Here is a 54,639-nt window from a genome sequence, read left to right as displayed (position 1 = left end):
CACCAACTGGAGCGAGGACGAGGTCCGCGAGGAACTCGACAACAATGCCCAGGGCCTGCTCGGCTACGTCGTGCGGTGGATCGACCAGGGCGTCGGCTGCTCCAAGGTGCCCGACATCAACGATGTCGGCCTGATGGAGGACCGTGCGACGCTGCGCATCTCCAGCCAGCACATCGCCAACTGGCTGCACCACGGCGTCTGCTCCGCCGAGCAGGTGCTGGATTCGCTGAAGCGCATGGCGGCAAAGGTCGATGCCCAGAACGCCGGCGACCCGCTCTACGAGCCGATGGCCGGACGCTGGGACGAAAGCATGGCTTTCCAGGCGGCCTGCGATCTCGTGTTCAAGGGGCTCGAACAGCCTAACGGCTACACCGAACCGCTGCTCCACGCCTGGCGCCGCCGGAAGAAGGCAGCAGCCTGAGAATATCCGGATCGGATATTTCGTTAAGGACTTTCGCTTAGCATCCCGCATCGGGGGCAACCGGGGCGGGGCATGCACCAGCAGCGGCAGCGAATCGAGGAACGGACCAAGGTGCTGATCCGCGCCGAGCTGCGCGAGGACCGCTCGGGTGCGCGCGATTCCTGCATCCTCGACATCTCATCGCGGGGGATGCTGCTGACGATGCTCGATCCGCCGGGACACGGCGCCTTCGTCGAGGTGGTGGCGCAGGGGCATCACCTCGTCGGCCATGTCGAATGGTCCAAGGGGCGGCGGTTCGGGCTGAAATTCAGGGACCGCATCAACCATGCCGCGTTCATCGCCGGCTATGATGGCCCCATCGTCATCCGCGACAACACCCGGCGGCTGGCCTTGCCCGCGGCGGCGCGCGCGGCGCTGTTCGACGCCGACGAGGTCAGCAAGGCCTCGCGTTTCGCCTTCGCACTGGTTGCGGGCGCGGTCGCGGCGATGCTGCTGGCCGATCTGGTCGGGGTGGCGCTCCACCATGCGGTCGGGACGGCGGGGAGCACGATGGAAATGCCCGCCGGCGACAGTTACGCCGAAGAGGACGACGACCAGTAAGGGTCAGGACAGGGTCCGGGCGATCGCCACGAACTCATCCACGCTCAGCGTTTCGGCCCGCCGGGCCGGATCGATCCCCAGCGTTTCCAGCGCCGCGAGCGCGCCGGGCAGCCCTTTGAGGCTCTGGCGCAGCATCTTGCGGCGCTGGCCGAATGCGGCCTCTGTCACCCGCTCCAGCATCCGTGCGGAGACACCCTGCGGCATTTCGCCGGGGACGACATGGAGAACCGCGCTCATCACCTTGGGGGGCGGGGTGAAGGCGCTGCGGTGGACCTTGACCGCGATGCGCGGGGCCGAGCGCCACTGCGCCAGCACGGCGAGCCGGCCATAGGCGTCGCTGCCCGGCGCGGCGACGATCCGCTCCGCCACCTCGAGCTGGAACATCAGCGTCAGCGAGGCCCACTGCGGCGGCCAGTCCTGACCTGACAGCCAACCGGTGAACAGCGCCGTGCCGACGTTGTAGGGCAGGTTGGCGACGACGTGGAACGGCCCCTCGATCCCGTGCGCGACCTTCATCGCGTCGCCCTCGATGACAGTAAGCTGGCCGGGGAAGGCCTCGCCCAGTTCGGCGAGCGCCGGGTAGCAGCGGCGGTCCATCTCGATCGCGGTGACGTGCGCGCCCGCACGCAGCAGCGCCCGGGTGAGGCCGCCGGGGCCGGGGCCGACCTCGAGCACCTGCGCGCCGGCCAGCTTGCCGGGGATCCGGGCGATGCGGTCGAGCAGTTGCTCGTCGAACAGGAAGTTCTGGCCGAGCGCCTTCGACGCGGTCAGCCCGTGGCGCTGGACGACCTCGCGCAAGGGGGGGAGTTCGGGGTTCGTCACAGGCCCACCCCCCGAAACGCCGCGCATTCCGCCGCCATGCGCAGCGCGGCGATGGTCGCGCCGGGCCGCGCCAGACCCTTGCCGGCGAGCGAAAACGCCGTCCCGTGATCGGGCGAGGTGCGGATCAGCGGCAGGCCCAGCGTGACGTTGACCCCGTTGTCGAAGTCGAGCGCCTTCAGCGGGATCAGCGCCTGGTCGTGGTACATGCAGATGGCGAGGTCATAGGCCGCGCGGGCTTCGGCGTGGAACATGCCGTCAGGCGGAAGCGGGCCGACCGCGTGGATGCCCTCGCCCCGCAGCGCCGCGACCGCCGGCGCAATGATCCGCGCTTCCTCGTCGCCGAACTGGCCGCCTTCACCGGCATGCGGGTTGAGCCCGGCGACCGCGAGGCGCGGCCTGGCGATGCCGAAGTCGCGGGCGAGCGCGGCGGCGGCAATGGCGGCGCGGTTGCGGATCAGCTCGCTGGTGAGCAGGCCGGGCACCTCGGCCAGCGCGACGTGGACGGTGATCGGGATGACGCGCAGGCTCGGGCCGGCAAGCATCATCACCGCGTTGCGTTCGCTGATCCCGCAGGCCTGTGCGAGCAGTTCGGTCTGGCCCGGATGGCTGAAGCCGACGCGGGCCAGTGCAGCCTTCGATACGGGCGCGGTGACCAGCGCCGAGGCCGCGCCGCCGCGAACCAGCCCCGCCGCGGTTTCGAGGCTGCGCAGGGCGAGCGCGGCGCCCGCGTCGTCGGGCTCTCCGGGGCGATACGCCGTCTCGCCGATGTCGAGCACCGGCAGCGCCTCGGCGAAATGGGCGAGCGCCTCGTCCGGGGAGCCGATGACCTTGACGGGCACGTCGATCCCGCGCGCCGCAGCGGCCTCGCGCAGGACCTGCGCACTCCCCGCGACGAAGAACGGGGCGATCCCGGCCTGCTCGCGCATGGCCCACGCAGCTGCGAGCAGTTCGGGCCCGACCCCGGCGGGATCACCGAGGCTGGCGCACAGGGGGAGGGGAGCAGGCACGGTCACCTGCTACCCCATACCGGTGTTGCGGCCAATGTCAGTTGTACTCGATCACCGCGTCGCGGCGGAGGTCGCGGAGGTAGGTCTGGGCGCGCTTGTTGACGCGTTCGTCCTCCATCTGCGCCATCAGGTCCTCGAAGCTCGGCCCGCTGTCGACCTTCGGGTCGTCGCGCCCGCACAGCATGAGCACGCGCACACCGTCGTCGATCGAGCCGAACGGCTGGGTCGACTGGCCGATCTGCAGCGAGAGCAGCGACTGCTGGAGCGGTTCCGGCAGGTCGCGGACCCTGATCTGGTCGTTGGCGACCACGGTCGCGCCGATGGCCGCCGCGCCGCTTTCCGCATCGCCGCAGCCGCGCATCTGGCTGACCGCCGCGGCAAACTTCTGGGCCTGCGCGCCGGCCTGATCGCTGGTCGTTCCCGGCGGGAAGGCGATTGAGATCTGCTTGAGGCTGAGCAGCGCATCGCGCGGATCGGCAGTGAGAACCTGGCGCTTGTCGATCAGCAGGAGGATCGAGAAGCCGCCACGGATCTCGACCGGGCCGACGAGCTGACCGGGCTGGAGGCCGGCGGCGGCCGCTCCCAGTTCCTGCGGAAGCTGGGCGAGCCGGATCCAGCCGAGGTCGCCGCCGACCGCGGCTGTCGAGGCTTCGGAATACTGGCGCGCATAGCCGACGAAGCTGCCGCCCTGCTTGATCTGCTCGACGATCTTCTGCGCGTTGGCGAAGACCTGCGGCTTGGTGTCCTCGTTCGCGGCGAGGAAGATTTCGCCGATGCGGTATTCCTCGGTGCCCTTGGCCGCCTGCAGCCGCTCCATCGTCTCCTTCACTTCTTCCTCGGAGACGTTGATGAACGGCTGGACGTTGCGGCGCAGCAGGCGCTGCCACGCCAGCTCGCCCTTGATCTGGCGCTTCAGCGAGTTGGGCGACGAACCGATCGACGCGAGGTAGCGGGCGAGCTGTTCGGTGCTCTGCCCGAAGTTCTGCTGGGCGACGCGGTCGTAAGTCGCCTGGACCTCGTCGTCGCTCACCTCGATATCGGAAGCCTTGGCCTCCTGGATCTGCAGCGTCTCGTCGATCAGGTTGCGCAGCACCTGCATCCGCAGCCGGTCGGTCTCTTCGGGCGAGAGCTTGTTCTCGCTCGCCGCGGTGATCAGCGCGAGGCGCTGCTCGATGTCGGTGCCGGTGATGATCTCACCGTTGACGACGGCGGTGGCACGGCGGTTGTTGGGGTCGCTCTTGCCGAACATCACCGGGTTGGTCGGAATGTTGAGCGGGTCGTTGGCCCCTCCTGCAGGTGCGGCCGCATCCTGCGCGACCGCCAGCGGGGCAATCCCGGAAACGGTCATCGCGGTGGTGGCAAGGACAATGGCGCTGCGGCCGATCGCACGGGAAATACGGTTGGCAATCATCATGGCAATCGGGAAATCCTGTCCATCGAAGCAGGCCGCCAGGGCCCGGTCAGTCCGCCCCTCTCGCGTCCGGCGGCTTAACCAATGCTGAGTTTGGAAAGGCGGATAGCGGGATTCGCCGCCCGTGCAAAGCGTGCAGACGGATCCTGTCCCCGCCCCGGTCCTAGCGGAAGCCGATCCCCCGCAGCGAGAAGCTGATCTGGAAGGTGTTGCCCTTCTGCGCGTCGCCGGTCGCCACGTAGTCGCGCCGCCAGGTAAAGGCGAGGTCGAGGCACTCGTCGGTATAGGCGAAGCCGAGCCGGTGGCGGAGCATCTGGAACCCGTCCGACTGGAACAGCGGGTCTTCGTTCTTGTCGGTCAGGTTGACCACCGCCGAGCCGAACACCGACCAGTAGTTGGCGAACGCGACACGGCCCGAGACGCGCAGTTCCTCGCGGTCGCGCAGGTCCTCGAAGCTGGTCGAGATGTTGCGGTCGAGCCTCAGGTAGCCGATTTCGGCATAGGTCTTGTGGTCGCCCACCGTGACGTCGAACTCGTTGCGGCGGAACGCGAACGAATCCTTGTCGAGCCGGAATCGGTGGGTCAGCTTGACGATGTCGCTGAAGCGCAGCTCGCTCCGCCCGACCACGTCCGACGTGCGATTGGTGAGCCCTGTGCCGTCGGGCAGCAGCGTCGCCTGGTTGGTCAGGCGATAGGACTGGCCGACCGTCGTCGAGAAGCGGAAGCCGGGGCCGTTGACCCGCCAGTCGAACCCGTACGTGAAGCGCACCCCGTCCTCGATCCGGTCGTAACCGGGGAATCGGTTGAGCGCGAAGAGGTTGCTGTCTTCCAGGTCGACTGCGCGGGCGTCCTCGTTCGGCACCTCGAGGTTCTTGACCTCGGGCGAGGCGACGACCTGCACCCGCGGCGTGAACACCTGCGTCCCGCCGAGAAACTCGCCGACCAGCGGCCATTTCACGTCGAGCGCCGCCGTGGCGATGCCGCGGTACTCCCACCCCGGATTGCCGCGATAGACCGCGGTCAGGGTCGAAGCGTTCTCCGCCGAGTGGTAGGCGTCGCCCCGGGCGAGGGCGGTGAGCGTGACCTCCTGCCCCCACGGGGTGATTCGCCGCAGGTCCCATTGCGCCTTGGCGAAGGCCCGCTGGGTGTCCTGTCCGCTGGTCCGGGTGATGGCGAGGCTGTTGCCCTGCAGTTCCAGCTTGCCGTCCAGCACGTCGAAGCGGTGGCGGTAATCGATCACCGGCAGCGCGATCGGGACCAGTCCCTGCCGGTCGCCCAGCCGCAGCGTCTGCGTCGCCCAGCCGGCGATGCTCAGGTAGCTGTCCGGCGTGATCCGTTCGAGGTTCACGGTCGAGCGCAGGCGGTCGTCGCGGCTGATGTCGTAGCGGCGCAGGAAGGTGCGGTCGCTTGCCACCCGGCCGGAGAAGGTCAGGCTCCAGTTCGGGCTGAACTGGTAGCGGCCATTGGTTTCGAGGTAGCCGCGGAAGTCATCGGTGCGGATGCCGCTGCCCAGCGGAATGCGCGAGGAGCGGGTGGCATAGCCGGTCACCTGCAGCGCGCCGTCCTGGGTCAGCTGGCGGTACTTGGCCGAGACCATCGGCAGCGCCTGGGTATAGACATAGCCGGTCAGCGAAAGGTCGCGGTTGTTGCCGAGACGCAGGTAATAGGTGTCGCTCACCTCCACCCCGTTGGAGGCGGACAGGCGGAAGTCGGGGATCAGCAGCCCGCTTTCGGCGCGGAAGTCGCTGGTGTGGCCCAGCCCTGGCAGCGGCAGGATCGGGATGCCGAACAGGTGGAACAGCGCACCCTTGTAGCTGACCTTGCGCTTGACCGGATCGTAGACGACCCGCGCCGCGGTGATTCGCCAGCTGGGATTCTTCGGGCATCCCGCGGTATTCTCGACAGCGCAGGCGGTATAGGCGGCGTTGGTGAGGACGATCCCGCCGTCTTCGCCGCGCACGCCCTTGTCCGCGGCAAGCCGTCCGCCCTCGCGCAGGACGATGAGGAGGTTCTCCATCATCCCGGCCTTGAGCTCGTCGGTCAGCTCGATCCGGTCGGTGTATACGGTGTTGCCGTTTTCATCGACGAGGCGGATGTTGCCGGCAGCGACGATCTCGCCCGACGTGCGGTTCCAGGTGACCGTGGCGGCGCGGACCGACTGCTCCTCGCGCCGCAGCACGACGTTGCCGGTGGCGGTGACGGTATCGGCGTCGGAGTTGTACTCGACCTTGTCGGCCTCGAAGCGGATCTGCTCCTGCTCCCGCGATTCGGCGGGAGCGGCATCCTGGGCGAAGGCAGGAGAGGTGAGCGCCGTCCCGGCAAGCAGGGCGGCGAGCGACAGCGATGCGCAGCGCAAGCATCGGGGGAAGGCTTGCGGCAGCCGCCGCGGCAGGGGTTGCATCCCTTGCCTATCGCACCGGCGAAGCCTAACTGCAAACCCGCAATTCACCGCCTGTGCGATCCCCGCCGGGCTGTGGCCCCTTTCCGACAGGAGCCTTGAATGAACGTCGTTTTCCGTGACGCCAATGCCCCCCGCCCTCGCCTCGTCGCCCGCCTCGTCGCCGACGGGCGCATGCCCGCGGACCTCTCCGCGCTGGTGCGCGAGGGCGCGAGCGCAGCGCGGTTCAGCGGCAAGGCGGGCCAGGTTCACGAGGCGTTCGTCGAGGATAACGGCGCGGTGCGGCGCCTTGCGCTGGCCGGGATCGGCGAGCCCGGCGGGGCCGACCGGCTCGCCTCGCTGGAACGCGCCGGTGGCGCGCTGGTGGCCAAGTACCTGACCTCGGGCGAAACCGAACTCGCGATCGATTTCGGCGACGCGGGCCTTTCCGCCGCCGAAGCCGCTGCCGTCCTCCTCGGCGCGCGGCTGCGCGGCTGGCGGCACGACACCTACCGCACCCGGCTCAAGGACGAGCAGAAAAAGAGCCTCGCCACCATCGCCGCCGTCGCCGCGCCGGATGGCACGCAGGACGCATGGGCCATGGAGAGCGCGGTTGCCGAAGGCGTCGAGTTCACCCGCGAACTGGTCACCGAACCGGCCAACGTCATTTATCCCGAAAGCTTCGTGAAGCGTTGCCAGGACCGCTTTGCCGGGACCGGCATCGACATCGTCGTGCTCGACAAGGCGCAGATGGCGGCGCTCGGCATGGGCGCGCTGCTTGGCGTGGCGCAGGGTTCGGTCCGCGACCCCCGCATCCTCGCGCTGCGCTGGAAGGGCGCCGAAGCTGCCAGGCCGACCGCGTTCGTCGGCAAGGGCGTGACCTTCGACACCGGCGGCATCTCGATCAAGCCGGCCGCCGGCATGGAAGACATGAAGTGGGACATGGGCGGCGCCGGCGCGGTCGCCGGGGCCATGCTCGCCCTCGCCAAGCGCAAGGCCAAGGCGGACGTGATCGGCGTCTGCGGCCTGGTCGAAAACATGCCCGACGGCAACGCCCAGCGCCCCGGCGACGTCGTCACCTCGATGTCGGGCCAGACCGTCGAGGTCATCAACACCGACGCCGAAGGGCGGCTGGTGCTGTGCGACGCGCTCACCTGGGTGCAGAAGGAATACAATCCCGCCACCATCGTCGACCTCGCCACCCTGACCGGCGCGATGATCATCTCGCTCGGCCACGAGCAGGCGGGCATGTTCAGCAACGACGACGGCCTCGCCGCCAACCTCGACGCGGCGGGCAAGGCGAGCGGCGACAAGCTGTGGCGGATGCCGCTCGGCCCGGCCTACGACAAGCTGATCGATTCGCCGATCGCCGACATGAAGAACGTGGGACCGCGCTATGGCGGCTCGATCACCGCCGCGCAGTTCCTCCAGCGCTACATCGACAAGGGCGTGGCCTGGGCGCACCTCGACATTGCCGGCACCGTGTGGGTCGACAAGCCCGGGGCAACGCACGACAAGGGCGCCACCGGGTTCGGCGTGCGCCTGCTCGACCGCTACGTGCGCGACGTGCTGGAGGGGTAAGCACCCGTGCCGAAGATGCGGCGCAAGTCCGACCTCCCGTCGAAGACCTGCGCCGCCTGCGGTCTGCCGTTCACCTGGCGCAAGAAATGGGAGCGCGACTGGGACAACGTGCGCTATTGTTCCGACCGCTGCCGCCGCGCGAAGGGGGCCTGAATGCGCGTCGATTTCTACCAGCTGACCCGGGACCCGGCCGAAGCCGTGCTGCCGCTGATCGCGCGCAACACGCTCTCCGCCGGCGAGCGGCTGCTGGTCGTCTCGGCCGACGAGGCGCAGCTCGCCCGGATCGGTGAGGGGCTGTGGACGCGCCTGCCCGAAACCTTTCTCGCCAACGGCCGCGCCGGGGGCGAGCACGACGCGCGCCAGCCGATCCTGCTGTCGGACACGATGGAGCCGGCCAACGGCGCGAGCTTCGTGGCGCTCGCCGACGGGGTGTGGCGCGACGGCGGGTTTTCCCGCGCCTTCCTGCTGTTCGGCCCCGACCGCATCGATGACGCGCGCGGCTGCTGGCGGATGCTCAAGGGGCGCGGCAGCGTGGAACTGCGCTACTGGAAGCAGGAGGGCGGCAAGTGGAAGGAAGGGCCGTGATCCGGAAGATCGTTCTCGCCATCGCGCTCGTTCTGGCCGCGCCGGTCCACGCCCGCGGCTGGCAGGACTTTCCCGGCGTTGCCAACACCTCGTATCGCGAAGCGGACGGGCGGCGCGTCCTTCAGCTTTCGCTCGAGCTGCCTGCCTCGCCGCCGCGGGTCTATGCGATGTTCTCGACCGGGGAGGCATTCGCGAGTTGGGCCACCGCGAATGCCTGGGTCGATTTTCGCACCGGCGGAGCAATGGAAACGAGCTACAATCCGCAGGCGAAGGCCGGCGATCCGGCGAACATCGTCAACCGGATCGAGGTGCTGGTGCCTGATCGGCTGATCGTGCTGCGCAATATCCAGGCCCCGCCGAACTTTCCAGGCCAGAAGCTGTATGGAGAGACCGTGACGGCGATCCAGATCGATCCGGTCGGAGCGGGCCGGTCGCGGATAACGATCACCAATTCGGGCTACGGCGAAGGCGGGGACTGGGACTCGATCTATGCCCTGTTCGAGACCGGCAACGCCTATACCCTCGACGCGCTGCGCCAGCGTCTGCTGAAGCCGGACTGACTCGCCAGCACCCCACGCCTTGCAGTGCAGCACGAACCCCGCTAGGGGCGCGCGCAACCAGAACCCCGTAAAATCGCAAGGAACTCGTCATGGCGGTTACCCGCACCTTCTCGATCATCAAGCCCGACGCCACCCGCCGCAACCTGACCGGCGCGGTCACCAAGATGCTCGAGGAAGCCGGCCTGCGCGTCGTCGCGTCGAAGCGCATCCACATGACCAAGGAGCAGGCCGAGGGCTTCTATGCCGTCCACAAGGAACGCCCGTTCTTCGGCGAGCTGGTCGAGTTCATGATGAGCGAGCCGGTCGTCGTTCAGGTGCTCGAAGGCGAAGATGCCGTTGCCCGCAACCGCGACGTGATGGGCGCGACCAACCCGGCCGACGCCGCCGAGGGCACCATCCGCAAGACCCACGCCCTGTCGATCGGCGAAAACTCGGTCCACGGTTCGGACTCGGACGAGAACGCCGCCATCGAAATCGCCTATTTCTTCAAGCCGGAAGAAATCGTCGGCTGATCCAGTTGCGCACTTGCGTCCCCCCGTGCGGGCGGGGACTCAAGTGCCTCCTGACGGTCCGCTCGGCGGATGGAGGTCCCCGCTTCTGCGGGGACTTCGCGTTTCGGGGCATCGAACCTTTCAATTGAACTTCCGGCTGCCCGCGCTATCTCGCCACGAAGAGGAGACGCGCGATGATCGGCATGGGTGACGGGTCCTGCCCGTTCGAATTCAACTTCGACGAAAAGACTTTCAAGGTCGGCGACGTCGTCAGCTACCGGGTCAACGGCAGCCTCGAGGGCTTTCCCTTCGTCGGCACGCTGTGCGAAGTCGGTGACGATTACGTCGTGATCCAGCCCGACGAGAACAATCCCGGCGAACGCTATCGCGGCACCCGCGAAAGCCGGCCGCTGGTGCAGGAAAGCGAAATCTAGAACGGGACGATATTTGCGTTAGATCGTCATTGCGAGGGGCAAAGCCCCGCGGCAATCCAGCTTCTCGCACCGGCGCTCTGGATTGCGTCGCTGCGCTCGCAATGACGACGTCCATCAATGCAGTGTCAATGGAATCTAGAACGCGTCCGCCGCGTCCATCAGCGCGGTCAGCTTCTTCGGCGCCACGCTGCGCCATGAGCGCGCCAGCCACTCGGCCACCGACTCCCAGTCGACCCCGGGCCGGTTGAGGATCAGCCCGACCCAGCCGGCCGCGCCGTAATAGGCGGGGCGGAAGTAGGTATCGGGCGCGGTCTCGACGAGGCCGTCGAGTTCGTCGGGCCCGCTGGTCTTGACCAGCAGGGCGATGTGCTCCGTGCCGTGGTGCTGGTCGTTGAAGTGCGCGAAATACTTGCCGCCGACCCGCCAGCCGGGCGAGCCGTGGCTCGGCCGTTCCTCGGTTTCGGGCAGGGCGAGCGCGAGTTCGCGGCACTTGCCGAGCAGCCATTCCGGATCGGATTCGCGGCTGACCAGCTGGGCGAGGCAGCGCGGGTAGAGCTGGTGCTCGGCAATCAGCACCCGTGTGGCGAGCGTTTCCGCCGTGTCGCCGGGCATGATCGCCACCGCCGTCTGGCCGAGCATCGGCCCCTCGTCGAGGTCGCTGGTGACAAGGTGGACGGTGCAGCCGCCGTGGCTGTCGCCCGAATCGAGTGCGCGCTGGTGGGTGTGGAGGCCCGGATACCTGGGCAGCAGCGAGGGATGGATGTTGACCATCCGCCCCTCCCAGCGGGCCACGAATCCGTCCGACAGGATCCGCATGTATCCGGCGAGCGCGATGTACTGTGCGCCCGCCTTGATGACCTCGGCCTCCATCGCGGCGTCGTGCTCGGCGCGGGGAATGCCCTTGTGCGGCAGGGCGAAGGTGGCGATGCCCTCTGCCGCGGCGAGCCTGAGCCCGCCGGCGTCGGGATTGTTCGAAAGGACGAGGACGATCTCGTAGGGGCTGTCCGCCGCCCGGCTGGCGTAGAGCAGTGCGGCCATGTTGGTGCCGGCCCCGGAAAGGAACACGGCGACCTTGGCGCGCTCAGGCATTATGCGTCGCCGACCACCCGCTGCGTGCGCTCCATGCCTCGGCGCTGCCCTTCACTGTGCAGCCGCGCGGACCCGGCGCGATCGCGCCGATCCGGAACACGGTTTCGCCCGCCGCGGCGAGATCGCGGGCAACCGCGTCGGCTTCGTCCGGCGCAACAGCCAGAACCATGCCGACCCCGCAGTTGAAAGTCCGCGCCATTTCCTCCGGCTCGATGTTGCCCTGGGCCTGGAGGAACGCCATGAGTCGCGGCTGCTCCCACGCGTCGGCGTCGACAGTGGCGTGCAGGCCCTCGGGCAGGACGCGCGGGATGTTCTCGAGCAGCCCACCGCCGGTGATGTGGGCGAGGGCATGGATGCGCCCCTGCCGGACCAGCGGCAGCAGGCTCTTCACATAGATCCGGGTCGGCTCGATCAGCGCGTCGATGAGCAGCGTTTCCTGGTCGAACAGCGCCGGGCGGGTCAGCTTCCAGCCCTTGTCGGCAGCAAGGCGGCGGACCAGCGAATAGCCGTTGGAATGAACGCCCGAGCTGGCGAGGCCGAGCAGGACGTCGCCGTCCGCGACCTTGTCCCCGGTCAGCTGCTCGCCGCGCTCGACCGCGCCAACGCAGAAGCCGGCGAGGTCATAGTCGCCGGCCGCGTACATTCCCGGCATTTCGGCCGTTTCGCCGCCGATCAGGGCGCAGCCCGCCTGCTTGCACCCTTCGGCAATTCCGGCGACGACGCGTTCGGCGACCCCGCCCACGAGCTTGCCGGTGGCGAAGTAGTCGAGGAAGAACAGCGGCTCCGCGCCTTGCACGATCAGGTCGTTGACGCACATGGCAACCAGGTCGATGCCGATGTGGTCGTGGCGGTCGTGGTCGATCGCGAGCTTGACCTTGGTCCCCACCCCGTCGTTCGCCGCGACCAGCAGCGGATCCTTGTAGCCTGCGGCGCGCGGATCGAAGAACCCGCCGAAGCCGCCGAGCTCTGCATCGGCGCCGGGGCGGGCGGTCGACCTGGCCAGCGGGCCGATGGCTTTCACCAGCGCGTTGCCGGCGGCGATGGAGACGCCGGCCTGTTCATAGCTGTAGCTGGCGGGCTTTGCGGTGTCGTCGGATGCCATGGAAGCGCCGCCTAACGCTTTCCCGCTTGGATTTCCACTCGTGCTTGGGCAAAAGCGCCGCCTGTCCACCACGAATAGGTTTGTCTTGGCCGCCTTGCGCCTCCCGGCCCTTTCCCCGCGCCTTCGCACCAGCCCGGTGTTCCTCGCCGTCGCGGGGGTCGTCGCGCTGGCGCTCGCCGCGACCGGGATCGACCGGCTGGTCGCCCAGATCGAAGGCGACCGCGGCATCCCGCCGATCGCCAGCAACGGGGATTTCGAGGTCTCCGGGATCGAGGTCGAGACCACCGGCAAGGATGCCGAGGAGGCGCGCCTCAAGGGCTGGTCCGAAGCCCAGCGCAAGGCCTGGGAAAAGCTGTGGTCGGCGCAAAGCGGCGGGACCAGCAAGGCCCCGGCGCTGTCCGATGGAGCCATCGACTCGATGGTCTCCGCCGTCGTGGTCGAACGCGAACAGCTCGGCCCTCACCGCTATATCGCCACGCTGGGGGTGATCTTCGACCGCGCCCGCGCCGGGCAGCTGCTCGGCCTGTCGGGCGAGAAGGTCCGCTCCGCGCCGATGCTGGTGATCCCGGTGCTGACGCAGGGCGGCGTCACCAGCGTGTTCGAAACGCGCACCCCGTGGCAGAAGGCCTGGGCCGAGTATCGCACCGGGGCGAGCACGATCGATTACGTTCGCCCGCAGGGTGACGGCTCCGATTCGCTGCTGCTCACCGCCGGCCAGCTCGACCGCCGCAGCCGCACCTGGTGGCGGCTGGTGCTCGACGAGTTCGGCGCTGCCGACGTGCTGATGCCGATGGCGCGGCTCGAGCGGCAGTTCCCCGGCGGACCGGTGCGCGGCACCTTCACCGCGCGATTCGGACCCGACAATCGCTATCTCGACAGCTTCACGATGACCGCCAACGACGAAGCGGGCGTGCCGGCGATGCTGAACCAGGCGATCGAGCGGCTCGACCGCACTTACGGCCAGGCGCTCGCCGCCGGGGTGCTCGCGCCCGACAAGTCGCTCAACGTCGCGATCCAGGTCGACGAGGCCGCGATTGCCGCGATCGTCGCCAAGCAGGGGCCGCTGCCCACCGCCGCCCCGGCCGGTGCGGCCACCCCAGGTGCGACCCCCACCGCCGCCCCGACGGCCGCCGCGCCGACCGCGAGCTTCACCGTCCAGGTGGCAACGCCCGAGCCGACCTCGGTCGATGCCGGACTCGCCTCGCTGCGCGGGATCGGCGGGGTCCAGGGCGTCTCGATCAGCTCCGTCGCGGTTGGCGGGACATCGGTGCTGCGGGTCACGTTCGCCGGCGATCTCGCGCAGCTCGCCGCCGCGCTGCGCGCCCGCGGCTGGCAGGTGACGCAAGGGACCAACGCGCTTTCGATCCGCAAGTGAACGGACGGAAGGTGCGTCGATACAGAGCCGGGCAAAGCCGCGCATGAGCCAGATCGCGCTACCCCTGTCGGCAACGGGCCAGTCCGGCAGCATCGTCGTCGGGCCAAGCCTTGCGCCGGTGCTCGACGGGCTCACGACTGCGGCGCGCTGGCCGTTCCGGACCGCCGTGCTGGCCGGGCCGCCGCGCTCGGGCAAGAGCCTGCTTGCCCGCTGGTTCGCGCAGAGCGGCGCGGGCGAGGCGATCGACGATGCCGACCGGATGGATGAGAACGCGCTGTTCCACCGCTGGAACCGCGCCCAGGCCAATGACGTGCCGCTGCTGCTCGTGTCCGGCCTTGCGCCGGGCGAATGGCGGGTTTCGCTGCCGGATCTGGCCAGCCGGCTCGGCGCGGCGCTGCTCCTCGAGATCGGCGCGCCCGACGACGAACTGCTCGCCGGCCTGATCGAAACGCACGCCGCGCAGCGCGGGCTGGCCCTGCCGGAAGGGGCGAGCGGCTACCTCCTCCCGCGGATCGAACGCAGTCACGCCGGGGTCGAGGCGCTGGTCGAAACAATCGATCGCCTGTCCCTTGAGCGGAAGGCCGCCGTCACCATATCGCTGCTCAGAGACGCGCTCGCCGAGCGCGGCGGCGCGTTCCAGCCGCGGCTGCTTTAGCCGCACGGACAGGCAGTGGTTGCGTCAACAGGGGAATAGTGGGAGAATCCACGCATGTTTCGCAGCCTTGTCGAATACCTGGACTCGATCCGCGCGCGCGATCCCGCACCGCGGTCGCGTTGGGAAATCCTGCTTTATCCGGGTCTTCTGGCGGTCGGTTTCCACCGGGTCGCCCACTGGTTGTTCGAAGGCGAGCTGTTTTTCGCCGCGCGCCTCGTCAACCACATCGCCCGCCTGCTGACCGGGATCGACATCCACCCCGGCGCCAAGATCGGGCGCCACCTGTTCATCGACCATGGCTTCACCGTGATCGGCGAGACTGCGGAGATCGGCGACAACGTCACCATCTACCAGTGCGTGACGCTGGGCGGGACCAACCCGGCTAACGGCGTCCCCGGCAAGCGCCACCCGACCCTGCTCGACAACGTCATCGTCGGCTCGGGCGCGCAGATCCTTGGCCCCATCACCGTCGGCCCGCGCGCCCGCATCGGGGCGAACGCGGTGGTGACGGACGACGTGCCGGAAGGCGCGACGATGGTCGGGGTCAAGGCCCGCTCGACACTGGTCGCCGCGGAAACGTGGCAGCGTGAATTCATGCCCTACGGCACGCCTTGCAAGGAGCCGTGCGAACCGGTCGGCGCGGCGCGTGTCGACGACCTCGAGGCGGAGATCGCCGACCTCAGGAAGCAGGTTGCCGCCCTGCTGGCGGACCGGGAGGGCGCGCCTGCGCCCGAACCGGCCACGTCCATCAAGCGGGGCCGCCGGCAGGACAGGCTCTAAGTGGCGCGCGGGCCGGACATGGACCCTTCCGGCGCAACCCGATCAGCCCACGTCATCGCCTTCCCGCAGGCCCGGCCCCAGCAGGTCGGGTTCGAGCGGCCCGAACTCCTGCGCATCCTCGACCTTTACGGCCGCATGGTCGCGGCCGGGGAGTGGAAGGACTATGCGATGGACTTCGGCCGCGATGCCGCCAGCTTCTCGGCCTTCCGCCGCACCGCCGAACGCCCGACCGCACGCGTCGAGAAGCGCCCGGCCCTGCGCGGGCGGCAGGGCATGTGGGCGCTCTATGGCGAAGCCGGGCAGGTCCTGAAGCGCGGCCATGAACTCGCCGGCGTGCTTTCCGTACTCGAGCGGCGGCTGGTCAAGCTGGTCGAGGAATGAGCGACCCCGCCCCCTGTCCTCCGCTTTTGCGGGGTCAAGGGGCGACTTGGGCTTCAGGTTCGAGGGGGCAGTTCAGCCCCCGGTCATGGCCTTCTGCATCGCGGCCATGATCAGCTGGCTCTGTTCGGAGCCCGAGGCCGGGACGACGTCGTTGACGCGGTCGGCGATACGCTCCCAGTTGGCGGCGAAGCCTTCGACGTTGCGCTCGCCCTCGCCGAGGAACAGCGGCTGGTTCATCGTCACGTAGGCCGAATGGTAAGCACCCGCGCCCGCGCCGACGATGGCGTTGCTCGGCGCATCCTCGGAGACGAGGTAGAGCGCGGCCGGCACCACGTTTTCCGGCGCGAACAGCTTGAACGCTTCTTCCGGCAGGATGTCGGCGGTCATGCGGGTCGCCGCGACCGGGGCCAGCGTGTTGACCTTGATGTTGTTCTTCGCGCCTTCGAGGTAGAGCGACTTGGTGAACCCGGCGAGGCCCAGCTTGGCCGCGCCGTAGTTGGTCTGGCCGAAGTTGCCGAACAGACCGGTCGACGACGCGGTCATCAGGATGCGGCCATAGTTCTGCTCGCGCATGGTTTCCCACACGGCCTTGGTGGCGAAGGCCGAGCCGAGCAGGTGGACCTTGACCACCAGTTCGAAGTCCGACGGCTCCATCTTGGCGAACGACTTGTCGCGCAGAATGCCGGCGTTGTTGATGAGCACGTGGACGCCGCCCCAGGCTTCCTTGGCCTTGGCGACCATCTCGACCATCTGGTCGTACTCGGTGACCGAGGCGCCGTTCGACATCGCCTCGCCGCCCATCGCCTTGATTTCCTCGACCACCTGCAGCGCGGCGTCGGAGTGGCCGGTGCCGTCGCGCGAACCGCCGAGATCGTTGACCACGACCTTTGCCCCGCGGCGGGCCAGCTCGAGCGCATAGGCCTTGCCGAGGCCGCCGCCCGCGCCGGTGACGATCGCAACCCTGTTTTCGAACGAGATGGTCATGGCAGGTCTCCCGAATGCAGCGCCCGCTGGCACGTTTGCGCCCGCGAGCCGAAAAAGTGGCGCGGCGATGCCACGGCGCGGCGGCGCTGGCAATGGCACGGATGCAGCGATCGCGTGCCGTAGCGGCAGGCGTCACGCTTCGGTCGCATTCGCGGGCAGAGGACGGCATAGAGGCGCGCGAATCGGAAGAAGGGACCACCCTATGACGCATTCCCGCCGCATCTCGGCTCTTACCGGTGTGGCGCTATCGGTGATGACCATGCCCGCCAGCGCCCAGACTGCCGAAGACTATGCCGCGATGCAGGCGCAGCTGGCGCGGATGCAGGCCGACATGGCGGCGATGCAGGCGCAGATTTCCGAGCTTCAGGGCAAGCTGGCGGCGGCGCAGGCGGCTCCCGCGTCCACCGCCATGGCAAAGCCGGCCACCGCGATCACTTGGGACGGCGCGCCCCGGCTCGAGGCGGCGGCCGACCCGAAGAACCCCGATGCGGGCAAGTGGAGCTTCAAGCCGCGCGGCCGTCTCCAGGTCGATGTCGCGGGCGTGGACGGTCCCGCCGCCATTCCCGGCAATTCGCTCGGCTTCGGCAGCGAGCTGCGCCGGGCCTACCTGGGTTTCGAGGGCGCGCTCCCCGGCCAGTTCGGCTACCGGGTCGAGGCCGATTTCGCCAACAGCAATGTCGATCTGACGGACCTCTACCTGACCTATGGCGGCATTCGTCATGTCACGCTGACGCTGGGCCAGCACAAACCGTTCTGGGGCATGGAGGAGGTCACTTCCGACCTGTTCACCAGCTTCATGGAGCGCGGCGCTTTCAACTCCGCGTTCGGGTTCGAGCGGCGGGTCGGTCTCTCGGCGCAGTACCAGAACAAGGCGCTGCTCCTGCAGGGAGGTGTTTTCACCGACAACGCAGCCGACCTGAACAACGACGCGAACAATTCCTGGTCCCTCGACGCGCGCGCCGCATTCCAGCCGAAGCTGGCCGGCGGGCAGCTGCACCTCGGCGGGTCGTTCCACACCCGCGACTTCAACGACGCGGCCAGCACCGCCCGCTACCGCGCCCGGCCGTTTGTCCGCACCACCGACGTGCGCCTGGTCGATACCAGGGCGTTCAGCGCGACCGGCGAACACAGCATCGGCGTGGAAGCGGGCTGGACCGGCGGGCGACTCCATCTCGCCGGGGAAAGCGCGTGGATGACGGCGCGGCGACCGGGCCTTGCCGACCCCACCTTCAATGGCGGTTATGTCGAGGCCGGGTATTTCCTCACCGACGACACCTTGCCCTACAAGGCCGGCGACGGTTCATGGAACCGGATCCGGCCCACGGCCGGGCTCGACAAGGGCGGCATCGGCGCGGTCCAGCTCAACCTGCGCTACGACTGGCTGGACCTCAATGACGGCGCGATCCGCGGCGGGCGGCAGCAGGTCGGCGGGGTGTCGCTGCTGTGGGTGCCGGTCGACTACGTCCGGTTCATCCTGAACTACGGGCACCTGTGGATCGACAATGCCGCGGTCCCGGCGGGCGCGGACGCATCGTACACGGCCGACGCGGTGGGGATGCGGGCGCAGGTCGATTTCTGAGAGATCGAACCCGGGGCGGCATCAGGCCCACAGGCCCGCGAGCACCGGGATCAGTTCGTCGAAATGGCCGATCACCGCGTCGGCGCCCAGTTCGTGCGCCGGAAGGTCGTTGAACCCGAAGCTCACCGCGACCGACGGCACCCCCGCCGCCCGCGCCGCGCCGATATCGAAGGTGGTGTCGCCGACGAACGCGGTCGCCCCGCCGCCAAGCCGCGCGACGTATTCATGGATCATGTCGGGGGCGGGCTTGGCCCGGCCGGGGCCAAGCGAATCGCCGCCGATGACCGTGGCGAAGCGGCCGAGGATGCCCATCTCCTCGAACAGGCGCACGGCGTAGGCCTCCTTCTTGTTGGTCGCGACTGCGATCTTCACGCCTTGCCGGTCGAGTTCGTCGAGCATCGCCTCCGCGCCCGGATAGAACGCGGTGTGGACGGCGATGTTGTCGGCATAGAACGCGAGCAGTTCGCCCTGGAGCTGCCAGAACCGCTCCTCGCTTACCGCGCCGCCGCGCACTTCCAGCGCCTTGCGCAGCATCTGCGCCGCGCCGCCGCCGATCAGGTCGGCGACCTCGTCCGTCGGGACCGGCGCGCGGCCCTCGATGGCGAGCGCGTGGTTGAGCGCGGCGCAGAGGTCGCGGCTGGTGTCGAGCAGCGTGCCGTCGAGGTCGAAGCCGACGCTGGAAAATGGAAAATCGGTCATGTTGGCGCTCCGTGGCGCGACATGGTGGAATCGGCAAGACTTTGCTGGCAGAGAGCGCGCCATGGCTTCCGATACCCCTCTCGCAATCGTGATCCTTGCCGCGGGCAAGGGCACCCGGATGAAGAGCGACCTGCACAAGGTGCTGCACCAGATCGCCGGCCGGGCGATGCTGCTGCACCTGATGGACAGCGCTGCACAGCTTTCGCCAGCGCGGCAGGTGGTCGTCGCCGGGCACGGGCGCGAGCAGCTTGAAAAGGCGCTGAAGGGCGCGGCGACGATCGCGGTGCAGGACCCGCAGCACGGCACCGCCCACGCCGTCCAGCAGGCCGAGGATGCGCTGGCCGGTTTCGCCGGGGACGTCCTGATCCTCTACGGCGACGTTCCGTTCGTCCGCGCCGAGACGATGCGCGCGATGATCGAGCGGCTCCACGGCGCGGACCAGCCCGCCGCCGTGGTGCTCGGCTTTGCGCCAGCCGACACGCTCCAGTACGGCCGCGTGATCGCCGAGGACGGGCGGATCGTGAAGATGGTCGAGCACAAGGACGCCAGCGAGGCCGAGCGCGCCTGCCGGGTCTGCAACTCCGGCCTGATGGCGGTGCGCAGCGAAGACCTGTTCGCGCTGCTCGCCCGCGTCGGCAACGACAACGCGCAGGGCGAATATTACCTGCCCGACGTGGTCAACATCGCCATCGCCGATGGCCGGACCTGTGCCGTGGTGGTGACGGACGACGCCGACGAGGTCGCCGGGATCAACAGCCGCGCCGAACTGGCGGAGGCCGAAGCGCGCTGGCAGCAGCGCCGCCGTGCCGCCGCGATGGCCGAGGGCGCCTCGCTGGTCGCGCCGGAGACCGTGTGGTTCGCGTGGGACACCGCGCTCGGCCGCGACGTGACGGTGGAGCCCAACGTCGTGTTTGGCCCCGGCGTGACCGTGGCGGACAAGGTCACGATCCGCGGGTTCAGCCACATCGAGGGCGCGCGGCTCGACGAGGGCGTGGAGGTCGGCCCGTTCGCCCGCCTGCGCCCCGGCGCGGTGCTCGAGGAGGGCAGCAAGATCGGCAACTTCGTCGAGATGAAGAAGGCCACGCTGGGCAAGGGGGCCAAGGCCAATCACCTCAGCTACCTCGGCGATGCCGAGATCGGCGCGGGCGCGAACATCGGCGCGGGCACGATCACCTGCAACTATGACGGCTATTTCAAGCACCGGACGGTGATCGGCGAGCGTGCCTTCATCGGCTCAAATTCGGCGCTGATCGCCCCGGTCAGGATCGGCGCGGACGCCATCGTCGCCGCAGGCAGCGCGGTCAGCCGCGACGTTGGCGACGGCGAGCTTCGCTTGGTCCGTGCCGAACAGCTGGTCAAACCAGGCTGGGCCGACCGCTTCCACGACGCGATGAAGAAGAAGAAGAAGGCCGAGGCGGAGAAGAAGGGCTGAGCCATGCCCGGGATCGTGGGGCTATTTGGTCTCCTGACACTTGGAGTTTTTTGGATAGGCAGCACACTTGTCGTTGCCGCAGTTCTCAGTCTGATATTCAAGCGATCCCGCAGCACGTCCTTTTTGATAGGGATGGCGGTATCCGGACTTGTCACCTTCGCCATGGCTTGGGCGGCATTCGGATTTCAATCTCATGACATCGAGCCTGACGATGTGATGTCGAAATTCCCGGAACTCGTGGCGTTTCACGCGAGCGCGAAAAAGGGTCACTACTGGCAGGACGGTCTTTCGGATGGCGAATATTACGTTTTTGAACTGCCTCCGATTGAAATGAAAAGACTTTCCGGTGTTCTTTCAGCTGAAAGGTATGAATGGAGCTCTGCCGAAATTGCCGGGCGACCGCTGCTGAGCGCTCCCGATTGGTACGTAGGTAAGGCCTGTGAACGGCATTTCGGCTCGGTGAATGGCCGTGCATCCAACGGACCGTATCTGGAGCGCTTCACGCTCCACCTCTGTGTTTCCCAAAACCGGCTCTACGCGGACTGGGAAAGAATCTGATTGACGATATCACGATATCATATCATGATATCACTATGACACGCATCCTTGCCGACCTGCCCGACGAAGACATCAAATGGCTCGACGCCCGCGCGGCCGAGCAGGGCAAGTCGCGCGCTTCCGTGCTGCGGGAGGCTGTCGCCAGCTTCAAGTCGCAGTCCCCGGTTGAGGGAAATCTCGATTGGCTGGAAGCTGGGTTCGGGGCGTGGAAGAATCGGACCGATATCGGCGACGCCGTGGAATGGCAACGGCGGGAGCGGGCATCCTGGACGCGGCCGTGGGATATCGACTACCCAGAGGTCCGGGCAGAGTTTCCCGATTTATTCGACGAGGCCGATGATCGGGAGCATGAGCGTCACAAAGCTTGGCTTGCAAAACACGGGAAGGAGCCCGGCGATGGCAACCTGATCAAAGATGCCGAAAAGCAAGGCACGCATGCCGATGATCGGTCACCGAAGAAGCGCCTCTACAAGTGACCGGTTTCACGTTCGACAGCAACATCCTGATCGACACCTTGCGTGGAAACCCCAAAGGCCGTGATGAAATCCGGCGTGCCACGCAGCGCGGCAGGATCTGGATCAGCCGGATGGTCTGGATCGAAGTTCTGTCCAAGGGTGAAGGCGAGGAATTGCGCCGCGCTGAATTGTTGCTTTCGGGCTTTGGAATTGACGAAGTGGATGCCGAGATTGGCGCTCGTGCGGCCGCGCTACGTCGCGATCGGCCTGCTCTCAAAGCTCCGGATGCGATTATACTCGCGACCGCTTTGCTCCGCGGCCGCGTCCTCGTGACACGAAATACCAAGGATTTCCCGGCAGAGATGCCCGGCATCCGGGTCCCCTATATCCTCTAAGCGAAAGCGCCTGTCCCCCATGTGCGGAATTATCGGAATTGTCGGCAAGGACGAAGTCGCGGACCGGCTGGTCGACGGCCTCCGGCGGATGGAATACCGCGGCTATGACAGCGCAGGCGTCTGCACGGTCCACCACGGTGAGCTCGTACGCCGCCGGGCCGAGGGCAAGCTGGGCAATCTGGTGGTCGAACTGGCGCGCAACCCCGCGCCGGGCACGATCGGCATCGCCCACACCCGCTGGGCGACCCACGGCGCGCCGACCACCTCGAACGCCCACCCCCACGCCACCGGCGAGGTCGCGCTGGTCCACAACGGGATCATCGAGAACTTCAAGCCGCTGCGCGACGCCCTGATCGCGCGCGGTCGCCGCTTCGAAAGCGAGACCGATACCGAGGTCGTCGCGCACATGGTCTCCGAACTGGTCGAGGAAGGCGCCAGCCCGCAGGAGGCGGTGCGCAAGGTGCTTCCCCAGCTGCGCGGCGCGTTCGCGCTCGCCATCGCGTTCCGCTCCGCGCCCGACATGCTGATCGGTGCGCGGCTCGGCTCGCCGCTGGTCGTCGGCTATGGGGAGGGCGAGACCTATCTCGGCTCCGATGCGCTGGCGCTGGCCCCGCTGACCCAGAAGGTCACGTACCTCGATGAAGGCGACTGGGTCGTCATCACCCGCGAGGGCGCGGAAATCTATGACGCGGACAACAATCGCGTCGAGCGCCCCATCGTCGCCTCGGGCGCGACCGCCGCGGCGATCGAGAAGGGCAACTACCGCCACTTCATGCAGAAGGAGATCTTCGAGCAGCCGATCGTCGTCGCCCAGACGCTGCGCAGCTACCTGCGCCGGGTCGACCAGACCGTCGCCTTGCCGCAGATCGACTTCGACCTTTCGACGATCAACCGGGTGACCATCGTCGCCTGCGGGACCAGCTATTACGCCGGGATGGTCGCCAAGTACTGGTTCGAGCAGTTCGCCCGGCTGCCGGTCGACATCGATGTGGCGAGCGAGTTCCGCTACCGCGATCCCGTTCTCGAGCCGGGCGGGCTCGCGCTGTTCATCTCGCAGAGCGGGGAGACCGCCGATACGCTCGCCGCGCTGCGCCACTGCAAGGCGGCGGGGCAGACCATCGCGGTCGTGGTCAACGTGCCGACCAGCACGATGGCGCGCGAGGCGGACCTGCTGCTCCCGACCCACGCCGGGCCGGAGATCGGGGTCGCCTCGACCAAGGCGTTCACCTGCCAGCTCGCGGTGCTTGCCGCACTGGCCGCGCACCTCGCGGTCAAGCGCGGGCGGCTGACCCGCGCGGAAGAGGCCGACATCGTCGACCAGCTCGCCGAAGCGCCCGCCTGCCTCAACGCCGCGCTCGCCTTCGACGAGGCGATCGCCGCGATGGCGCACCTCATCGCCCCGGCGCGCGACGTGCTCTACCTGGGCCGCGGGCCGGACTATCCGCTCGCGCTTGAGGGCGCGCTGAAGCTCAAGGAAATCAGCTACATCCACGCCGAGGGCTATGCCTCCGGCGAGATGAAGCACGGCCCCATCGCGCTGATCGACGAGGCCGTGCCGGTGATCGTCCTCGCGCCGTCGGGCCCGCTGTTCGAGAAGACCGTCAGCAACATGCAGGAGGTCCGCGCGCGCGGCGGCAAGATCGTGCTGATTTCCGACGCGGAAGGGCTGGCCGAGGCTGGCGAGGGCTGCCTCGCGACCATCGAGATGCCACGAGTCCACCCGCTGATCGCGCCGCTGGTCTATGCGGTGCCGGTCCAGCTGCTTGCCTACCACGTCGCCGTCGCCAAGGGCACCGACGTCGACCAGCCGCGCAATCTGGCCAAGAGCGTCACCGTCGAATGACCATCGTCGGCGGGCTCCTGATTTTCGCGGCGATCTGGTTCGCCGTCGACAGGGCGACCCGCAACCATCCCGGTCGCAAGGCCCGCGACGAACAGTTGAACGGACCATGGCCGACACCGACCGGGCGCGACGGCGATTCCGGCGGCTGGGGCGGCGAGGACGATGCGGACGCGGAGGACGGAGACGACGGGGACTCGGGTGATTCCGGCGGCGATTCCGGCGGGGACGGCGGGGGAGACGGCGGCGGCGACTGAGCGCGGGCGGAAACCCTGCTGCGGGCGCTACTTACCATTGATAAACCATTGCGGCGTATCCCCGCAGTCGTGAAACCGTCTCTCTCCTCCGTGGCGCTGCCCAAGGAACTGCCGACCCTGGCAGTGCTGGGCCTTTCCAACCCCACGGACGGCGACTGGGGACGGCTGCGCGGCCTGCAGTATTCGAGCCTCGCCAAGGTCACCGTCGCGCGGCTGCTTGCCCATGCGCTCGCTGCGGTCCTCGTGGTCCAGCTGTTCCTGTTCAAGGTCCATCCCGCGCTGCTGTTCGGGTGGCTCGGCCTGCTCGTCGCCTCGCTGTACAACGGCGCCAAGTTCGACCGCAGCCTGAGCGATGCCGACCGCCGCCGGATGACCCGCGCGGAAATGCAGAAGCAGACGTTCAGCGCGGCGATGAACGCCGTGGTGTGGACCGTCCCGCTCCTCCTGTTCACCCGCTGGGGCTCGGCCGCGGACAGCCTGGTGATGTGGACCATCGTCGCCATGCTGATGACCGCGATGGCGGTCGCGCTGGCGATCGTGCCGCTCGGCACCATCGTGTTCAGCCTGATCGTCGGCCTGGCCGGGATCGCGACCTTCGCGCTGCAGGGCCAGTTCGTCACCGCCGGGATCGTTTCGGTCTTCGTGATCATCGTCTGCGTCGGCACGATCGAAGCGGCGCGGGTCTATCTCGCCTCCAAGGTTGCCGAGGCCGGGATGGCCGAAAAGGCCGAGGTCGTCTCGCTGCTGCTGCGCGAGTTCGAGGAGGGCGAGGCGGACTGGCTGTGGCAGATCGACGCCTCGCGCCGGGTCCGCTCGGTCAGCCCGCGCTTCGCCTTTGCGCTCGGGCTCGACCCCGAGGACGCCGACGGCCAGTCGCTGATCCAGCTGATCGCCGGCCCGTCGTGGGACAGCGGCCACTTCCATTCCTCGCTCCACGACCTCGCCGAACGGCTCAAGCGGCGCGAGAGCTTTTCCAACCTGCTGGTCCGCGTGACCCTGCGCGGCGAGCACCGCTGGTGGGAGCTCTCGGCCTCGCCTCGGCTCGACGAGAACGGCAGCTTCGACGGCTTCCGCGGGGTCGGCTCCGACGTCACCGAGCAGCGCGAGAGCGCCGACAAGATCGCCTATCTCGCCCGCTACGACACCCTGACCGGCCTGCCCAACCGCCTGATGCTGACCGAGACGCTGGGCGAGGCGATGCGTTATGCCGACCAGTGGCGAACGCGCTGCGCCTTCCTGATGATCGACCTCGACCGGTTCAAGGCGGTCAACGATACCCTCGGTCACCTCGTCGGCGACCAGCTGCTGGCGCGGGTCTCGGACCGGCTCAAGGGGCTGATGAGCGAGAACGAGCTGTGCGGCCGCCTTGGCGGCGACGAGTTCGCCATCGTCATCCGCGACGCCTCCGACTTCCAGCGCGTCAACGCCATCGCCCGCGCGGTGATCGAAACGCTGTCGCAGCCTTACGAGATCGACCACCACACGCTCTATGTCGGCGCCTCGGTGGGTTCGGCGCTCGGCCCGCGAGACGGGGCGACCGTCGAGACTCTGATGCGCAACGCCGACCTCGCGCTATACCGCTCGAAGGACGAAGGCGGAGGCCAGCACTTCAATTACGAGCCCGCGCTCCACGCCCATGCCGAGGAACGCCGCCAGCTCGAATTCTCGCTGCGCCGCGCGCTCGAGAATGGCGAGTTCTTCGTGGTCTACCAGCCGGTCGTCGACGCGATCACCGAGCAAGTGGTCAGCTTCGAGGCGCTGCTGCGCTGGAACAGCCCGGAGCATGGCTTCGTCAGCCCCGCCAAGTTCATCCCGCTCGCCGAGGACACCCGCCTGATCGTGCCGATCGGCGAATGGGTGCTGCGCGAGGCCTGCCGCGAGGCGACCAACTGGCCCGACAACGTCCGCATCGCGGTCAACGTCTCGGGCGAGCAGCTGCTCGACCCCGCGTTTGCCGGCACCGTCGTCAGCGCGCTGGCGCAGAGTGGCCTGCCACCGCACCGGCTGGAGATCGAGGTCACCGAAAGCATCTTCGTCCGCGACGGGACCACCTCGCAGGCGACGCTCGAGCAGATCATGGGGCTGGGCTGCGGGGTCGCGCTCGACGACTTCGGGACAGGGTATTCCTCGCTCGGCTACCTGCGCAAGATGCGTTTCACCACGATCAAGGTCGACCGCAGCTTCGTCCAGGGCGCGGCCAACAGCACGCCCGAAAGCCTTGCGATCATCCGTGCTGTCGTCGCCATGGCCGACGCGCTCGACATGACCACGACGGCCGAAGGCGTGGAGACGGAAACCGAGCTCGCGATGATCCGCAAGCTCGGCTGCACCAAGATCCAGGGCTACTTCTTCGGCCGCCCGATGATGGGCAACGACGCCCGCAGCCTGTTCACCCAGGCCGCGTTCCTGCAACAGCGCGGCGCAGCCTGAGCTAGCCGGCGGCCGTTAAACCAGCTGCTCTGCGAAAACGCATCGTCATTGCGAGGCCGAAGGCCGCGGCAATCCAGAGCATTCCCGCGCACTGGATTGCTTCGTCGCTGCGCTCCTCGCAATGACGCCGAAGTTCGGTCGCGTCGCGATCACTGACCCGGCGAGGGCGGAACCGGCATGGGCACCGACGGAACCGCCGGCGCGAACTCCGGCCTCGATCCGGGCGGCGGCGGGGGCGGGCATTCGCCGATCCGCTCGCCCTTGATCTTGATCTTGCCGGTGGTCTTGGCTTCCATGGTGAAGGGATTGCCGCCCTCGGTGCCCTTGAAGCTGAAGTTGTAGTCGGCCTCGCCGGTCAGGTCGATCAGTGTCTCGGCGACCTTGCCCTCGATTGCGAGCGATCCGCCCCCTTCGCCGGTCATCGGCGCGCCCTTGCCCTTGCCGCTGCCGCTCACCTTCAGCGACACGTTCTCGCCATCGACGTCGAAGCGTTCGAGGTCGAACTTGCCGTTGTTCTCCTTGGCGAACTTCTCGAGCTCTTCCTTGAACTTCTTCTCGTTCTCCGGCTTGGCGAGTTCGCCAAGGCCCTTGTCGAACTCGTCCCAGAAGTTCGCCGGACCGCACAGGTTGGTCTCGGTCGAGAAGCGGACGTAGCCGTCATCGCCGCTCGGATTGGCCTCGAAACTCATCTTCCAGCGCCCCTGCTTGGGGTGCTTCATTTCCTTGAGCTCGGCCCCGAACTCCGCCAGCGAGATCGCGCCGTCGCCGTTGCGGTCGGCACCGCCCTTGCCCATGCTGCCCGAGCAGCTCCCCAGCGCGAGTGCGGCTGCGACGACGAACACGGACGCACCGGTCCGCAGCGAAAATCTGGATGCCATAAGTCCCCCTCCGGCGCGCCTGCGCCACAGGGAAGACTAGCGCGGGACCGCCCCGGCGCCAGCCCGAATCGTATCCGATCAGGCGGAGACCAGTCCTGCGATGACGCTTTCGAACAGCGCCCTGCCGTCGCTGCCGCCGTGGGCCGGCTCGATCATCCGTTCGGGGTGCGGCATCATGCCGAGCACGTTGCCGCGCTCGTTCAGCACCCCGGCGATGTCGCGGGCCGAGCCGTTGACGCTGCCGAGATAGCGGAACGCCACGCGGCCTTCGCCCTCCAGCCGGTCGAGCGTCGCGTCGTCGGCGAAGTAGTTGCCGTCGTGGTGCGCGACCGGGATCGTGATCTCCTGGCCCTGCTCATAGTGGCTGGTGAACAGCGACTGGCTGTTCTCCACCCGCAGCCGCACGTCGCGGCAGACGAAGCGGATGCCGGCGTTGCGCATCAGCGCGCCGGGCAGCAGCCCGGATTCGGTCAGCACCTGGAAGCCGTTGCACACCCCCAGCACCGCGACCCCGCGCTCCGCCGCGGCGATCACCGATTGCATCACCGGACTGCGCGCCGCCATCGCGCCCGAGCGCAGGTAGTCGCCATAGGAGAACCCGCCCGGCAGCGCGATCAGGTCGAGGCCGTCGGGAAGCGCCGCATCGCCGTGCCACACCCGGTGGACCGTGCCGCCCGAAATCTGCTCGATCGCCACCGCCATGTCGCGGTCGCAGTTGGAGCCGGGGAAGGTGACGACCGCGGCGGTAAAGCCGGACATTACGCCGCGACCCGTTCGAAGCGGAAGTTCTCGATGACCATGTTGGTCAGGAGCTTGCGGCACATCTCGTCGAGCTGGGCGTCGGTGACGGTCTCGTCGACTTCCAGCTCGATCATCTTGCCCGCGCGGACGTCCTTGACCCCGTGGATGCCGAGGTGCTCGATCGAGTGGTGGATCGCCCGGCCCTGCGGGTCGAGGACCCCGTTCTTGAGGCTGACGAAGACGCGGACCTTCATGGGGCGGGACCTTTCGGGAGCAGGGGAGTCGCTTGGCCGCGCCTATGCCGCCGGGGCGGCAAAAGGGCAAGGGCGGCGCAGCCCCGATCCCTCAAACCAACCCGATCCGCTTCGCGTAAGCCTCCAGCGCATTGAGCGTGGCCGCCTCGTCCTGCCCCTTCTCGGCGATGTCGAGGTCGGACCACACGGTCACCACCACGCGGTCGACGCCGCGCTCGGCCAGCTGGTCGATTTCGTCGCGCTCGATCATCCCGCGCGGGTGGATCATGCCGTATGTAAAGGGCTCGTCCTCGCGCCCGTACTCCTTCAGGTAGTCCTGCACCGTGGGAATCAGGTCCGGCGTGCCGTACCAGCCGTTGCCGAGCCGCGCCGCGCGTTTCGCCCCCGCCTCGCCCATCCCGCCGACGTGGATCGGCAGCGGTCGCTGGAGCGGCTTGGGCTCGAACCCGATCGGCGGGAAATCATAGAATTCGCCGTGGAACTCGGGAAAGTCCTGCTCGAACAGCGCACGCAGGCAGCGGATGGTCTCGTCCATCTTGCGCCCGCGCTTCTTCCACTCGTTGCCGGTGAACTGATATTCGTAGGGCGTCCAGCCGAGCCCGACGCCCAGGTCGAAGCGCCCGCCGGAGAGCACGTCGAGCGAGGCGATCGTCCGCCCGACGAGGATCGCCTCGCGCAGCGCCAGCATGTAGATCCCGATCCCCAGCCGAACCCGCGTGGTCGCCGCCGCGACATGGCTGAGCACGATCATCGGATCGAGGAACGGCGTCTCCGGCCGAAACGGCACGAGGTCCGGCGTCCCACCCTCGCCATGCTTCACCACCGAGGGATAGAGCGTCCACCAGTCGTCGTTATTGGGAAGGCAGACGTGCTCGCCCGACCAGATCGATTCGAAACCCAGCTCCTCGGCCAGCTGGGCGAAGCGGATCGTCAGGTCCGGACGGACCGGCACGATATTGAGCCCGACCTTGAGCGGCAGCGCCATCGACTCTCTCCCCGGCGTCGGAACGCGCCATGGAAGAAAGCTGACGGTGCGTCAGGTTGGAGTCAAGCCGGCTACTTCGCCGGTGCCTCCGCGCCTTCGGGCAGAACCACCACCTGCACGGCCTTCGCCGGATCGAGATAGCGCCGCGCCATCGCCTGCACGTCGGCCGCGGTCAGCGCGGAGAGCCGTTCGCGCGCCTTCAGGTAGCGGCCGATCCGGTCCGCCTCGCTCTGCGCCCGATCGACCAGCGAGAGCCACCCGGCGTTGCTCTTGAGCGCGTTGTCGAGCGTCTCCAGCATCGGAGCGCGGGCGCGCTGGAGCACGTCGTCGCTGACGGGCGCGGCGATCAGCGCGCGGATCGTCTCGTCCAGCGCCGCGCGGGTCGCGGCGACGTCGTTGACATCGACCGAGGCGGTCAGCGCAAAGGTGCCATAGCCCGGCCACGTCCGCGACGGGCTGCTGGCCGAGCCCGGCGAATAGGACTTGCCGAGCTTTTCGCGGATCGTTTCGACCAGTTCGATCTCCACCACGCTTTCGAGCAGCTTGAGCTTCTGCGACTCGATCGGATCGGCGTCGTCGCGGGTCGGCCAAGTGTAGCGGATCAGCGCCTGGCTGGGGTCGCCGGTGTGGCGCAGCACGGTCAGCCCGCGCTTCGCGGTGAAGCTGCGGTCGCGGTTGTCGGCGTGGGGCAGGAAGTCCGACTCGCGCGGGGGGAGCGCGCCGAAGGTCCTGGCGACCAGCGCGATCACCGCGTCCTCGTCGATGTCGCCGACCACGCCGATCTCGATCGCCCCGTGGGCCAGCCGGTCGCCGATCCCCGCCTTGAGCGTGTCATAGCCGAGTGTCCGGTAGGCCGCCTCGGGCTGGAGCGAGAAGCGCGGGTCGTTGTCGGACAGCACCGCGCCGAGCTGGTTCGACAGCGAGGCCCCCGGCGTCGCCCGGAGCCGCGCAAAGAAATTGGCGACGTTCTGGCGATAGAGCTGCTCGCCCTCGGGCCGGTACCCCGGGTCGGTCACGAACGCGGCCAGCAGCTGGAGCTGGAGTTCGAGATCGCGCGGCGTCGTCGCGGCAGTCGCGGCAAAGACGTCACCGTCGGTCCGCAGTCCGGCGGACACCGCGCGGCCCGCCAGCAGCGTCTGCAGTTCGTCCTGGCTGTGCTTGCCGAGGCCCCCGGCGGCGAACATGTCGAGCATCTCGGTCGCCAGCGGCTGGGCCTTCGTATCCATCAGGTCGCCGCCGTCGAGCGAGAGCGAGACCAGCACCTGGTTCTGCGCGAGGTCGGTCTTCTTGAGATTGAGCCGCACGCCGTTGGCGAAGCGGATCTCGCGGATGCCGAGTTGCGGTTCGACGGTATCGATCGTCACCGCGCCGGGCTGGCCGAAATCGGTGTAGCCGAATGCTCCGGCTTCGGCGGACGCGGGCTTCGCCGGCCTCTGCGCCGCCGCCTTGTCCCACGCCGCCAGCAGCGCCGCCTCACCCCCGGCGGGTGCGGTGCGGCCCTGGAAGCGGATCAGCGGGTCCTTCAGCGGCACCGCCTCGCCCTTCAGGGCATCCAGCACCGCTGCGGGCGTGATCTGCGGGGCGAAAGCGTTGAAGCGTTCGAGCCCGCTTTCGGGCGTGGTCGGGACCTGCTCGTCGCGCACCAGTGCAAGCGCGGCGGCGACCAGCGCGGTGTTGCTGCGGGTGGCCGCACCTGCCGCGGCGTCCTCGATCCCGGTGCGGACATTGGCGACCTGTTCGGCGACCTCCGCCTCGGTGAAGCCAAACGCGAGCGCGCGGAAGTATTCCTCGGCGGCGGCACCCAGCCCTTTGGCCCAGCCGCCGTCGGGGGTGTCGACAATCAGGTTGGTGGTGCGGCCGATCCTGAACACCTCGCTGGTCCCGAACCCGGCGGCGCGGAACGGCGGGTCGACCACGCGGCTGCGGCTCTGCAGGCGGCGGTTGACGATCGCGTAGCCGATCTGGCGGAGGATGTTGCGCTGGCGCACGGCAATGCTGTCCGGCTCGTCGAGCCACGTGCCGTGGCGGGCAACGGTGACCCGCTCGGACAGCGCGGGGTCGACGAAGACGTCGGCGGCGCGTTTCTGCTTGGGATCGACCTTGCCTTCATCGGGCCGCGGGGTCTTCGGCGCGGGCCGCCAGTCGGCAAAGTGGGTGCGGATTGCCTGCTCGACCGCATCGGGATCGAAGTCGCCGACGACGATCACGGTCGCGTTCGCCGGCACGTACTCGCGCTGCCAGAACGCCTTGAGGCTGGCCGCGGTGGCCGCGTTCAGCGTGTCGGCGATGCCCACCGGCAGGCGCTTCGGGTACTTCGCATCCGGGTACTGGAATGCCAGCTGGTCCTCGAGGTTGCGCCGCTGGTAGCCGAGCCCGTCGCGCAGTTCGGACAGCACGACCCCGCGTTCGCGGTTCACCGCCTCCTCGCTGAAGGTCAGTTCGCTCGCGGTTTCGCGGAACAGCATCAGCGCGGTGTCGAGCAGCTTCGCGTCGTTGCGCGGCAGCGAGAGGATGTAGAGCGTCTGCTCGAACCCGGTCTGGGCGTTGGTGTCCGCCCCGAAGGCGAGCCCGTCGCGCTCGAGCAACTTGATCATCTCGCCCTCGGGCACGCGGGTCGAGCCGTTGAACGCCATGTGCTCGACGAAATGCGCGAACCCGCGCTCGCTGTCGGTCTCGTCGAGCGAGCCCGCGCCGATGTCCATCCGCACCTGCGCGGTCCCCGGCGGGGTGCCGTTCTTGCGGATGATGTAGCGCAGCCCGTTGTCGAGCTTGCCGAACCGGAACGCCGGATCGACCGGCAGGTCGCTCTGCTCGAACGCCCAGTCGGGCCCGGGCGCGCTGGCAAGTCCGCCCGGCTGCGCGGCGCAGGCGGCGAGGACGATGAGGAGGGGGAGCGGCAGCAGTTTGCGGGGGATCATCGGGCGTGGTTTGCCCGTCCGCGCGCCGTCATTCAATGGGTTAAGCGCAGCGGTTCACCGCAGCCAGTCCGACACGCCGTAAAGAATCATGGCCGCGCCGAGAAACACCCACCCCCAATGGTGATGGCGCGACAGCGGATAGGCTTCCAGCGACCGGCGTTCCTCGAAAAAGGCTTCGTCTGCGCCGTTCCTGAGTTCGACAAGCCGAACCGCGCGGCGCTCACGGTCCCTCCGCCCGAGCATCCCGCTTCACAGAATGAGGATGACGCCGGCGATCACCAGCACCCACGAGATCAGCATCGCCGCAGCTTGCCCGCCACCAAGAGCGAATGCAACCTTCCGGTCAGCGATCGCTCCGCCGCGGAGCTATCAGTGCGGCTTGGCCTTGCCGCGCAGCTTGCGGTGCGCGCCGAGGTCGAAGACTTCGCTCGGGCCGGAGTCTTCCTGGAGCAGGCCGAGGCGGCGGGCGACTTCCTGGTAGGCCTCTTCCTCGCCGCCGAGGTCGCGGCGGAAGCGGTCCTTGTCGAGCTTTTCGCCGGTGGTCATGTCCCACAGGCGGCAGCCGTCGGGGCTGATCTCGTCGGCGAGGATCACCCGGGCATAGTCGCCGTCCCAGATCCGCCCGAACTCGAGCTTGAAGTCCACCAGGCTGATGTTGATCGCGGCGAACATCCCGCAGAGGAAGTCGTTGACCCGGATCGCCATGCTGGAGATGTCCTGCATCTCCTCGTTGCCCGCCCAGCCGAAGCAGGCGATGTGCTCTTCGGCGATCAGCGGATCGCCCAGCGCGTCGTCCTTGTAGTAGTATTCGATCAGGGTGTGCGGCAGCGGCTCGCCCTCGGGGATGCCGAGGCGCTTGCTGATCGAGCCGGCGGCGATGTTGCGGACGACGACCTCGATCGGGATGATCTCGACCTGCCGGACCAGCTGCTCGCGCATGTTGAGGCGGCGGATGAAGTGGGTCGGGATGCCGATGTGGTTGAGGCGGGTGAACACATACTCGCTGATGCGGTTGTTGATCACGCCCTTGCCGTTGATCGTGCCCTTCTTCTGGGCGTTGAACGCGGTGGCGTCGTCCTTGAAGTACTGGATCAGGGTGCCGGGTTCGGGACCCTCGTAGAGGATCTTGGCCTTGCCTTCGTAGATCTGGCGGCGACGGGACATCACGTGCGTTTCCTTTTCGGCGGGCGCGGGGCCCAGCGGAAATCAAAAACCCCGGCTGACGAAGGAGCCGCAATGCGACTCCGACCGGTGCCGGGGCGTTCTCCCGGCCATTAGGCGAAACCGCGCAAAAGCGCAATTGCGGGCGCGGGGGTGTTCCGTGCGCGGGCTCCCTGCGCTAGGACCCGCGCATGAGCAGCCCTGCCGCCCGCACAGACGCGATCGCCGTCCTCGCCCGCTACTATGCCGCGTTCAATGCCGGCGACCCGCAAGGCATGCTCGACTGCCTCGCCGAGGACGTCGTCCACGACATCAACCAGGGGGCGCGGCAGGATGGCAAGGCGGCGTTCCGCGATTTCCTCGCCCACATGGACCGCTGCTACCGCGAGCGGCTGGAGGGCATCGTGCTGATGGCCAGCGAGGACGGCACCCGCGCCTCGGCCGAATTCGTCGTCCACGGCGAATATCTCGTCACGGACGAGGGCCTGCCCGAGGCCTCGGGCCAGACCTATGTCCTGCCCGCCGGCGCGTTCTTCGAGATCGCGGGCGGGCTGATCCGCCGCGTGACGGTGTACTACAACCTCGCGGACTGGACCGCGCAGGTCGGCGGGTGAGCATTGCGGTCCGCACCCTGACCGGCGCGGAAGTGGCCGCGGCGCTGGGTGACCTCGCCGCGCTGCGGATCGCGGTCTTCGCGGCGTTTCCCTACCTCTACGACGGCGACCTCGCCTATGAGGCCGACTATATCCGCGAGTTCGCGGACGAGCCCGGGTCGGTGATCGTCGCTGCGTTCGACGGCGCGCGGATCGTCGGCGCGGCAACCGCCTCGCCGATGGCGGCGCAGAAGGCCGAGTTCCAGGCCCCGTTCACGGCGCGCGGGCTGGACGCCCGGCGGCTGTTCTATTTCGGGGAAAGCGTCCTGCTTCCCGAGTACCGCGGCCATGGCATCGGCCACGCGTTCTTCGACCACCGCGAGGCGGCGGCCCGCGCGGGCGGGGCGAATGCGGTGTGCTTTGCCGCCGTGGTGCGGCCGGAGGACCACCCGGCGCGGCCCGCAGGCTACCGGCCGCTCGATGCGTTCTGGACGAAGCGCGGCTATGCACCCGTCGCGGGCGTCGTGACCGAGCTGGCATGGAAGGAACACGGCGAAGCGGGCGAAAGCCCCAAGCCGATGCAGTACTGGCTCCGCCAATGGTGAGCTTCACCGTCGCCGCCGCGCAGTACCCGATCGAGCGGCTGGCCGACTGGGCGGCCTATGAGGCGAAGCTGTCGCGCTGGGTGGGCGAGGCTGCGGCCGCCGGTGCGGCGCTGGCGGTGTTTCCCGAATACGGCGCGATGGAGCTCGCCTCGCTCGATCCCGCCAGCGCGGGCGACCTCGCCGGCTCGCTCGCCTTCGTCGCTTCGCTGCTGCCGCGGGTCGATGCGCTGCACGCCCGGCTGGCGGCGGAGAGCGGGCTCCACATCCTCGCCGCGAGCGCGCCGCGCCTTGATCCGGACGGGCGCTACCGCAACGCCGCACGGCTGTTCGCGCCGGGTGGCAGGTCGGGCACGCAGGACAAGCTGGTGATGACCCGGTTCGAGCGCGAGCAATGGGGCGTTTCGGCGGGTGCGGGGCTCAAGGTATTCGACACCGCGCTCGGCCGGCTCGCGGTGAGCATCTGCTACGACAGCGAGTTCCCCCTGCTCGCCCGCGCCCAGGTCGAGGCGGGGGCGGAGGTGCTGCTGGTGCCGTCGTGCACCGACGCGCTCCACGGCTACTGGCGGGTGCGGATCGGGGCGCAGGCGCGGGCCCTGGAAGGGCAGTGCTACGCCGTCCACAGCCCGACGGTGGGCGAGGCGGAGTGGTCGCCCGCGGTCGACGTCAACCGCGGAGCGGCGGCGGTCTATGGCCCGCCCGACCGGGGCTTGCCCGAAGACGGCGTGGTCGCGCTGGGCGAACTCGACCGGGCGCAGTGGGTGCTCGCGGAGATCGACACGGACCGGGTCGCGGAGCTGCGCCGCGACGGCGGCGTGCTCAACAGCCGGCACTGGAGCGAACAGCCGGGCGCAGCGGCGTTGCCGGCGGTGGAGGTTGTCGAGCTGCGTTAGGTTGGTTGCAAGCGTAACCGCCTGCGGATAGGAGCCGGGCAGGGGTCAGCCGCAGAGGAACGGGCAATTTCGATGGATGCCGCCGAACAGGTCCACCAGCAATTTCTCGCCGCGCTGGACGCTGCAAAGTCCGGGGGCTTGCCGCGCCGCGCCTCGAACCTCGGCCTCGCCGACGTCGGCCTTGCGCCCGACCGCGCCGCCGCGCTGCTGCGCTCGCAGATCACCAGCCGCCAGCTCGACCGGCTCTCGCGCAAGCTCCAGGCGCGGGGCGAGGGCTTCTACACGATCGGCAGCTCGGGCCACGAAGGCAACGCCGCGCTGGCCGAGGCGCTGCGGGCCGACGACATCGCCTTCCTCCACTACCGCGACGCCGCGTTCCAGGTCCACCGCGCGGGCCGCGTGCCGGGCGAGAACCCGATGTGGGACATGCTGCTGTCGTTCACCGCATCGGCCGAAGACCCCATTTCCGGCGGACGGCACAAGGTGCTCGGCTCGAAGCGGCTGATGATCCCGCCGCAGACCTCGACCATCGCCAGCCACCTGCCCAAGGCGGTCGGCGCGGCGTTTTCCATCGGCATCGCCCGGCGGATCGGGGTGGAAGGCGCACTGGCGCAGGACGGGGTCGTGCTGGCGAGCTTCGGCGACGCCTCGGCCAACCACTCGACCGCGCTGGGGGCGTTCAACACCGCGGCGTGGGCGGCGTTCCAGGGCACCCCGCTGCCGCTGGTGTTCCTGTGCGAGGACAACGGCATCGGCATTTCCACCCGCACCCCGCCGGGCTGGATCGAGGCGAACTTCTCCACCCGCGCGGGCCTGCACTACATCGCCTGCGACGGCTGCGACATGGCCGACGCCTATCGCGGCGCGGCCGAGGCGGCGGCGTTTGCAAGGGCTGAGAAGAAACCGGTGTTCCTCCACATGAAGACGGTGCGGCTCTATGGCCACGCCGGCAACGACGTGCAGGGCACCTATCTCTCCAAGGCCGAGATCGCCCGCGACGAGGCCCGCGATCCGCTGCTCGCCGGCGTGGCTTTGCTGGCCGAAGAAGGGGTGATGTCACCCTCCGAGGTCCGCGAACTTTACGAGGGCATCGGCGAGACGCTCGCCCGCCAGGCGGAACTCGCGATTGCCCGGCCCAAGCTGCCCGATTCCGCAGCGGTGATGGCGAGCATCGTCCCGCCGAAGCTCGACCGCCCAGCATCGCGGGTCGATCCGGCGCGGCGCAAGGCGCTGTTCGCCGACGACGCGGCGCAGATGGAAAAGCCGCAGCACATGGCGAAGCTGGTGTCGTGGGCGCTGGCCGACGTGCTGCTCGAAAACCCCAATGCCTTCGTCGCGGGCGAGGACGTCGGGCCCAAGGGCGGAGTCTACGCCTGCACCGCCAAGCTCCACCAGCGCTTCGGCGCGGCGCGGGTGGTCAACACCCTGCTCGACGAACAGGCGATCCTCGGCCTCGCCATCGGCGCGGCACACAACGCCCTGCTGCCGATCCCCGAGATCCAGTTCCTCGCCTATGTCCACAACGCCGAAGACCAGATCCGCGGCGAGGCGGCGACGCTGTCGTTCTTCTCGAACGGCCAGTTCACCAACCCGATGGTCATCCGCATCGCCGGCCTGCCGTACCAGAAGGGCTTCGGCGGGCACTTCCACAACGACAACAGCCTCGCCGTCTTCCGCGACATTCCCGGCGTGATCCTCGCCGTGCCCTCGAACGGGCGCGATGCGGTGCTGATGCTGCGCGAATGTGTGCGGCTGGCGCGCGAGGAGCAGCGCGTGGTCGTGCTGGTCGAGCCGATCGCGCTCTACATGACCCGTGACCTCCACGATGCGGGGGATGGCGGCTGGACGCACCTCTATCCCGAGCCCGGCAGCGAGGAGATCCGCCTCGGCCAGATCGGCGTGCACGGCGACGGGCGCGACCTCGCGCTCGTCAGCTACGGCAACGGGCATTACCTGTCGCGGCAGGCGGAAAAGTTGCTGGCACAGCAGGGCGTGCGCGCCCGCTGCATCGACCTGCGCTGGCTCGCCCCGCTGGCGGAGGATGCGCTGCTTGCGGCCACTCGTGACTGCGCTGCGGTGCTGATCGTCGACGAATGCCGGGTGACGGGCTCCCAGAGCGAGGCGCTGATGGCGCTTTATGGCGAACGTGATCCGGGCCGGAACGTGGCGCGCATCGCCGCCGACGACAGCTTCATCCCGCTCGCCCGCGCTGCCACCCACACCCTGCCGAGCCGCGACGGGATTGTCGCCCGGGCGCTGGAGCTGGTCCGTGGGTAAGGAGAAAGTCCTCGTCGTGTGCCCGGGCCGGGGCACTTACAACGCCCCCGAACTCGGCTACCTCGCGCGGCACCATGCGGGGTCGGAGGGACTGTCGCGGTTCGACGCGCTGCGGGCCGGGGCGGGCAAGCCGACGCTGAGTGAACTCGACGGCATGGCGAAGTTCGACCCAGCACTTCATGCACGCGGCGACGTCGCCGCGCCGCTGATCCACGCCTGCGCCTACCTCGATTACCTTGCGCTGGACCGCGAGCGGTTCGAGGTCGTTGCCGTCACCGGCAACTCGATGGGCTGGTACACCGCGCTCGCCTGCGCCGGGGCGGTCGGGGCTGACGAGGCGTTCCGGATCGCCGACGCGATGGGCGTGAACTCGCAGGCCCATGCCCCCGGCGGGCAGGCGGTGCTGGTGCTCGCGGGCGACGACTGGCGGGTCGATCCGGCGCTGCTGCAAGCGGTCGAAGCGGCGATGGCGCGGCACGGCGTGCTACCCTCGATCCGGCTCGGCGGGATGCTGGTGGTGGCGGGAAGCGAGGCCGCGCTCGATGCGCTGGCGGGCGACCTCCCCGCGCTGCCCCGTCCGCCGCTGCGCCTCCCCGGCAACGGCCCGTTCCACTCCCCGCTGATGCAGGCGAGCGCCGATGCCGCGCGCGCCGGACTGCCGGCGGACTGGTTCGGACAGCCGCAGCTGCCGTTGATCGACGGGCGCGGCAAGGCGTGGTGGCGGCACGAGACCCGCAGCGACGAATTGTGGGACTACACTTTCGGCGCGCAGATCCTCACGCCTTACGATTTCACCGCCGCCATGACCGTCGCGATCCGCGAGTTCGCACCCGAACGCATCGTCCTCCTCGGCCCCGGCGAGACGCTGGGCGGGGCGATCGGGCAGGTGCTGGTGGCGCTGCGCTGGCAGGGCATCGAGGACAAGGCGGCGTTCACCGCGCGGCAGGAGGCCGACCCGCTGCTGATCGCGATGGGCCGGCCGGGCCAGCGGGCGCTGGTGGTGCGCTAGGTCCCGAAACCGTGGCGGGCGAAAATCGCCTTGCCCTCGGCCGACAGCAGGAAGTCGCGGAAGCCCGCCGCGTCGGGCGAGGCCGACCGCGCCAGGATCGCCAGCGGGTAGGTGATCGGCGGATGGCTGTCCGCGGGGAAGGTGGCGACCACGCGCACCTTGCCGGAAGCCTTCGCATCGGTCGCATAGACCACCCCGAGCGGCGCCTGCCCGCGCTCGACCAGCGCCAGCGCGGCGCGGACGTTCTCGCCTGCGGCAATGCGGCCCTTGACGGCGTCCCACGCGCCGAGCCGGGCGAGCGCGGCCTTGGCATACTTGCCCGCCGGCACCGAATCCGGATCGGCGAGCGCCAGCCGCCCCGTCCCTAGCGCCCCCGCCAGGTCGAACCCCGGCTGCACCGCCAGCGCCGCCGCATTGTCTTTCGCGGCGACTAGCACGAGCGTGTTCGAGAGGAAATCCGTCCGGCTCCCGGCGCGCAGCAGTCCGGCCTTGTCGAGCGTGTCCATCCATTCGATGTCGGCCGAAACGAACAGGTCCGCCGCCGCCCCCGCCTCGACCTGCCGGGCCAGCGCCGAAGTCGCGGCGAACGACAGTACCGGGCGCGGGTGCCCCTTGGCCGCCCAGGCATCCGCCGCCTCTTCCATCGCTTCCTGCACGCTCGACGCGGCGAGCACGATCGGGCCCGGCGCGGGCGGCGAGGGGCGAACGCTGTTGAGCACGACAAACGCGATAATGGCGGCGGCGAGAACGCCCGCCCAGACTTTCCAGTGGCGCATGGGCCGGGTGGATGCAGCACCGCATGATCGCGGTCAATCGCGGCGGATAACGCGGCACCGGAGGATGGGAAAAATGGTGCCCGGGGGCGGATTCGAACCACCGACACGCGGATTTTCAATCCGCTGCTCTACCAACTGAGCTACCCGGGCATCGTCTCGGCGGCGGGCCCCTGAAAGGCCCGGCGGACGCGGGAAGCGCGCCTATGGCGAGGTTGGCCCTGCTTGTCCAGCCTGAATCTAGTCCTCGTCCTCGTCGCCCGCAGCGGGCTTGCCGGGAATGGCGTAGCCATCGTCGAGCCACCTGACGAGATCGCGGTCGCGGCAGCGGGTCGAGCAGAACGGGGTGTGCTCGGCAGAGCGGGGCTTGCCGCACAGCGGGCACTTGCGAACGGGAGGCGTGGTCATGGCGCTGTCGCCTGCGCGAAGCCGCCGGAAAGGGCAAGCGCGGCGTCTTCGTTCCAGCGGATCATCCGCCCGGAGCGGCGGGCGAGCTCGGCTTCCCACTCCGGCCGCATCGCGCTGCGCACGGCGGGATGGGCGGTGAGGAGGATCGCGCCGGGTTCGCGCACCCGCTCGGCGCGGCGCAGCAGCATCCGCGCCGCCGCCGCCGCGGGACGGCGGGCGAACTGCGCGACGAGCGAGGGCCGCTCGAGCCGCGAGACGAGCTGGACGAAGCCGAACCCGTTCATCGCGGTGCGCTCGCCGCGCCAGCCGGACAGGGCGGCGGCGAGGGCGGTGTCCACGGCCTGCCGGTCCGCCTTGGCCTCGATGCTGGGAAAGTCGATCCCGACCGATCCAGCGAGATCGAGTCGGGGCAGGATGGCGGCGATGGCCGGGACGGCCGCCAGCGCAAGCTGCCTGGGCGGGAGCGCGCCGTCGACGTCGATCAGGGTCATCGCCGGGGTCGGGCTGATGGTGAGCGAGCCGCCGGAGAAGCTGACCGTGCCGGACAGCGCCTCCTCGACCAGTTCGTCCCACCCGGCCTCGTCGAACGCGCCGGCGGCGATGCGGACCTCTCGCACTTTCGCGCCGGTGGCGCGCAGCTCCTCGGCCAGTGTCGGGGCGGGGCGGGGCGCGTCATCGGTGACGCGGCACTGGGCGAGCTTGGTGCGGCCCTTTTCGGCAATCGCGGCGCGGGTGACGCGGACGGTGAGGGCCGCGCCTTCGATGGCAGCGGGGGGCAGCGCGTCGACCAGTGCTTCGCTGCCATCGGCAAGGCGGACGGTGCCGCGCCGGCTGCCCGCGGCTTTCGATACCAGCCGTGCCTCGGCGACAAGGCCGGCCTTCAGCCCCTCGCCCCAGTCGATCCGGGCGGCGCGGATGGCGCCCCGGTCCAGCAGGATCGCGCGGGTTTCGCCGATCCCTTCCTCGACCAGCCACTCAGCCAAGCGGCACCCCGGCGGCGAGGAGCAGGCGGCGGGTTTCGAACAGGGGGAGGCCCATCACGCCCGAATGGCTCCCCGAAAGCCACGCACAGAACGCCTCGGCGCGGCCCTGGATGGCGTAGCCGCCGGCCTTCCCTTGCCATTCGTCGCTAGCGACGTAACCCTCGATCTCGGCGTTGGAGAGGTGCTTGAAGCGCAGGATCGTCTCCGACAGCGCCTCGCGCAGCCTGCCGTCCGGCGTGAGCACCGCGACCGCCGAATAGACCCGGTGGCGGCGGCCGGAGAGCAGCGAGAGACACTGGCGGGCGGTGGCTTCGTCCTCGGCCTTGGGGAGGATGCGGCGGCCGACGCCGACCACGGTGTCCCCGGCGAGCACGACCGAGCCCGGCGACAGCGCCGCCGTCGCCCGCGCCTTTTCGGCGGCGAGCCTCACGGCATGCTGGCGCGGGAGTTCACCCTTGCGCGGCGATTCGTCGATGTCGGCGGCGAGGACCGCGTCAGGCGTCGCCCCCAGCCGTGCGAGCAGGTCGCGCCGACGCGGGCTCGCCGAGGCGAGGACGAGGTGAAGCGGGGGAGTGGCGGGCGCGGTCACGCCCGGGTCGCTCAATACTGCCCGGGGCCGCCGCGGCCGGGCATGAAGCGATAAGTGATCCGCCCCTTGGTCAGGTCGTAGGGGGTCAGTTCCACCAAGACCTCGTCGCCGACCAGCACGCGGATGCGGTTCTTGCGCATCTTGCCGGCGGTGTGGCCGAGGATCTCGTGATCGTTTTCGAGGCGGACGCGGAACATCGCATTCGGCAGGAGTTCCACCACCTGCCCGCGCATCTCAAGGAGTTCTTCTTTCGCCATTGCGGCGCGCCATAGCGGCGCTGGTTCCAAAAGGGAAGCCTTGGAACAAAACTGCTGCGCGGCGACAATTTGTTACCCTTTGCGGATGGGCCGGGACGGACCCGCCGGGCAGGTGGGGCGTTAGGCGGCAGGGGATTTGAGTATTGGCGGAGCAGGCCCGGAAGCGGGCGTCCGCGCCATGGATGGATTTCTGGATGACCCGTACCCTTGCCCCCGCGGCTTCGCTTCTTGCCATCGCCTTTGCCCTGCCCGCCGCGGCGCAGGAGGCTACCGCACCGGCAGTTCCGGCTCCGGTTGCCGATGGGGAAGCCCTGCCCGAAGACGAGGCCATGCCCGGCGAGATCCTCGTCGTCGCCGAACGGATTCGCGGCGCGGTCGACAGCGAGCAGCCGCCGGTCGCGACTTTCGACGAGGCCGACATCGCCGCGCTCGGCGCGGGTTCGCTGCAGGACCTGCTCGCCGCGATCGCCCCGCAGACCGGCTCGGGCCGCGGGCGCGGCGATGGCCAGCCGGTGGTGCTGCTCAACGGCCAGCGCGTCTCGGGCTTCCGCGAACTGCGCAACCTGCCGCCCGAGGCAATCCGCAAGGTCGAGGTCCTGCCCGAGGAGGTCGCGCTCAAGTACGGCTACCGCGCCGACCAGCGGGTGGTGAACTTCATCCTCAAGGACAATTTCCAGAGCGTCACGGTGGAGGGCGAGCACCGCCTGCCGGGCTCGGGCGGCTTTTCCGAGAGCGAGCTCGAGGTCTCGCTCGCCAAGATCGACAAGGCCTCGCGGCTCAACCTTACCGGCACGCTATCGGACACCAGCCCGCTGACCGAGGCGGAGCGCGGCATCATCCAGCCGCAGTCTGGGGCGACGGTGGTCGCCGGCGACCCCGATCCGGCGCAGTACCGCACGCTGATCGCCGACGCGAAGTCCGCCGGGTTCAACGCGACCTGGGCCAAAAGCATCGGTGGCGGCGCGCAACTGAGCCTCAACGGCGCGGTCAATCGCAGCGACAGCCGCTCGCTCTTCGGGCTCGACGCCGGGACGCTCGTCGCGCCGGACGGCACGGCCTTCTACCGCACGCTGGGCGGCGACCCGCTGTCGCGCTTCACCCGCACCACCACCGCGCAGGCCGGGGCGACGCTCAACAAGCCGCTTGGCGAATGGAACCTCACCGCCACCGCCGACTACAGCCATTCCGAGAGCGACAGCACGATCGACCGCCGCGCGGATTTCTCCGCGCTGCAGGCGCAGGTCGATGCGGGGACGCTTCTGGCGAGCGGCGCGCTGCCCGCGCTCATCCGCCCGGGCGCGGACCGGGCGAGCACCAACACCGACCGCGTCAACAGCCTCGCCACGCTGGTCGGCCGCCCGTTCCGCCTGCCCGGCGGGGAGGCTTCGCTGACTCTCAAGGCCGGGTTCGACTGGTCGGGCCTGTCGAGCGAGGACACCCGCAACCCCGGCGTCACCACCGATCTCAAGCGCGGCGATGCCAGCGCCGGGTTCAGCCTCGACCTGCCGGTGACCAGCCGGCGCGAGGGCTTCGGTGCTGGCGTGGGAGACATCAGCCTCAACCTCAATGCCGACCTGAACCACCTCTCGGACTTCGGCACGCTGAAGGGATATGGCGCCGGGCTGACCTGGTCGCCGACCGAGAAGCTGACCCTGCAGGCGAGCTACATCGCGAGCGAGGCCGCGCCCGGCCTGTCCGACCTCGGCGCGCCGACGATCGTGACGCCCGCGGTCTCGGTCTATGACTTCACCCGCGGCGAGACCGTGCTGGTCAACCTGATCTCGGGCGGCAACCCGCTGCTCGAGAAGGAGCGCCAGCGCGACTGGAAGTTCGCCGTCAACTGGGAGCTGCCGTTCCTGAGGAATTCGCGCTTCGTCGCCGAATACTTCCGCAACCGCAGCTATGACACGACCAACGGCTTCCCGCTGCTGACCCCGGCGATCGAGGCGGCATACCCCGGCCGGGTGGTGCGCGATGCGAGCGGCCGGCTGGTCTCGATCGACCAGCGCGCGGTGACCTTCGCCGAGGAGCAGAGCAACCGGCTGCGCTATGGCTTCAACGTCGGCGGCTCGTTCGGCAAGCCCGATCCCAATGCGGGGCGCGGGCCGATGGCCGGGATGGGGCGCGGCGGCGGGGGCGGCGGTCCGCGTGGCGGTGGCGGTCGTGGCGGCATGGGCCGCGGCGGTGGCGGCATGGGCGGGGGCGGCGATGGCCGAGGCCGCTGGAACCTCGCGCTCTATCACACCATCCGCTTCGAGGAGTCGGTGCTGATCGCGCCGGGCGGGCCAAGGCTCGACCTGCTCGACGGCGATGCGCTTTCGGGTGGCGGGGTCGCGCGCCACGCGCTGGAGCTGGAGGGCGGGGCGTTCTACCGCGGCTTCGGCCTGCGTTTCAACGGCAGCTACACCGGCGGCACCCACGTCAACGGCACCGGGCTCGCCGGATCGAGCCAGCTGAACTTCGCGCCCATCGCCACCTTCGACCTGCGCCTGTTCGCCGATCTCGGCCGGATGGATCCGGTGACAAAGGCCGTGCCGTTCCTCAAGGGCAGCCGCCTGTCGTTCAAAGTCGACAACGTGTTCGATGCGCAGCAGCGGGTGACGGATGCGAATGGCGTGGTCCCGCTGCGCTACCAGCCGGGCTACCTCGACCCGCGCGGGCGGGTGTTCGAGATCGAGTTCAGGAAGCAGTTCTGACCGTATTGGATCGTCTGATCCTTGCCCGTGTCACCCTCCCGGCACATACCAAGTATCTGGAGGGCAAGGACATATGCGTAAATCGACGTTCACGATCGCCTTGTTTGCCGGAGCGTTGCTGGCATCGCCTGCACGGGCGGATCGGGCGAAATTGCTGGACACGTACGAGGAGCTTTCCGCGAAGCTCGGCGGTGAGACCGCGCTGCAGGCGGTCTATGTCGGCGGACGGGTCGAGCAAGCCAAGCTGCGCGTTCAGCTTGAACTTCTGGAGGCAGGGCTTCCCTCCTTTGCCAGGAAGGACCCCGAACTGGCGGGAAAACTTGCCGAGGCCAAGAAATCGCTCATTGGCGTGCAGACGCAAATCGACCGCGAATTCGCTCAGTTGGATGCGCTCGACACGCCGCTGGACGAGGCGGCGGGCCAACGTGCCTATGACGAGACGTATGCCGCTTACGCAGCTGACCTCGGCAAGTCCCCCGAGGAACAGATGGACGCGTTCTTCGATGCGCCCGACCTCGACGGAGAAATTGCCAGCGGCGCGCAGACTATCGCGCAGTTGCTGATCGAGGCTGCGCGCTGATCCGTCCCGACGTCGTGCTCAATGCACCCGCTGCGGCGGGAACATCCAGCGTTGGGCGAGGCTCGGCCGGAACGGGGTCCATTCGCCTTCCGGCTGGCGCAGACGATCCGCCAGCACGACCATCACGCTGGGATTGACCCCCAGCCCGCAGTGGCTGGCGTGGACCACGACGTTTTCGGTGTGCGGGTTGCCCGCGTCCGGCTTCTGGACCGAACCGCGCCAGTGGACGATGCCGTCGGTGCGGGTGAGGACCGAGGTCGTCGGCACCGGCGGGGCCTTGTCGAGGGCGGTGAACTGGCCGTTGCGTACCGGCTCCGGATCCTTGCCGTTGAGGAATTCGAACAGCCGGCTGGCGTTGGTGTGGCGGCGGTCGTCGTGGATCGGGCTGCCGAGCGAGATCACCTGGCGGACCTTGTCGGGGTGCATCTTGGCGAGTTCGCGGGCGAACACCCCGCCCAGGCTCCAGCCGACGATCGAGACCTTGCGGCCGCTCTGCGCATGGATATCGAGCAGGCGCTGCTCCATCTCGCGGACCCGCTGGAGATCGACGCGGACGTTGCGGCCCATCTCCCAGCCGTGCGCATCATAGCCGAGCTTGCCCAGCAGCTTGCGCAAGGGCGCGGTCGAGCTGTCCGAGGCGAGGAAGCCGGGGAGGACCAGCACCGGGTGCCCGTCACCGCGCGGCAGGGCGGCGAGCAGCGGGCTCGTCGCGACGAACGCGGCGAGTTCGAGCAGCGCGCGCCCTTCGGCGAGCGCAAGCAGGCGGTTGGGCGGACGGGCTTCGCGCTGGGCGGGCGCGGCAGTGGCGGTGGTCATGAGGTTGCGACTTTCCGGGTTCGTGCGGCGGGCTTGGCGGCGCGCTTCGCGGGTTGTTTCGTGGCGGGCGGGGCTTCGGCCCCCGCTGGTTGGGCGGCCCGGGCAGCCTCGCGCAGTTCGGCGAAGCTTTCTTCCAGGCACTGCACGTAAAAGTCCGGATCGGGCAAAAGTTTCCGGCAGGCGGTAAACGCGATGGTCGCTTCCTTGCAGTACGACTGCACGACGTGGCCCACGCCCATGCCGTCGGTGAGGCAGAGCAGGCCCATCATGCTCTCGAGCCGCGCCCCGCTCGAATAGATCGGGACGGGCGGGCCGGGCACGTTGGTCACGACCGTGTTGAACGGCGCGCGGACCCGGTCGGCCAGGCCCATCCGGGTGTAGAGCTGCGCCCCCAGCGCCATGAACAGCGCCGGGCTGACCTTGCTCATCTCGGTCATGTTGCGCGCGCCGATGGCGTCGGTCATCGCCTTGGAGTTGGTGGTCTGCGAGTGGACGTAGCGCAGCCGCTCGACCGGATCCTCGATATGCGTGCCGAGCGGGGCGATCATCGCCGCGACCTGGTTGCCCATGTCGCCCTTCTCGTCCTTGGCACGGACCGAGATCGGGGCCATCGCGGTGAGCGTGCTTGCCGGCAGGTCGTCATGCGCCTTGAGGTACTTGCGCAGCGCCCCGCCGATCACGGCCAGGAAGACGTCGTTGACCTTGCACCCCGGCGCAAGCTCGCGGATCGCCTTGATGTCGGCCAGCGCGAACGAGCGGCCCTCGACCACCCGGGCCGAGCCGATCACCCCGTTGAGCCGGGTCTTGGGCGCGATCATCTCGCCGTGGAGCCTGAACTCCTTCGCGGCGAGCCCCTTGATCGCCTTGGCGATGCCGGGGACCGCGCGCGCCGCGACCTCGAGCTGGCGGGCGGGGTTCATGATGTTGTTGAGCCACGACTTGCCGAGCAGGGTGGCAACGTTCGGGACTTCCTCGGGCTGCCAGGTGTCGGGCTGCTGCGGCGCTGCGGCGTGGGGGTCGAGCGTGTGGAGCGCCTCCATGAGGTCGATCCCGCTCATCCCGTCGATCGCCGCGTGGTGGACCTTCGTCACAATCGCATAGCTGCCGGGGGTGACGCCGGGGACATTGTCGAGCCCCTCGACCACGGTGAACTCCCAAGGCGGGCGGGTGAGGTCGAGCGGGCGGGCGAAGATCCGCGCCGCCTGGATGCACAGCTGCCGCCAGTCGCCGGGCCGGGGCAGGGCGACGTGGCGGACGTGGTATTCAAGGTCGAAGTCGGGATCCTCGATCCAGTAGGGATAGTCGAGGTCGAACGGCACGCGCACCAGCCGCTGGCGCATCGTGCGGGACAGCTGCATGCGGCTCTCGAAGAAACGCAGGATGTCCTTGAAGCGGACGAACCCGCCGGGCGCGGTCGCGGGGTTGTAGATCAGGATGGACCCGATGTGCATCGGCGAGTTGCGCGTTTCCAGCGCAACGAAGCTGGCGTCCATGCCCTGAAGCTGGCGCATCTGCGGGCCTCTCCCCTGTTATGTTCCAAGGAGTAGCACAAGCGCGAGGGCGGTCAATCTCGCCTTGACTTTGTACATATCATTGTACATCTGGTGCTGATGCACGTCGAAACCTTCTCTTCCACCCGGGCCAACCTAAAGGCGGTGCTCGACCGCGTCGTGGCATCGCGCGCGCCGGTCAAAGTGACGCGCCAGAAGGCCGAAGGCGTCGTGATGGTGTCCGAAAGCGAGTGGGAAGCGATTGAGGAAACGCTGCATCTGCTGTCCTCGCCGCGTAATGCCGAGCGGCTGCTTCGCGCGATCGGCGAGCTCGATCAGGGCAAGGGTGAGGAGCGGGAGCTGCTCGCTCCGTGAAACTGGTGTTTCACGCCAATGCCTGGGAAGACTACCTCTCGTGGCAGGGTGACGCAAAAGTTCTCGACCGGCTCAACGGCCTGCTCCGCGAATGCATGCGCCATCCGTTTGAAGGCACCGGAAAGCCCGAACCCCTGCGCGGCAATCTCAAGGGCTGGTGGTCGCGCCGGATCGACCGCGAGCACCGGCTGGTCTATCGGCTTACCGGAACCGGAGACGGTCAGGCGCTGGAAATCGCCCAGTGCCGCTACCACTATTGAGCAAACCATGTCCCGCGCCGGCCGTCCCGATACCCCTGCTGCCGCCGAACGCTTCCACGAGGAGCGGGCGACCTATACCGTCAAGGGCAGCCAGCCCGACATCGAGGCCGGCATCGCCGCGATCCGCGAGGTCGTCCGCACCCTGAAGCCCAAGCCCGGCGTCTACCGGATGCACGATGCGAAGGGCGATGTGCTTTACGTCGGCAAGGCGCGGGCGCTGAAGAACCGGGTGGCGAACTACGTCCAGGTCGACCGGCTCTCCAACCGGCTGCGGCGGATGGTCGCGCAGACGCGCAGCATGACCATCGTCACCACCAACAGCGAGGCCGAGGCGCTGCTGCTCGAGGCGCAGCTGATCAAGCGCTATCGCCCGCCCTACAACGTGCTGCTGCGCGACGATAAGTCCTTCCCGTTCATCTTCCTGCGCGCCGACCATGCCTTCCCGCGGATCAGCAAGCACCGGGGCGCGCGGCGGGCGAAGGGCAACTACTACGGCCCGTTCGCCAGCGCCGGCAGCGTCAACACCACGATCAACGCGCTGCAGAAGCTGTTCCTGCTGCGGAGCTGCAACGACGGGTTCTTCTCCCGCCGCGACCGGCCGTGCCTGCTTTACCAGATCCGCCGCTGCTCGGCCCCCTGCGTCGGGCGGATCGACGAGGCCGCCTATGGCGAGCTGGTGCGGCAGGCCAAGGACTTCCTCGGCGGCAAGTCGGGCGCGGTGCAGAAGGAGATCGAGGCGCAGATGCAGCGCGCCGCCGAAGAACTCGACTTCGAGCGCGCGGCGATGCTGCGCGACCGGCTGCGCGCCGCGACCTTTATCCAGGGCAGCCAGGCGATCAACGCCGAAGGGGTGGGCAACGCCGACGTCTTCGCCATGGCCTGCCGCAATGGCCAGGTCGCGATCCAGGCGTTCTTCATCCGCGGCGGCCAGAACTGGGGCCACCGCGCGTTCTTCCCCGCGCACACCGAAGGCCTTTCCGAAGACGAGGTGCTCGTCGCCTTCCTCGCCCAGTTCTATGAAGACGTGCCCCCGCCGCGCCTCATCCTCGTCGACCGGCAGATGGCCGAGGCCGCGCTGCTGGCCGAGGCGCTTTGCGAAAGCGCGGGCGGCAAGGTCGAAATCAGCGTCCCCCAGCGTGGCGACCGCCGCCGCCTGATCGAACAGGCCAGCCGCAACGCCACCGAAGCGCTCGACCGGCGCATGGCCGAAAGCGGGACCAAGGCGAAGATCTACCGCGAACTCGCCGAATTCCTCGAACTCGGCGACGTGCCGCAGCGGGTCGAGGTCTACGACAACAGCCACATCCAGGGCACCAACGCGCTCGGCGCGATGATCGTCGCCGGGCCGGAGGGGTTCCAGAAGGGCCAGTACCGCAAGTGGAACATCAAGTCGGCCCAGACCAATGACGACTTCGGGATGATGCGCGAGGTCATGACTCGCCGCTTCGGCCGGGCGCAGGAGGAAGACCCCGACCGCCAGTCTGGCACCTGGCCCGACCTCGTCCTGATCGACGGAGGCAAGGGCCAGATGAGCGCGGTGCGCGAGACGCTCGAGGAACTTGGGATCGAGGACGTGCCCCTGATCGCCATCGCCAAGGGTCCGCACCACGGCCGCGAGGGGCGCGAGGTGTTCCACTTCCCCGACGGGCGGGAAAAGACCCTGCCGGTGAACTCGCCGGTGCTGTTCCACCTCCAGACCCTGCGCGACGAAGTCCATCGCTTCGCCATCGGTGCCCACCGCGACAAGCGCAGCCGCGCCATCACCGCGAGCCCGCTCGACGAGATCCCCGGCATCGGCCCGGCGCGGAAACGCGCGCTCCTGCTCCACTTCGGCACCGCGGGCAAGGTGCGGGCGGCGGCGCTCGAAGACCTCCAGCGCGCCCCCGGCGTCAGCGCGGGCGTGGCGCAGGCGGTATATGACTTCTACCATCCGAACGGATGAGGGCGCCTCCCTTCCGACAATGAACATCGTCACCCTGAACTCGTTTCAGGGTCGCCTGTCGTCCTCCTCCGAAGCGCAGTGCCGCACGCAAACCGGGAGGCTGCTCATCCAGAGCACTCCGGAGGAACAACCAAGCGGGAACCTGGAGCCGCGGGCGTGCGGAGCACAAACAAGTTCAGGATGACGAAGTGTTTGCAGGACAGGCCGTGGCGGGACGATCCCGGACCGCGGGACCCTTCCGTGCTCCCACGGGTTCTCTTGCCCAAGAACCTCATTTCGCACGGATTTTTCTCTCATGGCCACCAATCCCCGTGCGGTCGCGCCGCGATCGCAGTTTTGCAATGACGACTTCCAGCAGCACCTCGCGGAATGGAACCGACGACGTCTCGCGCCGGCGTTCCCCGGGGATGACTGGCGCGCCACGCTCGACCGGGACACCGCGATGCTCCGCCTCGAAGGCGCGTTCATCGAGGAACTGCGCGCCGAGGTCATCGACGAGGCGGCCGACGTGCCGACCGATCCCGACGGCTTCGTCGCGTGGTTCGAGAACCTTAAGGACGTCGGCCCCGGGCAGGGCGACCCGCTGTTCCCCTGGCTCGCCGAAACCGCCACGCGTGACGAGCTGCGCTGGTTCCTCCAGCAGGAAGCCGCGGGCGAGGCCGGGTTCGACGATCTCGTCGCGCTGACCCAGGTCAAGCTGCCGACCCGCGCCAAGATGGAGCTTGCCCGCAACTACTGGGACGAGATGGGCCGCGGCAACGTAAAGGGCATGCACGGCCCGATGCTGAGCGGGCTGGTCGAGACGCTGGATCTCGACCCGAGAATCGAGACCACCGTGTGGGAAAGCCTCGCGCTCGCCAACGCCATGACCGCGTTCGCCACGACCCGCCGCTACGCCTGGCACAGCGTCGGCGCGCTCGGCGTGATCGAGCTGACCGCGCCGGGCCGCTCGGCCTGCGTCGCGCGGGGGCTCGCCCGCATCGGCCTGTCGGAACGCGAGCGCCGCTACTTCGCGCTCCACGCGGTCCTCGACGTCAAGCACAGCGAGGACTGGAACCGCGAGGCGCTGCGCCCGCTGGTCGAGGAAGACCCGCGCCGGGCCACCGCGATGGCCGAAGGCGCGCTGATGCGCCTGCGCTGCGGCGAACGCTGCTTCGAGCGCTATCGTGATGCGGTGATGGACTGACGCCGGCTAGAAATCGACCAGGCTGTTGGCCCACCACGCCAGGGCGACCGCGCCGAGGTTGAACAGCCCCAGCACGACCCAGCCAAGGGTGGTCATCCCGCCCTCGCGGCTGGAGACCTGCGTCGGATCGCCCTGATCGTACCACACCGGGAGGGTCGCGCCGACGGTCGGGCGGCCAATGCCCGAACCCAGCTCGGGCGCTTCGATCCACTGGCCGGCGGCGGTGCGGAACCGGTAGACTGCGGTATAGCTCACCGATCCGTCATCGGGATCGCGCTGCTCGTCGACCCGCGCGATCTCCGCCATGACGCGGGTCTTGGGCGCATCGGCCCAGCGGCGATGGCGGCGCCAGACCGCGAACGTGATCGCGAGAAACCCGGCGACACCCAGCCACGGTATCGCCAGAAAGATCGTTTCGAGCAGATCCACCCTGTCCACGAACCGCAGGATATGGGCAAATCGGAGGTGAGACCAGCGCTATCGTGCGAACGTCGCGGCGAGCCAGCGGTCGACCAGCGCGGTGGCGGGGTAGTCGGCCTCGCCCAGCCGGCGGTTGATTTCGGCATGGCCGCGCAGGCCGGTGCCGGGGAAGCTGCCGTCCTCCACCGCCGCGCCCGCCTTGGTCAGCGCCGCGCCAAGCCCCTTGGCCTGCGCCACCCCGTCCTCGCGCTGGACGTGGAGCAGGAGGAAGCGCGGCGCGTCCCACCCGCCCGCGTGCAACGTGGGCGAGAGCGCCCGCTGCCGCTGCGGATCGGTGCCGAAGGCCTGGCGATAGGTGTCAGCCATGAACCGCCCGGCATCGGCCATCTGCGCCGCCACGTCATAGGCTGCGCCGTCGATCGGCACGACCCCGCGGATCGCCGAGCGCGGCACCCCGGCGGCGTCGAGATACTGCGGATCGGTCCCCACCAGCGCGACGAGGTGCGCCCCCGCGCTGTGCCCCATCAGCACGATCCGGTCGGGATCGAGGCCGAGCGAACCCGCCCGCGCCCGCAGCGCCGCCACCGCCGCGGCGACGTCCGCCGCCTGCTCCTCCACCGTGTGATCGGGGACGAGGCGATAGTTGATCGAGGCAAAGGCATAGCCCGCGTTCGCGAAATGGACGGGCTTGGCCTGCCCGGTCGCATTGTCCTTGCTCCCCCGCTTCCACCCGCCGCCGTGGACGAACACGATCAGCGGGGCGAGCGGCTTCGGAGCGATGTCGATGGTCACGCCCGACCAGAGATCGAGCACCTGCAGCGGATCGCGGCCATAGGCGATACTGGTCGCCCCGGGCGCGGGCGTGGCCGCCTTCTCCTCGAACCGCTTCGCCATCCGCTCGCGCAGCCGCCCACCCGGCCGCGCCTCGACCAGCGAGGCGGACACCAGCGCGGCAAGCGCAGCGGCGGCAATCAGGGCTTTCCTCATGTGCAAGTCTCCCGTGACCTGGCGCGCAGGGTAGGCGGGCGGAGAGGGGGAGGGGAGTCGCGAATTGTCGCGAGATGTGTGGGGGAGCATATCCCTTCGCAGATAGCGCGGCATAGATGACGAGTTGCTGGAGAAGATTAGGGATCTGCGAATCTCGGGGTACGGGCCGCGCGGAGAGTGAGCGCCACACTACACAGAAAATGATTGAACCGGCTTGCCTGTGAGCCAAAACTTGGTTTTAACTTTCTCATCGACCGATGGTTGGAAGCTGAGAATGGCGAAGAAGCACAAAAACAAGCAGATTGCTGTGGCCTTCAATTATTTAGTTAAGTCTCTACCTAGCGAGGACGACCCAGATGGCCGGATCGAGGAAGGATTCACAGAAGCCGAATTTCTCCGGGTCGTAGCTCGGCTTAGAGATACTGCTCCTTTGAACGATTTGGATGAGGAGATAGTTCAGCAAATCAAGCTTGGCACAAATATGAACTTTCTAAGGTTTGATGAGATCGCGCCAGGTTTATTTTTTGGCGATTTTGAAGGGGCATACTACGGCCAAAGGATAAGAAATAATCTCCTTGGAGACATTGATCCAAATAGTCTAAATATGAGAAGATTTCATTATCTAATAACCAGGCTTAGAGACGGTAAGATTGTGGTTGGCGTAACATATCATGGTCAATTCGGTGATTTCGACGGCCTCAGGTCCTGTCTCGCTCACCATTTGCGCGGAAATTATCGCGTCGCTTCAAAGACCCTAAAAAGCGTCGAGACTGAGCTTGGTGATGGCGATCCGGTTTCGATTAAGCTAACTTACCGAAAGCGGCCGAGGCGACCAGAAGAGCGCGCACTTTTTGGATCGACGGGTGAAATTGCAATCAAGAAGTCTGAATTTGGAGAGGGATTCGAGGATCGCGTCGCTAATGAAGTGCGGCGGGTGCGCGGCGATGATCAGCAGAGAAAGGCTGCATTGGCAGAAATAGTCGGCCGGGGTGAGCTCATCGAACTCGATGCCGATGAAATCGTCGGTTGTTCTGCAATAGTCAGAAGAAACGGGAAATATAATACCGTTTATTTTTTAGGTGATAATCCTAATTCCACGCGATTCCCCTTAAGGGTTCAGGTCGGCGTGCACGGCGACGCAGATCATCGAGAAGTCTCGGCCGAGATGGTCAGGATAATGAGAGAATATATTATTCCGATGCTGCATAATGCTCAACCAGCTTAGCCACATTAAAGTCGTATATGCTGGCTACAAATGCGATGGCGAAAGTCATCGATTAAGATTACTTGTAGCTGCGCTTGTGAGTATAATCATAGCTCTTGGGCCAAAGGGGCTAGGTGACAGTGCGTTGTCCGCTTTATCAGTGATCGTTTCGGTTCTCGCTGGATTTTCCTTTACAAGTCTTTTTTCCGATCATATGCACAGCAATAGGGACCTGCCGAGATCTTCATCTGAAAGCGATCAACAGGATTTAGCCACTCTAGTAAAACTTTACCATAATTCTGAAGTTAGACAGAAATACTTCATTGCTTTATCTGTATTTTGTTTATTCCTGATTTTCTTATGTGGCATATCGATATTTTGGTTAACGTTAGGTATATTTTCTTTCGTCAATATGCAATCTTTCTGGAAAATTTACTTTTTGCACAATTTTTTGGCTACAATTGTTCAGACAATCACAGTTCTCGTATTTTTTGAAATTTTATATACTTTCTATAGGTTGGCGCAAACTTTGTTCGCAATAATAGACACGCGAAAGAGATATATGGCAGACAAAGCTTAAGCAGCGAGACGTCTGTGTCGAATCCCCATGTAAACTCGGCCGCTTGATGATCATCGCGAGGAGCACCAGCGCGGGACGACGCCGTGCTGCCCGTTGCGCAAATTTCCCATGAGGACCTTCTTTTCGGCGAGCATTTCAGCGTCGCCGGTCAACAGGAGCTCAACGAGCATCTGCTTATAGCGTCGGTTTACTACCCCGCGCTGCCGTCGACGTCGCTCTCGCGCTCCGGTTTGGACAACGGATCGACCGCTGCGTCGTAGATCTCATCGTCGGAGTCCTGCTCGCTCTGCGCCTGCTCGGCCTGGTATCGCCGGACCTCGGCATTGGCCTTGCCGACGATGTCGGAGGCCTGCTGGATCTGATAGGCCGAATAAAGCCCGGTGACCGCGAGAAAGGCCAGGAAGATGGACGCCTCGAAAAACCCTCGTCTTTGAGGGGGTGATTTGATTCAATGGCCCCCGTATCGAGCGGAGGCGGAGATG

General features: G+C 68.0%; 57 protein-coding genes and 1 tRNA gene (1 of these 58 only partly in view). 33 read left to right on the top strand and 25 right to left on the bottom strand.

All coding sequences use genetic code 11. The annotated features are described in order from the left end of the window. Both AC3WLD_RS00290 and AC3WLD_RS00285 read left to right on the top strand, forming a co-directional pair. A protein-coding gene (locus AC3WLD_RS00290; protein WP_492554909.1) for a malate synthase G crosses the window boundary here: on the top strand, nt 1-421 show its final stretch. 1,688 nt of this gene lie to the left of the window's left edge; 421 of the gene's 2,109 nt are visible here — the last part of the coding sequence; its start codon lies beyond the left edge, outside the window; its stop codon occupies nt 419-421. A gap of 72 nt (nt 422-493) precedes the next feature. Beyond that, a complete protein-coding gene (locus AC3WLD_RS00285; protein ID WP_492554908.1) occupies nt 494-1,021 on the top strand; it encodes a PilZ domain-containing protein in 528 nt (175 codons plus the stop codon). A 3-nt stretch (nt 1,022-1,024) separates the two neighbouring features. On the opposite strand, the gene rsmA is transcribed toward AC3WLD_RS00285, so the two are convergent. The 4 genes from rsmA to AC3WLD_RS00265 all read right to left on the bottom strand — a co-directional run bounded on the left by rsmA (nt 1,025) and on the right by AC3WLD_RS00265 (nt 6,662). Further along, nucleotides 1,025-1,843: a 16S rRNA (adenine(1518)-N(6)/adenine(1519)-N(6))-dimethyltransferase RsmA gene (gene rsmA, locus AC3WLD_RS00280; RefSeq protein ID WP_492554907.1), complete on the bottom strand. Its 819-nt coding sequence runs from the start codon at nt 1,841-1,843 to the stop codon at nt 1,025-1,027. After that, complete coding sequence (pdxA, locus tag AC3WLD_RS00275; protein ID WP_492554906.1) at nt 1,840-2,850, bottom strand: 4-hydroxythreonine-4-phosphate dehydrogenase PdxA; 1,011 nt, start codon at nt 2,848-2,850, stop codon at nt 1,840-1,842. The genes rsmA and pdxA overlap by 4 nt, the downstream gene beginning before the upstream one ends. A gap of 37 nt (nt 2,851-2,887) precedes the next feature. Continuing rightward, on the bottom strand, nt 2,888-4,264 hold the full coding sequence (locus AC3WLD_RS00270) for a peptidylprolyl isomerase (protein WP_492554905.1): 1,377 nt from the start codon (nt 4,262-4,264) through the stop codon (nt 2,888-2,890). Between the two features lie 160 nt (nt 4,265-4,424). Continuing rightward, nucleotides 4,425-6,662, bottom strand: coding sequence for an LPS-assembly protein LptD (locus tag AC3WLD_RS00265; RefSeq protein ID WP_492554904.1), 2,238 nt, complete (start codon nt 6,660-6,662; stop codon nt 4,425-4,427). 99 nt (nt 6,663-6,761) lie between these two features. Between AC3WLD_RS00265 and AC3WLD_RS00260 the strand changes: the two genes are divergently transcribed. The 6 genes from AC3WLD_RS00260 (at nt 6,762) to AC3WLD_RS00235 (ending at nt 10,289) form a co-directional block, all read left to right on the top strand. Further along, the gene (locus tag AC3WLD_RS00260; RefSeq protein WP_492554903.1) at nt 6,762-8,219 is read left to right on the top strand and encodes a leucyl aminopeptidase; all 1,458 of its coding nucleotides are present in this window, start codon (nt 6,762-6,764) and stop codon (nt 8,217-8,219) included. Between the two features lie 15 nt (nt 8,220-8,234). Continuing rightward, on the top strand, nt 8,235-8,372 hold the full coding sequence (locus tag AC3WLD_RS00255; RefSeq protein WP_492555320.1) for a DUF2256 domain-containing protein: 138 nt from the start codon (nt 8,235-8,237) through the stop codon (nt 8,370-8,372). Further along, nucleotides 8,373-8,804, top strand: coding sequence for a DNA polymerase III subunit chi (locus AC3WLD_RS00250; RefSeq protein WP_492554902.1), 432 nt, complete (start codon nt 8,373-8,375; stop codon nt 8,802-8,804). Beyond that, nucleotides 8,801-9,364, top strand: coding sequence for an SRPBCC family protein (locus tag AC3WLD_RS00245; protein ID WP_492554901.1), 564 nt, complete (start codon nt 8,801-8,803; stop codon nt 9,362-9,364). Before AC3WLD_RS00250 ends, AC3WLD_RS00245 begins: the two co-directional genes overlap by 4 nt. 89 nt (nt 9,365-9,453) lie before the next feature. Further along, nucleotides 9,454-9,876 carry a nucleoside-diphosphate kinase gene (ndk, locus tag AC3WLD_RS00240; protein WP_492554900.1) on the top strand — a complete coding sequence of 141 codons (423 nt, stop codon included), beginning with the start codon at nt 9,454-9,456 and terminating at the stop codon, nt 9,874-9,876. A 173-nt stretch (nt 9,877-10,049) separates the two neighbouring features. Beyond that, nucleotides 10,050-10,289: a hypothetical protein gene (locus AC3WLD_RS00235; protein WP_492554899.1), complete on the top strand. Its 240-nt coding sequence runs from the start codon at nt 10,050-10,052 to the stop codon at nt 10,287-10,289. Between the two features lie 135 nt (nt 10,290-10,424). Here AC3WLD_RS00235 and purN read toward each other — a convergent pair whose 3' ends face one another. Together purN and purM are read right to left on the bottom strand one after the other, a co-directional pair. Beyond that, nucleotides 10,425-11,378: a phosphoribosylglycinamide formyltransferase gene (gene purN, locus AC3WLD_RS00230; protein ID WP_492554898.1), complete on the bottom strand. Its 954-nt coding sequence runs from the start codon at nt 11,376-11,378 to the stop codon at nt 10,425-10,427. Further along, nucleotides 11,371-12,480: a phosphoribosylformylglycinamidine cyclo-ligase gene (gene purM, locus AC3WLD_RS00225; protein ID WP_492554897.1), complete on the bottom strand. Its 1,110-nt coding sequence runs from the start codon at nt 12,478-12,480 to the stop codon at nt 11,371-11,373. The genes purN and purM overlap by 8 nt, the downstream gene beginning before the upstream one ends. A 94-nt stretch (nt 12,481-12,574) precedes the next feature. On the opposite strand from purM, the gene AC3WLD_RS00220 reads away from it, so the two are divergent. Genes AC3WLD_RS00220 through AC3WLD_RS00205 form a run of 4 tightly spaced genes read left to right on the top strand, consistent with a single transcriptional unit; the run spans nt 12,575 to nt 15,671 of the window. Next, entirely contained in the window at nt 12,575-13,855 is a 1,281-nt protein-coding gene (locus tag AC3WLD_RS00220; protein WP_492554896.1) for a heavy-metal-associated domain-containing protein, read from the top strand. A gap of 43 nt (nt 13,856-13,898) precedes the next feature. Further along, complete coding sequence (locus AC3WLD_RS00215; RefSeq protein ID WP_492554895.1) at nt 13,899-14,510, top strand: HdaA/DnaA family protein; 612 nt, start codon at nt 13,899-13,901, stop codon at nt 14,508-14,510. Between the two features lie 54 nt (nt 14,511-14,564). Continuing rightward, a complete protein-coding gene (gene epsC, locus AC3WLD_RS00210; protein WP_492554894.1) occupies nt 14,565-15,290 on the top strand; it encodes a serine O-acetyltransferase EpsC in 726 nt (241 codons plus the stop codon). Nucleotides 15,291-15,308: 18 nt separating this feature from the next. Next, nucleotides 15,309-15,671 (top strand): DUF2794 domain-containing protein, encoded by a 363-nt coding sequence (locus AC3WLD_RS00205; protein ID WP_492555319.1) that lies wholly within the window; start codon nt 15,309-15,311, stop codon nt 15,669-15,671. A gap of 72 nt (nt 15,672-15,743) precedes the next feature. Here the strand turns inward: AC3WLD_RS00205 and AC3WLD_RS00200 are convergent, their stop codons facing one another. Further along, nucleotides 15,744-16,655: an SDR family NAD(P)-dependent oxidoreductase gene (locus AC3WLD_RS00200; protein WP_492554893.1), complete on the bottom strand. Its 912-nt coding sequence runs from the start codon at nt 16,653-16,655 to the stop codon at nt 15,744-15,746. Between the two features lie 202 nt (nt 16,656-16,857). On the opposite strand from AC3WLD_RS00200, the gene AC3WLD_RS00195 reads away from it, so the two are divergent. Then, nucleotides 16,858-18,234: an OprO/OprP family phosphate-selective porin gene (locus tag AC3WLD_RS00195; RefSeq protein WP_492554892.1), complete on the top strand. Its 1,377-nt coding sequence runs from the start codon at nt 16,858-16,860 to the stop codon at nt 18,232-18,234. Nucleotides 18,235-18,255: 21 nt separating this feature from the next. Here AC3WLD_RS00195 and AC3WLD_RS00190 read toward each other — a convergent pair whose 3' ends face one another. Continuing rightward, entirely contained in the window at nt 18,256-18,933 is a 678-nt protein-coding gene (locus AC3WLD_RS00190) for an HAD-IA family hydrolase (RefSeq protein ID WP_492554891.1), read from the bottom strand. A 61-nt stretch (nt 18,934-18,994) separates the two neighbouring features. On the opposite strand from AC3WLD_RS00190, the gene glmU reads away from it, so the two are divergent. The 7 genes from glmU to AC3WLD_RS00155 all read left to right on the top strand — a co-directional run bounded on the left by glmU (nt 18,995) and on the right by AC3WLD_RS00155 (nt 26,300). After that, complete coding sequence (glmU, locus tag AC3WLD_RS00185) at nt 18,995-20,365, top strand: bifunctional UDP-N-acetylglucosamine diphosphorylase/glucosamine-1-phosphate N-acetyltransferase GlmU (RefSeq protein WP_492554890.1); 1,371 nt, start codon at nt 18,995-18,997, stop codon at nt 20,363-20,365. Between the two features lie 3 nt (nt 20,366-20,368). Continuing rightward, the gene (locus tag AC3WLD_RS00180; RefSeq protein ID WP_492554889.1) at nt 20,369-20,923 is read left to right on the top strand and encodes a hypothetical protein; all 555 of its coding nucleotides are present in this window, start codon (nt 20,369-20,371) and stop codon (nt 20,921-20,923) included. A gap of 35 nt (nt 20,924-20,958) precedes the next feature. Then, a complete protein-coding gene (locus tag AC3WLD_RS00175) occupies nt 20,959-21,399 on the top strand; it encodes a CopG family transcriptional regulator (RefSeq protein ID WP_492554888.1) in 441 nt (146 codons plus the stop codon). Continuing rightward, a complete protein-coding gene (locus AC3WLD_RS00170; RefSeq protein ID WP_492554887.1) occupies nt 21,396-21,773 on the top strand; it encodes a PIN domain-containing protein in 378 nt (125 codons plus the stop codon). The genes AC3WLD_RS00175 and AC3WLD_RS00170 overlap by 4 nt, the downstream gene beginning before the upstream one ends. A 19-nt stretch (nt 21,774-21,792) precedes the next feature. Beyond that, on the top strand, nt 21,793-23,616 hold the full coding sequence (gene glmS / locus AC3WLD_RS00165) for a glutamine--fructose-6-phosphate transaminase (isomerizing) (protein ID WP_492554886.1): 1,824 nt from the start codon (nt 21,793-21,795) through the stop codon (nt 23,614-23,616). After that, a complete protein-coding gene (locus AC3WLD_RS00160) occupies nt 23,613-23,870 on the top strand; it encodes a hypothetical protein (RefSeq protein ID WP_492554885.1) in 258 nt (85 codons plus the stop codon). Before glmS ends, AC3WLD_RS00160 begins: the two co-directional genes overlap by 4 nt. A gap of 69 nt (nt 23,871-23,939) precedes the next feature. Next, nucleotides 23,940-26,300, top strand: coding sequence for a putative bifunctional diguanylate cyclase/phosphodiesterase (locus AC3WLD_RS00155; protein WP_492554884.1), 2,361 nt, complete (start codon nt 23,940-23,942; stop codon nt 26,298-26,300). A gap of 149 nt (nt 26,301-26,449) precedes the next feature. Here AC3WLD_RS00155 and AC3WLD_RS00150 read toward each other — a convergent pair whose 3' ends face one another. The 7 genes from AC3WLD_RS00150 to purC form a co-directional block, all read right to left on the bottom strand. Next, nucleotides 26,450-27,178 carry a hypothetical protein gene (locus AC3WLD_RS00150; RefSeq protein WP_492554883.1) on the bottom strand — a complete coding sequence of 243 codons (729 nt, stop codon included), beginning with the start codon at nt 27,176-27,178 and terminating at the stop codon, nt 26,450-26,452. A 78-nt stretch (nt 27,179-27,256) separates the two neighbouring features. Beyond that, on the bottom strand, nt 27,257-27,937 hold the full coding sequence (gene purQ / locus AC3WLD_RS00145) for a phosphoribosylformylglycinamidine synthase subunit PurQ (RefSeq protein WP_492554882.1): 681 nt from the start codon (nt 27,935-27,937) through the stop codon (nt 27,257-27,259). Beyond that, nucleotides 27,937-28,173: a phosphoribosylformylglycinamidine synthase subunit PurS gene (gene purS / locus AC3WLD_RS00140; RefSeq protein ID WP_492554881.1), complete on the bottom strand. Its 237-nt coding sequence runs from the start codon at nt 28,171-28,173 to the stop codon at nt 27,937-27,939. The genes purQ and purS overlap by 1 nt, the downstream gene beginning before the upstream one ends. A gap of 91 nt (nt 28,174-28,264) precedes the next feature. Continuing rightward, nucleotides 28,265-29,158, bottom strand: a complete 894-nt coding sequence (locus tag AC3WLD_RS00135) for a TIGR03619 family F420-dependent LLM class oxidoreductase (protein ID WP_492554880.1) — start codon at nt 29,156-29,158, stop codon at nt 28,265-28,267. Between the two features lie 71 nt (nt 29,159-29,229). After that, entirely contained in the window at nt 29,230-32,076 is a 2,847-nt protein-coding gene (locus AC3WLD_RS00130; RefSeq protein WP_492554879.1) for a M16 family metallopeptidase, read from the bottom strand. Between the two features lie 54 nt (nt 32,077-32,130). Continuing rightward, nucleotides 32,131-32,319 (bottom strand): hypothetical protein, encoded by a 189-nt coding sequence (locus AC3WLD_RS00125; RefSeq protein WP_492554878.1) that lies wholly within the window; start codon nt 32,317-32,319, stop codon nt 32,131-32,133. Nucleotides 32,320-32,445: 126 nt separating this feature from the next. Next, nucleotides 32,446-33,240, bottom strand: a complete 795-nt coding sequence (gene purC, locus AC3WLD_RS00120) for a phosphoribosylaminoimidazolesuccinocarboxamide synthase (protein WP_492554877.1) — start codon at nt 33,238-33,240, stop codon at nt 32,446-32,448. Between the two features lie 188 nt (nt 33,241-33,428). Here purC and AC3WLD_RS00115 point away from each other — a divergent pair, with 188 nt between their 5' ends. The 5 genes from AC3WLD_RS00115 (at nt 33,429) to AC3WLD_RS00095 (ending at nt 38,611) form a co-directional block, all read left to right on the top strand. Continuing rightward, the gene (locus AC3WLD_RS00115) at nt 33,429-33,851 is read left to right on the top strand and encodes a ketosteroid isomerase-related protein (protein WP_492554876.1); all 423 of its coding nucleotides are present in this window, start codon (nt 33,429-33,431) and stop codon (nt 33,849-33,851) included. Then, complete coding sequence (locus tag AC3WLD_RS00110) at nt 33,848-34,435, top strand: GNAT family N-acetyltransferase (protein WP_492554875.1); 588 nt, start codon at nt 33,848-33,850, stop codon at nt 34,433-34,435. Before AC3WLD_RS00115 ends, AC3WLD_RS00110 begins: the two co-directional genes overlap by 4 nt. Further along, nucleotides 34,429-35,325 carry a carbon-nitrogen hydrolase family protein gene (locus tag AC3WLD_RS00105; protein WP_492554874.1) on the top strand — a complete coding sequence of 299 codons (897 nt, stop codon included), beginning with the start codon at nt 34,429-34,431 and terminating at the stop codon, nt 35,323-35,325. The genes AC3WLD_RS00110 and AC3WLD_RS00105 overlap by 7 nt, the downstream gene beginning before the upstream one ends. Before the next feature lie 72 nt (nt 35,326-35,397). Continuing rightward, the gene (locus tag AC3WLD_RS00100) at nt 35,398-37,602 is read left to right on the top strand and encodes a thiamine pyrophosphate-dependent enzyme (protein ID WP_492554873.1); all 2,205 of its coding nucleotides are present in this window, start codon (nt 35,398-35,400) and stop codon (nt 37,600-37,602) included. Then, nucleotides 37,595-38,611 (top strand): ACP S-malonyltransferase, encoded by a 1,017-nt coding sequence (locus AC3WLD_RS00095; RefSeq protein ID WP_492554872.1) that lies wholly within the window; start codon nt 37,595-37,597, stop codon nt 38,609-38,611. The genes AC3WLD_RS00100 and AC3WLD_RS00095 overlap by 8 nt, the downstream gene beginning before the upstream one ends. On the opposite strand, the gene modA is transcribed toward AC3WLD_RS00095, so the two are convergent. The 6 genes from modA to infA all read right to left on the bottom strand — a co-directional run bounded on the left by modA (nt 38,608) and on the right by infA (nt 41,621). Continuing rightward, entirely contained in the window at nt 38,608-39,387 is a 780-nt protein-coding gene (gene modA, locus AC3WLD_RS00090; protein ID WP_492554871.1) for a molybdate ABC transporter substrate-binding protein, read from the bottom strand. The two genes, AC3WLD_RS00095 and modA, sit on opposite strands and share 4 nt — an antisense overlap. 74 nt (nt 39,388-39,461) lie before the next feature. After that, nucleotides 39,462-39,537, bottom strand: a tRNA-Phe gene (locus AC3WLD_RS00085). An 87-nt stretch (nt 39,538-39,624) separates the two neighbouring features. Then, nucleotides 39,625-39,792, bottom strand: a complete 168-nt coding sequence (yacG, locus tag AC3WLD_RS00080) for a DNA gyrase inhibitor YacG (protein WP_492554870.1) — start codon at nt 39,790-39,792, stop codon at nt 39,625-39,627. Further along, on the bottom strand, nt 39,789-40,775 hold the full coding sequence (locus AC3WLD_RS00075) for a ribonuclease E/G (RefSeq protein WP_492554869.1): 987 nt from the start codon (nt 40,773-40,775) through the stop codon (nt 39,789-39,791). The genes yacG and AC3WLD_RS00075 overlap by 4 nt, the downstream gene beginning before the upstream one ends. Further along, nucleotides 40,768-41,379, bottom strand: coding sequence for a Maf family protein (locus AC3WLD_RS00070; protein WP_492554868.1), 612 nt, complete (start codon nt 41,377-41,379; stop codon nt 40,768-40,770). The genes AC3WLD_RS00075 and AC3WLD_RS00070 overlap by 8 nt, the downstream gene beginning before the upstream one ends. Continuing rightward, entirely contained in the window at nt 41,376-41,621 is a 246-nt protein-coding gene (gene infA / locus AC3WLD_RS00065; protein WP_189540329.1) for a translation initiation factor IF-1, read from the bottom strand. The genes AC3WLD_RS00070 and infA overlap by 4 nt, the downstream gene beginning before the upstream one ends. A 194-nt stretch (nt 41,622-41,815) precedes the next feature. Between infA and AC3WLD_RS00060 the strand changes: the two genes are divergently transcribed. Both AC3WLD_RS00060 and AC3WLD_RS00055 read left to right on the top strand, forming a co-directional pair. Next, nucleotides 41,816-44,317 (top strand): TonB-dependent receptor, encoded by a 2,502-nt coding sequence (locus AC3WLD_RS00060; protein ID WP_492554867.1) that lies wholly within the window; start codon nt 41,816-41,818, stop codon nt 44,315-44,317. Between the two features lie 73 nt (nt 44,318-44,390). Continuing rightward, nucleotides 44,391-44,897 (top strand): hypothetical protein, encoded by a 507-nt coding sequence (locus tag AC3WLD_RS00055; protein ID WP_492554866.1) that lies wholly within the window; start codon nt 44,391-44,393, stop codon nt 44,895-44,897. An 18-nt stretch (nt 44,898-44,915) separates the two neighbouring features. On the opposite strand, the gene AC3WLD_RS00050 is transcribed toward AC3WLD_RS00055, so the two are convergent. Both AC3WLD_RS00050 and AC3WLD_RS00045 read right to left on the bottom strand, forming a co-directional pair. Beyond that, a complete protein-coding gene (locus AC3WLD_RS00050) occupies nt 44,916-45,713 on the bottom strand; it encodes an esterase/lipase family protein (protein ID WP_492554865.1) in 798 nt (265 codons plus the stop codon). Next, nucleotides 45,710-47,224 carry a WS/DGAT/MGAT family O-acyltransferase gene (locus AC3WLD_RS00045; protein ID WP_492554864.1) on the bottom strand — a complete coding sequence of 505 codons (1,515 nt, stop codon included), beginning with the start codon at nt 47,222-47,224 and terminating at the stop codon, nt 45,710-45,712. The genes AC3WLD_RS00050 and AC3WLD_RS00045 overlap by 4 nt, the downstream gene beginning before the upstream one ends. Before the next feature lie 99 nt (nt 47,225-47,323). Here AC3WLD_RS00045 and AC3WLD_RS00040 point away from each other — a divergent pair, with 99 nt between their 5' ends. The 4 genes from AC3WLD_RS00040 (at nt 47,324) to AC3WLD_RS00025 (ending at nt 50,966) form a co-directional block, all read left to right on the top strand. Continuing rightward, nucleotides 47,324-47,578, top strand: a complete 255-nt coding sequence (locus AC3WLD_RS00040; protein WP_492554863.1) for a type II toxin-antitoxin system Phd/YefM family antitoxin — start codon at nt 47,324-47,326, stop codon at nt 47,576-47,578. Continuing rightward, nucleotides 47,575-47,838, top strand: a complete 264-nt coding sequence (locus AC3WLD_RS00035; RefSeq protein WP_492554862.1) for a Txe/YoeB family addiction module toxin — start codon at nt 47,575-47,577, stop codon at nt 47,836-47,838. Before AC3WLD_RS00040 ends, AC3WLD_RS00035 begins: the two co-directional genes overlap by 4 nt. A 7-nt stretch (nt 47,839-47,845) precedes the next feature. Next, entirely contained in the window at nt 47,846-49,780 is a 1,935-nt protein-coding gene (gene uvrC, locus AC3WLD_RS00030; protein WP_492554861.1) for an excinuclease ABC subunit UvrC, read from the top strand. 295 nt (nt 49,781-50,075) lie between these two features. Beyond that, nucleotides 50,076-50,966: an iron-containing redox enzyme family protein gene (locus AC3WLD_RS00025; protein WP_492554860.1), complete on the top strand. Its 891-nt coding sequence runs from the start codon at nt 50,076-50,078 to the stop codon at nt 50,964-50,966. A 6-nt stretch (nt 50,967-50,972) separates the two neighbouring features. On the opposite strand, the gene AC3WLD_RS00020 is transcribed toward AC3WLD_RS00025, so the two are convergent. Together AC3WLD_RS00020 and AC3WLD_RS00015 are read right to left on the bottom strand one after the other, a co-directional pair. Continuing rightward, nucleotides 50,973-51,404, bottom strand: a complete 432-nt coding sequence (locus tag AC3WLD_RS00020; protein WP_492554859.1) for a DUF3592 domain-containing protein — start codon at nt 51,402-51,404, stop codon at nt 50,973-50,975. Nucleotides 51,405-51,443: 39 nt separating this feature from the next. Further along, nucleotides 51,444-52,373 (bottom strand): alpha/beta hydrolase, encoded by a 930-nt coding sequence (locus AC3WLD_RS00015; RefSeq protein WP_492554858.1) that lies wholly within the window; start codon nt 52,371-52,373, stop codon nt 51,444-51,446. A gap of 274 nt (nt 52,374-52,647) precedes the next feature. Here AC3WLD_RS00015 and AC3WLD_RS00010 point away from each other — a divergent pair, with 274 nt between their 5' ends. Further along, nucleotides 52,648-53,598 carry a hypothetical protein gene (locus AC3WLD_RS00010; protein ID WP_492554857.1) on the top strand — a complete coding sequence of 317 codons (951 nt, stop codon included), beginning with the start codon at nt 52,648-52,650 and terminating at the stop codon, nt 53,596-53,598. 642 nt (nt 53,599-54,240) lie between these two features. Beyond that, the gene (locus AC3WLD_RS00005) at nt 54,241-54,417 is read left to right on the top strand and encodes a hypothetical protein (RefSeq protein WP_492554856.1); all 177 of its coding nucleotides are present in this window, start codon (nt 54,241-54,243) and stop codon (nt 54,415-54,417) included. The last annotated feature ends 222 nt before the right edge of the window (nt 54,418-54,639 follow it).

It is taken from the genome of Novosphingobium sp. FW305-C-111, from assembly GCF_058783565.1.
Note: the sequence above shows the minus strand (reverse complement) of the source record. Positions and strands in the feature narration are given on the sequence as shown.

What these genes read in the sequence shown, in the direction of transcription:
- AC3WLD_RS00285 (WP_492554908.1), top strand. Translation starts at nt 494, where the DNA reads ATGCACCAGCAGCGGCAGCGAATCGAGGAACGGACCAAGGTGCTGATC.
- AC3WLD_RS00270 (WP_492554905.1), bottom strand. Translation starts at nt 4,264, where the DNA reads ATGATGATTGCCAACCGTATTTCCCGTGCGATCGGCCGCAGCGCCATT.
- AC3WLD_RS00265 (WP_492554904.1), bottom strand. Translation starts at nt 6,662, where the DNA reads ATGCAACCCCTGCCGCGGCGGCTGCCGCAAGCCTTCCCCCGATGCTTG.
- AC3WLD_RS00260 (WP_492554903.1), top strand. Translation starts at nt 6,762, where the DNA reads ATGAACGTCGTTTTCCGTGACGCCAATGCCCCCCGCCCTCGCCTCGTC.
- AC3WLD_RS00255 (WP_492555320.1), top strand. Translation starts at nt 8,235, where the DNA reads ATGCGGCGCAAGTCCGACCTCCCGTCGAAGACCTGCGCCGCCTGCGGT.
- AC3WLD_RS00250 (WP_492554902.1), top strand. Translation starts at nt 8,373, where the DNA reads ATGCGCGTCGATTTCTACCAGCTGACCCGGGACCCGGCCGAAGCCGTG.
- ndk (WP_492554900.1), top strand. Translation starts at nt 9,454, where the DNA reads ATGGCGGTTACCCGCACCTTCTCGATCATCAAGCCCGACGCCACCCGC.
- AC3WLD_RS00235 (WP_492554899.1), top strand. Translation starts at nt 10,050, where the DNA reads ATGATCGGCATGGGTGACGGGTCCTGCCCGTTCGAATTCAACTTCGAC.
- purN (WP_492554898.1), bottom strand. Translation starts at nt 11,378, where the DNA reads ATGCCTGAGCGCGCCAAGGTCGCCGTGTTCCTTTCCGGGGCCGGCACC.
- purM (WP_492554897.1), bottom strand. Translation starts at nt 12,480, where the DNA reads ATGGCATCCGACGACACCGCAAAGCCCGCCAGCTACAGCTATGAACAG.
- AC3WLD_RS00215 (WP_492554895.1), top strand. Translation starts at nt 13,899, where the DNA reads ATGAGCCAGATCGCGCTACCCCTGTCGGCAACGGGCCAGTCCGGCAGC.
- epsC (WP_492554894.1), top strand. Translation starts at nt 14,565, where the DNA reads ATGTTTCGCAGCCTTGTCGAATACCTGGACTCGATCCGCGCGCGCGAT.
- AC3WLD_RS00205 (WP_492555319.1), top strand. Translation starts at nt 15,309, where the DNA reads ATGGACCCTTCCGGCGCAACCCGATCAGCCCACGTCATCGCCTTCCCG.
- AC3WLD_RS00200 (WP_492554893.1), bottom strand. Translation starts at nt 16,655, where the DNA reads ATGACCATCTCGTTCGAAAACAGGGTTGCGATCGTCACCGGCGCGGGC.
- AC3WLD_RS00195 (WP_492554892.1), top strand. Translation starts at nt 16,858, where the DNA reads ATGACGCATTCCCGCCGCATCTCGGCTCTTACCGGTGTGGCGCTATCG.
- AC3WLD_RS00190 (WP_492554891.1), bottom strand. Translation starts at nt 18,933, where the DNA reads ATGACCGATTTTCCATTTTCCAGCGTCGGCTTCGACCTCGACGGCACG.
- glmU (WP_492554890.1), top strand. Translation starts at nt 18,995, where the DNA reads ATGGCTTCCGATACCCCTCTCGCAATCGTGATCCTTGCCGCGGGCAAG.
- AC3WLD_RS00180 (WP_492554889.1), top strand. Translation starts at nt 20,369, where the DNA reads ATGCCCGGGATCGTGGGGCTATTTGGTCTCCTGACACTTGGAGTTTTT.
- AC3WLD_RS00175 (WP_492554888.1), top strand. Translation starts at nt 20,959, where the DNA reads ATGACACGCATCCTTGCCGACCTGCCCGACGAAGACATCAAATGGCTC.
- glmS (WP_492554886.1), top strand. Translation starts at nt 21,793, where the DNA reads ATGTGCGGAATTATCGGAATTGTCGGCAAGGACGAAGTCGCGGACCGG.
- AC3WLD_RS00160 (WP_492554885.1), top strand. Translation starts at nt 23,613, where the DNA reads ATGACCATCGTCGGCGGGCTCCTGATTTTCGCGGCGATCTGGTTCGCC.
- AC3WLD_RS00150 (WP_492554883.1), bottom strand. Translation starts at nt 27,178, where the DNA reads ATGGCATCCAGATTTTCGCTGCGGACCGGTGCGTCCGTGTTCGTCGTC.
- purQ (WP_492554882.1), bottom strand. Translation starts at nt 27,937, where the DNA reads ATGTCCGGCTTTACCGCCGCGGTCGTCACCTTCCCCGGCTCCAACTGC.
- purS (WP_492554881.1), bottom strand. Translation starts at nt 28,173, where the DNA reads ATGAAGGTCCGCGTCTTCGTCAGCCTCAAGAACGGGGTCCTCGACCCG.
- AC3WLD_RS00135 (WP_492554880.1), bottom strand. Translation starts at nt 29,158, where the DNA reads ATGGCGCTGCCGCTCAAGGTCGGGCTCAATATCGTGCCGGTCCGTCCG.
- AC3WLD_RS00130 (WP_492554879.1), bottom strand. Translation starts at nt 32,076, where the DNA reads ATGATCCCCCGCAAACTGCTGCCGCTCCCCCTCCTCATCGTCCTCGCC.
- AC3WLD_RS00125 (WP_492554878.1), bottom strand. Translation starts at nt 32,319, where the DNA reads ATGCTCGGGCGGAGGGACCGTGAGCGCCGCGCGGTTCGGCTTGTCGAA.
- purC (WP_492554877.1), bottom strand. Translation starts at nt 33,240, where the DNA reads ATGTCCCGTCGCCGCCAGATCTACGAAGGCAAGGCCAAGATCCTCTAC.
- AC3WLD_RS00115 (WP_492554876.1), top strand. Translation starts at nt 33,429, where the DNA reads ATGAGCAGCCCTGCCGCCCGCACAGACGCGATCGCCGTCCTCGCCCGC.
- AC3WLD_RS00105 (WP_492554874.1), top strand. Translation starts at nt 34,429, where the DNA reads ATGGTGAGCTTCACCGTCGCCGCCGCGCAGTACCCGATCGAGCGGCTG.
- AC3WLD_RS00100 (WP_492554873.1), top strand. Translation starts at nt 35,398, where the DNA reads ATGGATGCCGCCGAACAGGTCCACCAGCAATTTCTCGCCGCGCTGGAC.
- modA (WP_492554871.1), bottom strand. Translation starts at nt 39,387, where the DNA reads ATGCGCCACTGGAAAGTCTGGGCGGGCGTTCTCGCCGCCGCCATTATC.
- yacG (WP_492554870.1), bottom strand. Translation starts at nt 39,792, where the DNA reads ATGACCACGCCTCCCGTTCGCAAGTGCCCGCTGTGCGGCAAGCCCCGC.
- infA (WP_189540329.1), bottom strand. Translation starts at nt 41,621, where the DNA reads ATGGCGAAAGAAGAACTCCTTGAGATGCGCGGGCAGGTGGTGGAACTC.
- AC3WLD_RS00060 (WP_492554867.1), top strand. Translation starts at nt 41,816, where the DNA reads ATGACCCGTACCCTTGCCCCCGCGGCTTCGCTTCTTGCCATCGCCTTT.
- AC3WLD_RS00055 (WP_492554866.1), top strand. Translation starts at nt 44,391, where the DNA reads ATGCGTAAATCGACGTTCACGATCGCCTTGTTTGCCGGAGCGTTGCTG.
- AC3WLD_RS00050 (WP_492554865.1), bottom strand. Translation starts at nt 45,713, where the DNA reads ATGACCACCGCCACTGCCGCGCCCGCCCAGCGCGAAGCCCGTCCGCCC.
- AC3WLD_RS00045 (WP_492554864.1), bottom strand. Translation starts at nt 47,224, where the DNA reads ATGCGCCAGCTTCAGGGCATGGACGCCAGCTTCGTTGCGCTGGAAACG.
- AC3WLD_RS00040 (WP_492554863.1), top strand. Translation starts at nt 47,324, where the DNA reads ATGCACGTCGAAACCTTCTCTTCCACCCGGGCCAACCTAAAGGCGGTG.
- uvrC (WP_492554861.1), top strand. Translation starts at nt 47,846, where the DNA reads ATGTCCCGCGCCGGCCGTCCCGATACCCCTGCTGCCGCCGAACGCTTC.
- AC3WLD_RS00025 (WP_492554860.1), top strand. Translation starts at nt 50,076, where the DNA reads ATGGCCACCAATCCCCGTGCGGTCGCGCCGCGATCGCAGTTTTGCAAT.
- AC3WLD_RS00015 (WP_492554858.1), bottom strand. Translation starts at nt 52,373, where the DNA reads ATGAGGAAAGCCCTGATTGCCGCCGCTGCGCTTGCCGCGCTGGTGTCC.
- AC3WLD_RS00010 (WP_492554857.1), top strand. Translation starts at nt 52,648, where the DNA reads ATGGCGAAGAAGCACAAAAACAAGCAGATTGCTGTGGCCTTCAATTAT.